57 protein-coding genes (2 of these 57 only partly in view) are annotated in these 54,128 nt (G+C 69.9%); 31 read left to right on the top strand and 26 right to left on the bottom strand.

Translation table 11 applies throughout. From position 1 onward, the window contains the following. Window positions 1–854, top strand: partial view of a citrate synthase gene (locus DFR41_RS04050; protein WP_244917638.1) — the 3' portion only. The gene continues 343 nt to the left of window position 1, outside the view; 854 of the gene's 1,197 nt are visible here — the last part of the coding sequence; its start codon lies beyond the left edge, outside the window; it ends in the stop codon at window positions 852–854. 9 nt (window positions 855–863) lie between these two features. On the opposite strand, the gene DFR41_RS04045 is transcribed toward DFR41_RS04050, so the two are convergent. Continuing rightward, complete coding sequence (locus DFR41_RS04045; protein WP_017760923.1) at window positions 864–1,835, bottom strand: LysR family transcriptional regulator; 972 nt, start codon at window positions 1,833–1,835, stop codon at window positions 864–866. A 75-nt stretch (window positions 1,836–1,910) separates the two neighbouring features. Between DFR41_RS04045 and DFR41_RS04040 the strand changes: the two genes are divergently transcribed. The 7 genes from DFR41_RS04040 to DFR41_RS04010 are packed head-to-tail and all read left to right on the top strand — an operon-like array spanning window position 1,911 to window position 7,705. Further along, window positions 1,911–2,486, top strand: coding sequence for a GAF domain-containing protein (locus DFR41_RS04040; protein WP_147284313.1), 576 nt, complete (start codon window positions 1,911–1,913; stop codon window positions 2,484–2,486). 27 nt (window positions 2,487–2,513) lie between these two features. Continuing rightward, window positions 2,514–2,921 carry a VOC family protein gene (locus DFR41_RS04035; protein ID WP_114801767.1) on the top strand — a complete coding sequence of 136 codons (408 nt, stop codon included), beginning with the start codon at window positions 2,514–2,516 and terminating at the stop codon, window positions 2,919–2,921. Further along, window positions 2,918–3,709 carry an alpha/beta fold hydrolase gene (locus DFR41_RS04030; protein WP_114801766.1) on the top strand — a complete coding sequence of 264 codons (792 nt, stop codon included), beginning with the start codon at window positions 2,918–2,920 and terminating at the stop codon, window positions 3,707–3,709. Before DFR41_RS04035 ends, DFR41_RS04030 begins: the two co-directional genes overlap by 4 nt. Then, entirely contained in the window at window positions 3,706–4,506 is an 801-nt protein-coding gene (locus DFR41_RS04025) for an ABC transporter ATP-binding protein (protein ID WP_017761082.1), read from the top strand. The genes DFR41_RS04030 and DFR41_RS04025 overlap by 4 nt, the downstream gene beginning before the upstream one ends. A 13-nt stretch (window positions 4,507–4,519) precedes the next feature. Further along, window positions 4,520–5,416 carry an ABC transporter permease gene (locus DFR41_RS04020; RefSeq protein WP_017761081.1) on the top strand — a complete coding sequence of 299 codons (897 nt, stop codon included), beginning with the start codon at window positions 4,520–4,522 and terminating at the stop codon, window positions 5,414–5,416. Window positions 5,417–5,458: 42 nt separating this feature from the next. Next, window positions 5,459–6,556 (top strand): ABC transporter substrate-binding protein, encoded by a 1,098-nt coding sequence (locus DFR41_RS04015; protein ID WP_017761080.1) that lies wholly within the window; start codon window positions 5,459–5,461, stop codon window positions 6,554–6,556. An 18-nt stretch (window positions 6,557–6,574) separates the two neighbouring features. Then, on the top strand, window positions 6,575–7,705 hold the full coding sequence (locus DFR41_RS04010; RefSeq protein ID WP_043112440.1) for an FAD-dependent monooxygenase: 1,131 nt from the start codon (window positions 6,575–6,577) through the stop codon (window positions 7,703–7,705). Between the two features lie 59 nt (window positions 7,706–7,764). On the opposite strand, the gene DFR41_RS04005 is transcribed toward DFR41_RS04010, so the two are convergent. Next, window positions 7,765–8,667 carry a LysR family transcriptional regulator gene (locus DFR41_RS04005; RefSeq protein WP_114801765.1) on the bottom strand — a complete coding sequence of 301 codons (903 nt, stop codon included), beginning with the start codon at window positions 8,665–8,667 and terminating at the stop codon, window positions 7,765–7,767. A 113-nt stretch (window positions 8,668–8,780) separates the two neighbouring features. On the opposite strand from DFR41_RS04005, the gene DFR41_RS04000 reads away from it, so the two are divergent. Beyond that, on the top strand, window positions 8,781–9,071 hold the full coding sequence (locus DFR41_RS04000; RefSeq protein WP_114801764.1) for a hypothetical protein: 291 nt from the start codon (window positions 8,781–8,783) through the stop codon (window positions 9,069–9,071). 9 nt (window positions 9,072–9,080) lie between these two features. Here DFR41_RS04000 and DFR41_RS03995 read toward each other — a convergent pair whose 3' ends face one another. After that, the gene (locus DFR41_RS03995; RefSeq protein WP_211322546.1) at window positions 9,081–9,506 is read right to left on the bottom strand and encodes a DUF1330 domain-containing protein; all 426 of its coding nucleotides are present in this window, start codon (window positions 9,504–9,506) and stop codon (window positions 9,081–9,083) included. Window positions 9,507–9,659: 153 nt separating this feature from the next. After that, the gene (bla, locus tag DFR41_RS03990) at window positions 9,660–10,589 is read right to left on the bottom strand and encodes a class A beta-lactamase (protein ID WP_114801763.1); all 930 of its coding nucleotides are present in this window, start codon (window positions 10,587–10,589) and stop codon (window positions 9,660–9,662) included. A 175-nt stretch (window positions 10,590–10,764) separates the two neighbouring features. Between bla and DFR41_RS03985 the strand changes: the two genes are divergently transcribed. The 3 genes from DFR41_RS03985 to DFR41_RS03975 are packed head-to-tail and all read left to right on the top strand — an operon-like array spanning window position 10,765 to window position 13,892. Further along, window positions 10,765–12,423 carry a hypothetical protein gene (locus tag DFR41_RS03985; RefSeq protein ID WP_114801762.1) on the top strand — a complete coding sequence of 553 codons (1,659 nt, stop codon included), beginning with the start codon at window positions 10,765–10,767 and terminating at the stop codon, window positions 12,421–12,423. A gap of 55 nt (window positions 12,424–12,478) precedes the next feature. Further along, on the top strand, window positions 12,479–12,949 hold the full coding sequence (locus DFR41_RS03980; protein WP_114801761.1) for a CopD family protein: 471 nt from the start codon (window positions 12,479–12,481) through the stop codon (window positions 12,947–12,949). 46 nt (window positions 12,950–12,995) lie between these two features. After that, on the top strand, window positions 12,996–13,892 hold the full coding sequence (locus tag DFR41_RS03975; RefSeq protein ID WP_017758561.1) for a DMT family transporter: 897 nt from the start codon (window positions 12,996–12,998) through the stop codon (window positions 13,890–13,892). A 12-nt stretch (window positions 13,893–13,904) separates the two neighbouring features. Here DFR41_RS03975 and DFR41_RS03970 read toward each other — a convergent pair whose 3' ends face one another. The 4 genes from DFR41_RS03970 to DFR41_RS03955 all read right to left on the bottom strand — a co-directional run bounded on the left by DFR41_RS03970 (window position 13,905) and on the right by DFR41_RS03955 (window position 17,811). Further along, window positions 13,905–14,309: a hypothetical protein gene (locus DFR41_RS03970; RefSeq protein WP_147284312.1), complete on the bottom strand. Its 405-nt coding sequence runs from the start codon at window positions 14,307–14,309 to the stop codon at window positions 13,905–13,907. A gap of 71 nt (window positions 14,310–14,380) precedes the next feature. Further along, complete coding sequence (locus tag DFR41_RS03965) at window positions 14,381–15,151, bottom strand: hypothetical protein (protein WP_114801759.1); 771 nt, start codon at window positions 15,149–15,151, stop codon at window positions 14,381–14,383. 61 nt (window positions 15,152–15,212) lie between these two features. Continuing rightward, the gene (locus tag DFR41_RS03960) at window positions 15,213–16,457 is read right to left on the bottom strand and encodes a CaiB/BaiF CoA transferase family protein (protein ID WP_114802175.1); all 1,245 of its coding nucleotides are present in this window, start codon (window positions 16,455–16,457) and stop codon (window positions 15,213–15,215) included. Window positions 16,458–16,614: 157 nt separating this feature from the next. Beyond that, window positions 16,615–17,811: an acyl-CoA dehydrogenase gene (locus DFR41_RS03955; protein WP_017758300.1), complete on the bottom strand. Its 1,197-nt coding sequence runs from the start codon at window positions 17,809–17,811 to the stop codon at window positions 16,615–16,617. Window positions 17,812–18,019: 208 nt separating this feature from the next. On the opposite strand from DFR41_RS03955, the gene DFR41_RS03950 reads away from it, so the two are divergent. Next, on the top strand, window positions 18,020–18,919 hold the full coding sequence (locus DFR41_RS03950) for a LysR substrate-binding domain-containing protein (protein WP_114801758.1): 900 nt from the start codon (window positions 18,020–18,022) through the stop codon (window positions 18,917–18,919). 87 nt (window positions 18,920–19,006) lie between these two features. Here the strand turns inward: DFR41_RS03950 and DFR41_RS03945 are convergent, their stop codons facing one another. Beyond that, window positions 19,007–19,993, bottom strand: a complete 987-nt coding sequence (locus DFR41_RS03945) for a LysR family transcriptional regulator (protein ID WP_114801757.1) — start codon at window positions 19,991–19,993, stop codon at window positions 19,007–19,009. A 125-nt stretch (window positions 19,994–20,118) separates the two neighbouring features. Here DFR41_RS03945 and DFR41_RS03940 point away from each other — a divergent pair, with 125 nt between their 5' ends. Both DFR41_RS03940 and DFR41_RS03935 read left to right on the top strand, forming a co-directional pair. After that, window positions 20,119–21,102 (top strand): Bug family tripartite tricarboxylate transporter substrate binding protein, encoded by a 984-nt coding sequence (locus DFR41_RS03940; RefSeq protein ID WP_170159311.1) that lies wholly within the window; start codon window positions 20,119–20,121, stop codon window positions 21,100–21,102. A 31-nt stretch (window positions 21,103–21,133) separates the two neighbouring features. Further along, a complete protein-coding gene (locus DFR41_RS03935) occupies window positions 21,134–21,934 on the top strand; it encodes an alpha/beta fold hydrolase (RefSeq protein WP_114801755.1) in 801 nt (266 codons plus the stop codon). 97 nt (window positions 21,935–22,031) lie between these two features. On the opposite strand, the gene proC is transcribed toward DFR41_RS03935, so the two are convergent. The 7 genes from proC to DFR41_RS27310 form a co-directional block, all read right to left on the bottom strand. Further along, a complete protein-coding gene (gene proC, locus DFR41_RS03930) occupies window positions 22,032–22,847 on the bottom strand; it encodes a pyrroline-5-carboxylate reductase (protein ID WP_114801754.1) in 816 nt (271 codons plus the stop codon). Between the two features lie 320 nt (window positions 22,848–23,167). After that, window positions 23,168–23,521 (bottom strand): alpha/beta hydrolase, encoded by a 354-nt coding sequence (locus tag DFR41_RS03925; protein WP_114801753.1) that lies wholly within the window; start codon window positions 23,519–23,521, stop codon window positions 23,168–23,170. Between the two features lie 235 nt (window positions 23,522–23,756). Beyond that, the gene (locus DFR41_RS03920) at window positions 23,757–25,037 is read right to left on the bottom strand and encodes a biosynthetic peptidoglycan transglycosylase (protein WP_114801752.1); all 1,281 of its coding nucleotides are present in this window, start codon (window positions 25,035–25,037) and stop codon (window positions 23,757–23,759) included. Between the two features lie 27 nt (window positions 25,038–25,064). After that, entirely contained in the window at window positions 25,065–25,643 is a 579-nt protein-coding gene (locus tag DFR41_RS03915) for a hypothetical protein (RefSeq protein ID WP_114801751.1), read from the bottom strand. Further along, on the bottom strand, window positions 25,630–26,514 hold the full coding sequence (xrtQ, locus tag DFR41_RS03910; RefSeq protein WP_114801750.1) for an exosortase Q: 885 nt from the start codon (window positions 26,512–26,514) through the stop codon (window positions 25,630–25,632). Before xrtQ ends, DFR41_RS03915 begins: the two co-directional genes overlap by 14 nt. A 17-nt stretch (window positions 26,515–26,531) precedes the next feature. Beyond that, window positions 26,532–28,598: a VIT and vWA domain-containing protein gene (locus DFR41_RS03905; RefSeq protein ID WP_244917637.1), complete on the bottom strand. Its 2,067-nt coding sequence runs from the start codon at window positions 28,596–28,598 to the stop codon at window positions 26,532–26,534. A gap of 126 nt (window positions 28,599–28,724) precedes the next feature. Further along, window positions 28,725–28,943, bottom strand: coding sequence for a hypothetical protein (locus DFR41_RS27310; protein WP_147284311.1), 219 nt, complete (start codon window positions 28,941–28,943; stop codon window positions 28,725–28,727). On the opposite strand from DFR41_RS27310, the gene DFR41_RS03900 reads away from it, so the two are divergent. Next, window positions 28,942–31,395, top strand: coding sequence for a penicillin-binding protein 1A (locus tag DFR41_RS03900; protein WP_114801749.1), 2,454 nt, complete (start codon window positions 28,942–28,944; stop codon window positions 31,393–31,395). The two genes, DFR41_RS27310 and DFR41_RS03900, sit on opposite strands and share 2 nt — an antisense overlap. Before the next feature lie 69 nt (window positions 31,396–31,464). Here DFR41_RS03900 and DFR41_RS03895 read toward each other — a convergent pair whose 3' ends face one another. The 6 genes from DFR41_RS03895 to DFR41_RS03870 all read right to left on the bottom strand — a co-directional run bounded on the left by DFR41_RS03895 (window position 31,465) and on the right by DFR41_RS03870 (window position 36,407). Continuing rightward, the gene (locus tag DFR41_RS03895) at window positions 31,465–31,743 is read right to left on the bottom strand and encodes a DUF2798 domain-containing protein (RefSeq protein ID WP_043118541.1); all 279 of its coding nucleotides are present in this window, start codon (window positions 31,741–31,743) and stop codon (window positions 31,465–31,467) included. Between the two features lie 91 nt (window positions 31,744–31,834). After that, window positions 31,835–32,224: a nuclear transport factor 2 family protein gene (locus DFR41_RS03890; RefSeq protein ID WP_170159310.1), complete on the bottom strand. Its 390-nt coding sequence runs from the start codon at window positions 32,222–32,224 to the stop codon at window positions 31,835–31,837. A 61-nt stretch (window positions 32,225–32,285) separates the two neighbouring features. Further along, complete coding sequence (creC, locus tag DFR41_RS03885) at window positions 32,286–33,755, bottom strand: two-component system sensor histidine kinase CreC (RefSeq protein ID WP_017757159.1); 1,470 nt, start codon at window positions 33,753–33,755, stop codon at window positions 32,286–32,288. Beyond that, window positions 33,752–34,555: a two-component system response regulator CreB gene (creB, locus tag DFR41_RS03880; RefSeq protein ID WP_052383802.1), complete on the bottom strand. Its 804-nt coding sequence runs from the start codon at window positions 34,553–34,555 to the stop codon at window positions 33,752–33,754. The genes creC and creB overlap by 4 nt, the downstream gene beginning before the upstream one ends. Window positions 34,556–35,722: 1,167 nt before the next feature. Continuing rightward, window positions 35,723–36,169: a Cu(I)-responsive transcriptional regulator gene (gene cueR, locus DFR41_RS03875; protein ID WP_170159289.1), complete on the bottom strand. Its 447-nt coding sequence runs from the start codon at window positions 36,167–36,169 to the stop codon at window positions 35,723–35,725. Window positions 36,170–36,200: 31 nt separating this feature from the next. Next, complete coding sequence (locus DFR41_RS03870) at window positions 36,201–36,407, bottom strand: heavy-metal-associated domain-containing protein (RefSeq protein WP_043118535.1); 207 nt, start codon at window positions 36,405–36,407, stop codon at window positions 36,201–36,203. Between the two features lie 179 nt (window positions 36,408–36,586). Between DFR41_RS03870 and DFR41_RS03865 the strand changes: the two genes are divergently transcribed. Then, window positions 36,587–38,848: a heavy metal translocating P-type ATPase gene (locus DFR41_RS03865; protein ID WP_114801746.1), complete on the top strand. Its 2,262-nt coding sequence runs from the start codon at window positions 36,587–36,589 to the stop codon at window positions 38,846–38,848. Window positions 38,849–38,943: 95 nt separating this feature from the next. Here the strand turns inward: DFR41_RS03865 and DFR41_RS03860 are convergent, their stop codons facing one another. Next, a complete protein-coding gene (locus DFR41_RS03860) occupies window positions 38,944–40,053 on the bottom strand; it encodes an alkene reductase (RefSeq protein ID WP_114801745.1) in 1,110 nt (369 codons plus the stop codon). 181 nt (window positions 40,054–40,234) lie between these two features. Beyond that, entirely contained in the window at window positions 40,235–40,843 is a 609-nt protein-coding gene (gene gstA, locus DFR41_RS03855) for a glutathione transferase GstA (protein WP_017757153.1), read from the bottom strand. A gap of 229 nt (window positions 40,844–41,072) precedes the next feature. Here gstA and DFR41_RS03850 point away from each other — a divergent pair, with 229 nt between their 5' ends. The 11 genes from DFR41_RS03850 (at window position 41,073) to DFR41_RS03800 (ending at window position 49,126) form a co-directional block, all read left to right on the top strand. Then, window positions 41,073–41,258 (top strand): DUF1328 family protein, encoded by a 186-nt coding sequence (locus DFR41_RS03850; RefSeq protein WP_114801744.1) that lies wholly within the window; start codon window positions 41,073–41,075, stop codon window positions 41,256–41,258. Next, on the top strand, window positions 41,255–41,449 hold the full coding sequence (locus tag DFR41_RS03845) for a hypothetical protein (RefSeq protein WP_017760148.1): 195 nt from the start codon (window positions 41,255–41,257) through the stop codon (window positions 41,447–41,449). The genes DFR41_RS03850 and DFR41_RS03845 overlap by 4 nt, the downstream gene beginning before the upstream one ends. 156 nt (window positions 41,450–41,605) lie before the next feature. Next, window positions 41,606–41,857 carry a type II toxin-antitoxin system Phd/YefM family antitoxin gene (locus DFR41_RS03840; RefSeq protein ID WP_017760147.1) on the top strand — a complete coding sequence of 84 codons (252 nt, stop codon included), beginning with the start codon at window positions 41,606–41,608 and terminating at the stop codon, window positions 41,855–41,857. A 3-nt stretch (window positions 41,858–41,860) separates the two neighbouring features. Beyond that, complete coding sequence (locus DFR41_RS03835) at window positions 41,861–42,280, top strand: type II toxin-antitoxin system VapC family toxin (protein WP_114801743.1); 420 nt, start codon at window positions 41,861–41,863, stop codon at window positions 42,278–42,280. A 24-nt stretch (window positions 42,281–42,304) separates the two neighbouring features. Beyond that, a complete protein-coding gene (mnmG, locus tag DFR41_RS03830) occupies window positions 42,305–44,251 on the top strand; it encodes a tRNA uridine-5-carboxymethylaminomethyl(34) synthesis enzyme MnmG (RefSeq protein WP_114801742.1) in 1,947 nt (648 codons plus the stop codon). Continuing rightward, window positions 44,248–44,901: a 16S rRNA (guanine(527)-N(7))-methyltransferase RsmG gene (gene rsmG, locus DFR41_RS03825; protein WP_017760144.1), complete on the top strand. Its 654-nt coding sequence runs from the start codon at window positions 44,248–44,250 to the stop codon at window positions 44,899–44,901. The genes mnmG and rsmG overlap by 4 nt, the downstream gene beginning before the upstream one ends. An 81-nt stretch (window positions 44,902–44,982) precedes the next feature. After that, the gene (locus DFR41_RS03820) at window positions 44,983–45,597 is read left to right on the top strand and encodes a LysE family transporter (RefSeq protein ID WP_114801741.1); all 615 of its coding nucleotides are present in this window, start codon (window positions 44,983–44,985) and stop codon (window positions 45,595–45,597) included. Between the two features lie 40 nt (window positions 45,598–45,637). After that, on the top strand, window positions 45,638–46,531 hold the full coding sequence (locus tag DFR41_RS03815; protein ID WP_170159309.1) for a ParA family protein: 894 nt from the start codon (window positions 45,638–45,640) through the stop codon (window positions 46,529–46,531). 20 nt (window positions 46,532–46,551) lie between these two features. Next, on the top strand, window positions 46,552–47,130 hold the full coding sequence (locus DFR41_RS03810; RefSeq protein ID WP_114801740.1) for an RBBP9/YdeN family alpha/beta hydrolase: 579 nt from the start codon (window positions 46,552–46,554) through the stop codon (window positions 47,128–47,130). Beyond that, window positions 47,130–48,098, top strand: a complete 969-nt coding sequence (locus tag DFR41_RS03805; RefSeq protein WP_114801739.1) for a ParB/RepB/Spo0J family partition protein — start codon at window positions 47,130–47,132, stop codon at window positions 48,096–48,098. The genes DFR41_RS03810 and DFR41_RS03805 overlap by 1 nt, the downstream gene beginning before the upstream one ends. Before the next feature lie 143 nt (window positions 48,099–48,241). Further along, on the top strand, window positions 48,242–49,126 hold the full coding sequence (locus DFR41_RS03800; protein WP_114801738.1) for a CsgG/HfaB family protein: 885 nt from the start codon (window positions 48,242–48,244) through the stop codon (window positions 49,124–49,126). Between the two features lie 82 nt (window positions 49,127–49,208). Here the strand turns inward: DFR41_RS03800 and DFR41_RS03795 are convergent, their stop codons facing one another. Beyond that, window positions 49,209–50,633: an FAD-binding oxidoreductase gene (locus DFR41_RS03795; RefSeq protein ID WP_114801737.1), complete on the bottom strand. Its 1,425-nt coding sequence runs from the start codon at window positions 50,631–50,633 to the stop codon at window positions 49,209–49,211. Window positions 50,634–50,712: 79 nt separating this feature from the next. Between DFR41_RS03795 and DFR41_RS03790 the strand changes: the two genes are divergently transcribed. The 3 genes from DFR41_RS03790 (at window position 50,713) to DFR41_RS03780 (ending at window position 53,046) form a co-directional block, all read left to right on the top strand. Further along, window positions 50,713–51,297, top strand: coding sequence for a cob(I)yrinic acid a,c-diamide adenosyltransferase (locus tag DFR41_RS03790; RefSeq protein WP_017760137.1), 585 nt, complete (start codon window positions 50,713–50,715; stop codon window positions 51,295–51,297). 9 nt (window positions 51,298–51,306) lie between these two features. Then, window positions 51,307–52,221, top strand: coding sequence for a LysR family transcriptional regulator (locus DFR41_RS03785; protein WP_114801736.1), 915 nt, complete (start codon window positions 51,307–51,309; stop codon window positions 52,219–52,221). An 84-nt stretch (window positions 52,222–52,305) separates the two neighbouring features. Beyond that, window positions 52,306–53,046, top strand: coding sequence for an OmpW/AlkL family protein (locus DFR41_RS03780; RefSeq protein ID WP_017757385.1), 741 nt, complete (start codon window positions 52,306–52,308; stop codon window positions 53,044–53,046). 73 nt (window positions 53,047–53,119) lie between these two features. Here the strand turns inward: DFR41_RS03780 and DFR41_RS03775 are convergent, their stop codons facing one another. Beyond that, window positions 53,120–54,128, bottom strand: the 3' portion of a protein-coding gene (locus DFR41_RS03775) for a D-amino acid dehydrogenase (RefSeq protein WP_114801735.1). It continues 230 nt past the right edge of the window; the window shows 1,009 of its 1,239 coding nt (coding positions 231–1,239); the start codon falls outside the window, past its right edge; it ends in the stop codon at window positions 53,120–53,122.

Genomic DNA, 54,128 nt, shown 5'->3' with positions numbered 1-54,128 from the left:
CCGCGCTGCTGTGGGACGGGCCCGCGCATCCCTTTGCCTCGCCGGGAGGGACAGGCGCACCGGCTTCGTCCACCGCCCCACTCGCGGCCGCGATGACGGCGCTGGCGGCGCGTGCCGCGGCCGATCCGCCCGCGCGAGGCAGGGGCCGCCCCGCGCTGCTCCAGGAAGCCGCGGGGCTCATGGGCCTGCTGGCCGATGCACTGGCCGGCCCGTCACGCGGCGAGCGCGTGCACGAGCGCCTGGCCGCCGCCTGGCGCCGGCCGAAGGCGGCCGACCTGATCCGGCGCGCGCTGGTGCTGCTGGCCGACCACGAACTCAATGCCTCCACCTTCGCGGCGCGGGTCACGGCCTCCACCGGCGCCTCGCTGGCCGCCAGCGTGCTGAGCGGGCTGGCGGCACTGAACGGCCCTTTGCACGGCGGCGCGGCCCGCGCCACGCTGGGCCTGATCCGCGCGGCCGAGCGCGAGGGCGTGGACGCGGCGATGCATGAATGGCTGTCGCTGGGTCGGCGGCTGCCGGCCTTCGGCCATCCGCTCTATCCGCAGGGCGATGTGCGGTGCCAGGCGCTGCTCGCCCACGTCGACCTGCCTGCGCCCTATGCCGAGCTGCGGGAGGCGGGCGAGCGTCTGATGGGCGAGAAGGCCAACGTGGACTTCGCGCTCGCCGCCCTCACCACCGCGCACCGGCTGCCGGCGCATGCCCCGCTGGTGCTGTTCGCCCTGGCACGTGCCGTGGGCTGGATCGCCCATGCACTGGAGCAGCAGGCCACGGGCACGCTGATCCGGCCGCGTGCGCGCTACACCGGGCCGGCGCCAAGCGGCCTCGTGACGGCCGCGCGAGACGCCGGTGCCTAAGGACGATGCTCAGGCAGAGCGCCGCTTCATGCGCTGCGCGGTGGCGACCACCACTTGGCGCAGTGCCTGCACGGTCGGATGGGCATCGAGGTCCTCGAGCGTGAAGAAGCTCACCGGCGGCAGATTCCAGTTCAGGCGGTAGGGTAGCGCCGCCCAGCCGCTGCCACGCTCCATCTCCTCCATCACGTCGCGCGCGAAGATGGTCACGGCATTGGGCTCCTGGCGCAGCACCGTCTCGATGCTGCGAAGCGACGTGGTCTCCAGAATCGGCAGGGGCGGCTGCACGCCGGCCCCGACGAAGACCGCGTTGTAGGTCCGGCGCATGGGCGTGTTCGGTGGCGGGAGGATCCAGTCGAGCTTCGCGAGCCGCGCCCAGTCGAGCGGCCCGCGTGAGAGCCGCTTCACGTTGGGCGCGCCCACGACCAGGCAGGGCTCCTGCTCGTAGATGGCCTGCTGTACGAGCCCGCCTGCATCGCCGTCGTAGGAACGGCCGATGGCGCAGTCGATCTCGCGTGCCAGCACGTTCGCCACCAGTTCGTCGGTGGTGCCTTCGCGCACCACCACCGAGATGCGCGGCGTGCGGTCGAGCAGATGTGTCAGCGCCGCGGACATGAGCTGCTGCGGCACCTGCTGCGTCAGGCCCAGCCGCAGGCGGCCGCTGCGGCCCGCCCCGATCGAGGTCAGCACGCGGGTCGTGGCCTCCAGCTCCGCCAGCCATCGGCGTGCGTAGTGCAGCACCGCATCGCCGGCCGGTGTCGGCACCAGCCCGCGGCTGCTGCGCACGAACAGCGCGTTTCCGAAGATGTCCTCGATCTCGTGCAGCGCCTTGGTGATCGCCGGCTGGCTCAGCTGCATCTCGGCGGCAACCCGGCCGAGAGACCGGTGGTGATCGATGGTCTGCAGCAGCGCCAGTTGCCGCAGCTTCAGGCGCGACAGCAGGGCATGGTGCAGCTCGGTGGCGGGATCTCTCGCATTCGGCATAGCCATAACTTGAGGGTTATCGGTCCATCAGAATTTATTTCATTTTGGTGAATTCGTGGTCCTAGACTTTTTTGCATGCAAGCGCAAAGAACGACCGCTCCCTCTGCCGTCACGGCTGAATTTCTCGACATGCTGGCGTGTGCCGCCCACGCGCCGCAGGCGCTGGCGCTGATCGATGCCTGCCGCGACCGGATTGCCGGAGGGGGCATCTTCAGCATCCAGCAGAACGTGACATGCGCGGACGACGCCCCCGGCCAAGTGCTGCTGCGCCGCTTCTACTCGTCCGCGTCAGGCACCTTTCCGGTCAATGGCGCCAAGCGCAAGACCCTGACGCGCTGGACCCACCGCCTGTTCGTCGAGGGCCGCCCCTTCATCGGTGAGGGCGAGGCTGAGCTGGCCGAACACTTTGACGACTTCGAGCAGATGCGGGCTTTCGGCCTGCGCAGCGTGGTCAACGTGCCTCTCATGCAGGGGCCGCTCTGCTACGCGACGTTCAACGTCTTCGGCACCGCTGCGCGGTGGCGACCGGAGCAGGTGTTGGCATTCCGTCTGCTGGCGCTGGCGGCCGCGCGGTGGGTGCCCGTCGCACCCGCACTGAGTTACCACTTCGGACAGACCACCGAACCGGCCGCCGCCGCCATCGGTGCCTGAGCACGAGACAGCCCAAGGAGCCGCCGCATGCCCGTCCACGCATTGCACCACTTCACCATCCGCTGCACGCCCGACGAACTGCCGCCGCTGGTGGACTTCTACACCCGCGTCATGCGGCTGGTTGTGGGCGCGCGGCCCGACATCCCGGCGCCCGGCGCATGGCTCTATGCAGATGGGCAGCCCATCGTCCATCTCTACGCTCATCTGGCGAGCGCCGACGCCCCTGCCCTGCCGGCCACCGGCCATGTGGACCACATCTCCTTTCGTGCACGCGGCCTGGCGGAGATGCGCGCACACCTTTGCGCATCGGGCATCGACTTCACCGAAGCGCCGATTCCTGGCTGGGCCATCCACCAGCTCTTTCTCCATGATCCGCGCGGCCTGCGCATCGAGATGACCTTCTGGATGGACCAGGAAGAGGGAGCGACGGCATGACCCGCTTCGTCCAGGCCGGCGAGACGCGCATCGCTTGCGATGTCGAGGGCAAAGGCGACGCGCTGCTGCTCATGCACGGCGCCGAGGCATCGAGGCAGATGTTCAGCGCGCTGGTGCCACTGCTCGCGCCGCACTTCACCGTGATCGCGTACGACCAGCGCGACTGCGGCGAGACCGAGGCGCCGGAGCGGCCTGCCACCCTGGCCGACCTGGCCGGCGATGCGCAGCAGCTCCTCCAGGCGTTGGGCTTCCGGCGCGCCCATGTGTTCGGATCGTCCTTCGGTGGCCGTGTGGCGCAGGCGCTCGCGCTGCTGCATCCACGCACGGTCGACCACCTCGTTCTCGGCAGCACCTGGCCGCTGCCGCGCCCCTACGAGGAGCTGTGTCCCGATGCGCCCCAGCTGGCCAATCTGCGCGCCGGTCTGCCTTCCACGGCGGAGGAACTGGCCACCTGGTTCTTTCCCGAGGACTTCCTGCGCACGCGCCCGGAGCTGCGCCGCCTGTTCGCCGGCGCGCTGCCGGCCTCGGCCCGCTCGGCGCGGCGCGGCGCCACGGTGCGGACCACGCTCGAGCGGGGGGTGGCCGACATCGTCGCGCCAACGCTGGTGCTCGCCGGCGAACTCGACCGCGTGGTGCCGCCCGGCGTCACCCTGTCCATGGCTGGGCGCATCCGGAACGCGGACACCGTGTTGCTGCCCGGCGTGGGCCATGTCACGGCACTGCAGGCACCGCAGGTGCTGGCCCAGCACATCGTTCGTTTCCTCCACCCTGAAGGAGCCAAGGCATGAGCACGAACCCCGAACGGGCCCGCGGACGCCCCGACTACATCCGCATCGAGGGCCTTTCCAAGCATTTCGGCGACGGCAGCGATGGCGTGCTGGCGCTGAAGGACGTCGACTGCAGCATCGAGCAGGGCAGCTTCGTCACGATCGTGGGGCCGAGCGGCTGCGGCAAGAGCACGCTGCTTCGCATCCTGGCCGGCCTGCTCGACTACGACATCGGGCGGGTCACCCTCGACGGACAACCCATCCACGGCACGCGGCGCGACGTCGGCGTGGTGTTCCAGAGTTCGATCCTGCTGCCCTGGCGCACCATCCTCGAGAACGTCATGCTGCCGGCCGAGGTGCTGGGCATTCCGTTCAAGCAGGCGCGCGACCGTGCGATGCAGCTTTTGGCCATGGTCCGGCTGGAGGGCTTCGAGCACAAGCTGCCACGCCAGCTCAGCGGCGGCATGCAGCAGCGCGCCTCGATCGCGCGGGCGCTGCTGCACGACCCCAAGATCCTGCTGATGGACGAGCCCTTCGGCGCCCTGGACGCCATGACGCGGGAGCGCATGAACCTGGAGCTGCAGCGCATCTGGATGGAGAGCGGCAAGACGGTCGTTCTCATCACGCACTCCATTCCCGAGGCGGTGTTCCTCGGGGATCGCGTCTTCGTGATGTCGCCGCGCCCCGGCACGCTGGAGCGCGTGCTGACGATCGACCTGCCACGCCCGCGCGCGATGGACGTGATGTCGCATCCCGATTTCGCCGCCGCGTCCGCCTCCATCCGCGAACGCTTCTCCCACGCTGCCTCCTTCGACTGACCGAGGACCCGCCATGAGCACCGCCATGCTGACCCAGGACGACGCAGGGACGCCCCCCGCGTCCGCCACCCCCAAGATGCCGCTACGCCCGGCGCCGCGCGTGCGACGCACCCGTCTGCTCGCCTCGACGCGCGTGCAGTCGATGCTCCTGCTCGTTGCCCTGCTGGGCGCATGGGAAGGCGCAGTCCGTCTGTTCAAGGTGCCCGTGCACCTGGTGCCGCCGGTCAGCAACATCGCTGTCGCCCTCTGGCGGGGGCTGGCCACCAGCCCGATGGCGAAGGACGGCTTCTGGTATCACGGCGGTGTGACCGTGGCCGAGATCCTGCTGGGCTTCCTCATCGGCAGCGGAGTCGGCCTGGCGATCGGCATCGTGGTGTCTCAGATGCCGAAGCTCGAGGCACTGCTGGAGCCCTACGTCGCAGCGCTGCAGAGCGTGCCCAAGGTGGCCATCGCACCGATCATCGTCGTGTGGCTGGGCTTCGGCATCGGCTCGAAGGTGATGATCATCTGCCTGCTCACCTTCTTTCCGGTGCTGGTGACCAGCATCGCCGGCTTCAAGGCCGTGGATGCGGACCGCATCGACCTGCTGCGCTCCCTGTCGGCCACGCGTTGGCAGATCTTCCGCAAGGCCAAGTTCCCGAGCGCACTGCCCTATATCTTCGCCGGCCTCAACATGGCCGCGGCCTTCAGCGTGGTGGGGGCCGTGGTGGGCGAGTTCGTCGGCGCGCAGGCAGGGCTGGGCGTGCTGATCCTGCAGATGGAGGCCCAGGCCGACACGGGCGGCAGCTTCGCGGTCTGCGTGGTGCTGTCGGTGATCGGCATCGTGATGACCGACGTGTTGCGACGCGTCCAGCGCCGCGTGCTGCACTGGATGCCCACCGATACCTCGCAGCGCACGGTCAGCGTCTGACCGTTGCGCCCAACCGCTTGCCATTTCATGAAGGAACGCGTCATGTTGAATCGTCGTGATTTCGGCCTGGGCCTGGCTGCCCTGGGCATTAGCGGGGGCCTGCCGGCCATCGCGCAGAACGTGCGGGTGATGAGGCTGGCCAACACGGCCGCCGTCAACGACCCGCAGCAATGCTTCGTCACTGCGGGACAGCACCCGCGGCTCAACTTCTACAAGCCCAACGGCGTCGATCCCGAGTACGTCAACATGTCGAGCATGACGCAGGCACTGCAGAGCCTGCGCGCCGGGCATGTGGAGTTCGGACCCGCGGTCCCCGGCATCCTGCTGCCGGCCATGGCCAAGGACCCGTCGCTGGACTTGGTGAGCGTCTACAAGTGGCTGCCGGGCAATGCCAACACGGTCGTGGTCAAGCCGACGAGCCCCATCAAGTCCGTGGCCGACCTGGCCGGCAAGCGCATCGGTGTGCGCAGCCAGGGCGACAGTGGCGTGGTCGTCCTCAAGGCCATGCTGGCCGAGCTGGGCCTGAAGGACGACAAATGCGAATACATCGCCATCGGCGATGGCGCGCCGGCTGGCGCAGCGATCGACGCAGACCGGGTGGATGCGATGGTGGCCTTCGACACCGCGACCGCCCGCATCGAACTCGTCGGCACCCCGCTGCGCTACGTGCCACTGACCCCGAAATTCGCACAGCTGGGCTCGGGCTGGCTGTGCGTGCCCCGCAAGCTGCTCAAGGAGGACCGCAAATCCCTGGTGGCATTGTTCCAGGGCATCGCGAAGTCGACGATCTTCTCCAACGCCAATCTCGATGCCGCCATCGACCTGCACTGGGCGGTGTATCCCGAGAGCAAGCCCAAGAGCCGCAGCCTGGACGAGGCACGCAAGGAGCTGAACTTCATCCTGAAGGACCGCAAGAACAGCTGGATGCGGCGCCCCGCTGACCCCGACCAGCGCATGGGCGCCTCGTCGCTGGCAGAGTGGAAGGCCAACGTCGACCTGGCAGCCGAGAGCAGCAGGAACCCGCGCCTTGCCGAGGAACTCGGCGACCCGAACCGCCTGTTCACCAACGAGCTGATCGACGACATCAATGCCTTCGACAAGCAGGCGGTGGTCGGCATGGCCAAGTCCTTCAAGCTCTAGCCCCCGAGGAGCCCCACCATGGACGTTCTCGTTTCAGGTGCCAGCATGGCCGGACTGTCGGCCGCATATTGGTTCGCGCAACTGGGCCATCGGGTCCTCGTGGTCGAACGCGCCGGGGGTCTGCGTCCTGGAGGCGCACCCATCGACGTGCGTGGAAAGGCGCTGGGCACGGCGCAGCGCATGGGCATCCTGGCCGCCATCCAGGCGCAGAAGGTGAGCGTCGTCGAGCCGGGCCGGGTGCTCGACGGCACAGGGCAACAGGTGGCGACGCTCGATCTGCGCTGGTTCGCCAACGAGACCGACGAGGATGTCGAGATCACGCGCGACCGCCTCAACCGCATCCTGCTCGATGCAGTGCCTGAGGACGTGGAGTTCCGCTTCAAGGTCTCCATCGCGTCGCTGGCGGATGGCCCGCATGGGGTGGATGTCGCATTCAGCGATGGCAACCACGGTCGCTACGACCTGGTGGTAGGCGCCGACGGCCTCCACTCCAATGTGCGGCGGCTCGCCTTCGGCCCGGAGAAGGACTACGTCCGCCACTTCGGCCACTACGTTGCCTTGGTGGACCTGCCACCTGATCGGGACTGGGAGCGCGCCATGCTCAACGTGCCGGGTCTCATGATCGCGGTGCGTGACGCGGGCGACGGCCCGCAGGCCATGATGGTGGCCGCCAGTGCGCCGATCGATTACGACTGGCGCGACCTCGACGCGCAGCGGCATCTGATCGCACGATTCACGGCCGCTGTGGATGCGTGGCAGGTGCCAGCCTTGCGCGCCGCGTTCGTAGACCCCTCGGCGCAAGGCTTCTACTTCGACTCGGTCAGCCAGACGCATATGCCGAGCTGGACGCAAGGCAATGTCGCCGTGATCGGCGATGCCGGGCATTGCGCGGCGCTTCTCTCGGGGATGGGCACCACGCTGGCGATGGTGTCTGCCGAACTTCTTGCCACCATTTGGACCGCCCATGGAGGAGACATGACGGCCGCTTCGCCGGCTTACCATGCTCAGCTTCGCCCCTATGTGCAGCAGTGCCAGGCCTTCGCCCACCATGGCGCGCCGATCATGGTGCCGCCTACCCAGGAAGCGTTGGATCAGCGAAACGCCGAGTTCCGGGCGTACGCCGCCCGCGCAGCAACTGCCGCGGCCTGAGGCCTGTGATCGCCTGAGATGCGCAGCAAGATGGGCGGCGGCCTTTGCACGGCAGTCGCTCAGCCCACCTGGCCCGCCATCTCCATCAGCATGTCCACGACCCGCCGCACCGGTCCGCCCGCGGGCTCCTGCGTGCGATGGCCGATCACCAGCTGACGCACCAGCCGCGGGCTGAGCGGCAGCACCCGCACGCGCGAGCCGGCGGCCTCCTCATGGCTGGCCCGCAGCGGCAGCAGGGCGGCGCCGTAGCCGGCCTCGACGAGGCCGCGCATGGCCACGTCGTAGTTGTGCTCGATGCGGGCCCGCGGCGAGAAGCCGGCTCGGCCGAACCATTCGAGCGTGAGCGTCTGCATGCGCGTGCCGGGCTCGTTCATGATGAGCGGCCGCTGCGCCAGCCAGGCCGGCGTGGCGCGCTTGGGCAAGGCCGGCCAGGCAGCCGGCACCAGCGCCCGCATCTCATGCCGCAACCAGGGCGTGAAGCGCACGCCGGGCAGGGCCGGTTGGGGCAGGGCGACGACCGCGAGGTCCACTGATCCACCGACCAGCCCGGTCGCCGAGTCGGCCGAGCCCACGAACACGGGCGACAGCTCGATGCCCGGGTAGCGGGCGGCCAGCGCCTCGAAGACCGGCGGCAGGAGGTCGACCACCACGCTGGTGGTGGAGACGCCGATGCGCACGCGCCCCTCCAGGCCCGCATGCCGACGGCGGGCCGCATCCATGGCTTCGTCGGCATCGCGCAACAGGCGACGGCCACGCTCGACCAGCTCGGCCCCGGCTGGCGTGGGCTGCACATGCCGCGGCGAGCGCAGCAGCAGCGGCACGCCCAGCCGCGACTCCAGCTCGCTCACATGGAGGCTGACGGTGGGCTGGGCCAGGTGCAGGGCCTGAGCGGCGGCCGAGAAGCTGCCCAGGTCGGCGATGGCGACCAGGGTGCGCACCTGGTCGAGGTTCAGTTGGCGCATCAGGCATTCTGATCGCAGCCCTCAGAACTCTCAACTTCTCCGATGCTGCGCCGCAGCGCATGATCACGGCTCCTTCACCACTTCGTGCCAGAAACACACGCCAGGAGCCGATCATGAACACCCTCGTGCTGCAACCCGCCACCGCCTGCCCGAGCGCCGCCACCCCCCGTCGCGCCATCGTGCCGGGTGCCGTGCCGCGCGAGGCCATGGTCGAGGCCGCTGCGAATCCGGCCCGCGCCGGCCTGCTGCAGCGTCTGCGCGATGCAGCAGCGCAGCAGCGCGTTCGCCGCATCCAGGCGCGCCGCCTGCGGGAAGAGGGCGCGCTGCTGATGGCCATGGGCCAGCACGAGCTCAACGACCTGGGCGTGGGCCGCTGCGAACTGCTCGGCCATCTGGGCCGCTGAGGCGGGGCCTCAGGGCCGCTGCGTGGTGGCGATCAGCCGCGCATCGCGCAGCGCCGCCGTACGGTGATGCACGATGGCCCGGTACTCGGGCGACTGGATCATGGCGGCGAAGGCGTCGCGCGTGGGGTACTCCACCAGCAGCACTTCGTCCCAGGCCTCGCCGGGCGGCGCCACCAGCGCATGGCGCGCATCGCCGACCCAGCGCACCTGCCCGCCGACCTTCGCCAGCAGCGGCGCCACCGCCTCGCTGTAGGTGGCGTAGGCGGCGCGGCCCGAGCGCACCGGCGCGCCCGGTGCATCGGCGGCCTGCGCGCGGAAGGCCAGCAGGTTGAGCATGAGCACCGGGGTGCCCGCCGGCACCTGGTCGAACAACTGCTTGAAGCTGTCGCGCGTCGGATCGATGGCGACGCGGTCGGAAGGCAGCGACATGGACATTCAGGTCTCCGTTCAAGGTGCGTCCACGCAGGGCCGTGGATGGGCGCTCGCCCATGTTGACCGGCCCACGCGCCCGGCGCTGTTGCGCCGGTGACAGCGCGGGCGGCGCGGCATCGACACAAACGCCGATGGCCTTGTCGCGCGAAGGTGGGCTCAGGCCGGCCGTCCCGCGCCCGCCCAGCGGGCCACGATGCGCGCCGCTTCGGCAATCACGGCCTCGTCGGCCGGTGCATCGGCCTTCGGCCGCGTCGTGTAGATGGCCAGCGTCAGCGGTGCCCTGCCCGGACGCCACACGACGCCGATGTCGCTGGCCGAGCCGTGGGCGCCGGTGCCCGTCTTGTCACCCACGGTCCAGGCCGCCGGCACGCCCGCGCGGATGCGCCGCGCGCCCGTGGTGTTGCCACGCAGCCAGTCGCCCAGCTGCTGCCGCTCGCGCGGCGGCAGGCCCTCGCCCACCACCAGCCGCTGCAGCAGCCGGGCCATGGCCTCGGGCGTGGTGGTGTCGCGCTCGTCGCCCGGAATGGCGCTGTTGAGTGCAGGCTCGATGCGGTCGAGCCGGAAGCTGTCGTCGCCCTGGCTGCGCGCGAAGGCCGTGAGTGCCTGCGGGCCGCCGCTCTGGGCCATCAGCAGGTTGGCGGCGCCGTTGTCGCTGTACTGCACGGTGGCGGCGCAGAGTTCGGCCACCGTCATGCCCTCGCCCACATGGCGCTCGGTGACGGGCGAATAGCTGACCAGGTCGGCCTTGGCATAGCGCACGCGGTGGGACAGCCAGTCCGGCTGCCGACGGCTGCGGTCCAGCATGGACGCTGCCAGTACCGCCTTGAAGCTGCTGCACATGGGAAAGCGTTCGCCCGCACGATGGCTCAGCGTGGCGCCGGAGCCGGTGTCGAGCGCAAACACGCCAAGCCGGCCATCGAAGCCTTCGTCCAGGGCTTTCAGCGCGGCCTGCGCCTCGCGGTCGGCGGGCGCGGCGGCGGTGGCGCATGCGGTCGTGGCCAGCACCAGCGGCGCGGCGGCGAGGGCGGACAAGAGGCGACGGCGCTGCGCGAGTTCGAGAGAAGCAGCCGGGTGGCGGAAGGTCATGGAGATCCTGTGGACAGATGATGGGAGCGGGAAGGCCGCCCACAATGCGGGGCAGGCGGTCAAGGGCAAGGGCGTCGCGACGAGCCCGCATCGTAGGAAGGCCCGCCCCAGCCACCAAGCCCGCGGGCCCGCCCGCGCCGCACTGCTGTCACACCTGTCACATCGCCGTCTTCCCATGCCATTGCCCTCCATCGACATCGAACTCAGCTCACCCCAGTCGGTGGACGGACGGCCGGCGGCCTATCAGTCACTGTGGCTGCTGGTGCGGCTGCACCATGCGCAGCGAATTGGCGACGTGGTGGCGCTCGATGCCCTGCGCGGGCAGGTGTCGTCGGCGCGAACGCTGCGCATGGTGGTCAGCCGCGCCTTCCGTGACTTCAAGGCCTGGGGCCTGCGCGTGGGCTGGGGCCCGGACACGGCGCGCGACCCGCGCTTCCTCAATGCCGAGGGCCGCAGCCAGGGCCCGTTCTGGCTGCCCGCCGCCGAGGCGCGGCGCCTGCGTCTGCGCGTCGACGGGCAGGCAGCCCGGCCGGCCGATGTGGCTGCGTACCTGGGTCTTTCCGCATCGCCACGGCGCGCTCGTACCAGCGCCGCAGAAGCACAGGCCAGCGCGGTGCAACTGCAGGACGCCCGCTTCTGGCACCAGCTCGCCGCCGCGCAGCAGGCCATGCGGCAGGGCCGCTGGGCCGCTCCGGTGCAAGGCCAGCGCGATGCCAAGGCGCCCACCAGCGCGCTGGCCGCCATGCGCCAGGCGGCCGACCTGGCCCAGGACGACTACCAGCGCGCGCTGGTCACGCTCAACGAGGCGCTGCTCTGGCGCCGCCTGGGCGACGACGCACAGGCCCGCAAGCGCCTGGCCGCCCTGCAACGCCAGCGCCTGGCCCGCCAGGTGGCAAGCCACGACTACCTGGGCGCGATGGCCGCCATCGTGGGCGCGTGGTGCAGCTACACCGCCCGCGATCTGCCGCAGGCCCAGACCCAGCTGGCCGCCATGACGCGCGATGCGCAGCAGGCGCCACTGCTGCGCCACCATCCGCAGGTGCGCTTCGAGTGGAGCAACCTGTGGGCGCTCGCCTGCCGCTCGCGTGCGCTGGGCCTGGCCACCACGGACGCCGCCACCGCCACACTGCAAGCCGACGAGGCCATGGCCCACTTCGGCCGCGCGCTGGCCGCGGCCTTCGAATCGCATGCCTTCGACGCCGCCCAGCACGTGGCCGCCAACATGGGCATGGCCGTGTGGCTGTTCGACCGCGTGGGCCTGGGCGTGCAGGCGGCGGCGCAGGCACGCGGTGCGCAGGCGCGCCGGCACGCGGTGCAGTGGATCGCCTTCAGCGAATGGCTGTGTAGCCTGGCCGATGGACAGGGCCGCTCGGCCTGGAACGCCATCTACCTGATGCGCATCGCCCGCGGCGACTGCCAGCCGCGCCCCAGCCTGCCACTGGCCGAGTTCGCCGCCCTGCGGCCGCTCACGCCCCGCGCCCTGGCCGAGGAGAGCGCAGAGGACCGCCTCGCGCCAGGCCTGGATGGCCCCGCCGCGCGCGGCGGCTGGGCCGGTGTGGCCGCGCAGCATCTGGCCGATCACGATGCGGGCCAGCGCCGCTACCCCGGCCTGCAGCTGGCCGGCCTGCTGTTCGAGCAGGCCTGGTTCGCCGCCCACGGCCGCGACCTGCGCACCGCAGCCGCGGCCCTGGCCCGGCTGCGCACCGTGCTGCCGCAGCTGGTGGCCAGCGACCGCGCCTACTTTCGCGACGTCTGGAACGACGCGCTGCCCGCCGAGCTGCTGGCGCTGGAGCCGCCACCACGGCGTGCCGTCCGACGCGCGGCAATGGGATGATCGGCCGGCCCACGCCCTTCGAGACATCTCCACCTCCCCCCAGGACCCGAGCCCCATGAGCCCCGCCATCCTTTACGCCCTGCTTCTTCTGCTGCATGTGCTCGCCGCCACCTTCTGGGTGGGTGGCATGGCCACGCTGCACCTCGCCGTGCGGCCGGCTGCCGCCGCGCTGCTGGCCCCGCCGCAGCGACTGCCGCTGATGGCCGCCGTGTTGCGGCGCTTCCTGATCGGCGTGGATATCGCGATCGCCACGCTGTGGCTCAGCGGCTTCGCGATGCTGGGGCAGATGGGCGGCTTCGCGAACGCCCACTGGCGGGTGCATGCGATGGCCGGGTTGGCGGCGGTGATGACGCTCATCTACATCACCATCCGCGCCAGCGCCTTTCCGGCACTTCGCCGCGCGGTGGCTGCCCACCAGTGGCCCGAGGCCGGCGCGGCGCTCAACCGCATCCGGCTGCGCGTGTCGGTCAACCTGGTGCTGGGCGTGCTGGTCTTCGTGGTCGCGCTGCTGGGTCGCGCTGGATGAGGGCGCATTCGCACGCGCATCCCGCTCGATGCGGCGGACTGGGCCGGTGAGCGGGGCGGTCCCCGGCGCGCGCCTGTCGGGCACGCTGCGCGGCATCGTCGCCATGCTGGCGGCATGCGCCGCCTTTGGCGTGGTGGACGCCATGCTCAAGGTGCTGGGCGGCCACTTCGCGCCGGCACAGGTGGTGGCGCTGCGGGGCTGGAGCTCGCTGCCGATGATCGCGCTGTACATCCTGTGGCGACGCGAGGGTGGGCAGGTGTTCCACCGCGGCATGCGCTGGCACCTGCATCTGATGCGAGGCGTGCTCAGCGTGTTGATGCTGGTGCTGTACACCTCCGGCCTGCGCACCATGGGGCTGGGCGAGGCCTACACGCTGAGCTTCGTCGCGCCGCTGCTCATCAGCCTGCTGGCCGTGCCGCTGCTGGGCGAGCGAATCCAGCCGCGGCACTGGGTGGCCATCGTGGTGGGCTTCGGCGGCGTGGTGGTGGCGCTTCGGCCGGACGGCGACGCCTTCCTCACGACCGGCGCCTTGGCGGTGCTGGGCGCCGCCGTCTGCTATGCGCTGAGCAATGTGCTGGGCCGATTGGCCAGCCGCACGGAGCCGAGCAGCGCGCTGGTGTTCTGGACCACCGTGAGCCTGGCCGTGGGCGGCGGCGCGTTGGCCCTGCCCGTGTGGACGCCCGTGTCGGCCCAGCATGTGCCGGCCATTGCGACGCTGGCCGTCGCGGGCTTCCTGGCGCAGCTCGCCATCTCGGAAGCCTTCCGCCACGGCCAGGCCGCCGCCGTCGCCCCCTTCGAATACAGCGCCCTGGCCTGGGGCCTGCTGCTGGACTGGCTGATCTGGCGCGCCACGCCCGATGCCTGGACGCTGGCGGGCAGCGCCATCATCATCGCCAGCGGTCTGTACCTGGTGCGGCGCGAGGCGCCGGGCGCGGCGGGCTGAGCCGACTCCGCCTCAGTCCCCGAGCAGCCGACGCTGCCCGCCTTCGAACCAATCGGTCTCGAATCCATCTGCCAGTAGCACCGCTCTGGCCGTCGTCAGTCCTTGGTCATGCAGGCGTGCCAGGTGCTTGGCGGCAAGGTTGCGGTCTTCGGTCAGCAGATGCGTGATCGATTCGCACACCATCTGGCCGATCAGCTTGATGTCGTCCTTCACAGCGGCACGGTCGTCTTCGCGATCCCGCTGCAAAGAGCGCATGAGCTGTCCGGCCGTCATCGCATGGTCGATGTTGAACGGCAGTACCTGCAGATTTCGCAACGGCAGGTCCGTGACGGCCTGCTTGACCTGAAACTCCGATGCCACGATCGACGAGAGGTACAGCGGACACGCCCGCTGTAATGCCTCGCGAAAGTAAAGCACGGCGGTCTAGTGATGCGGCCTCCCAGGATCTGCCAATGTGATGAGGAAGCTCGTGTCCAGAAGAATGGAGATCAAGCCTTGTTCCCCCTCATGCCGTCTACCCAGCTCGATGCCGAGGGGATGTCCTTCCAGGCTTTGGCGCCGCGCTCGGTCAAACGTGCGAGGGACGCTTCGTCCAGTACGTTGTGGTGCTCCTCGAAGGCCAGCAGATGAACATCGCGGTATTCACGGGTGACCACGTTGTATTCCGCGACGATGCGCGCCATGGCCACCTTGTAGAGACGATTCACCTTGTCGCTGCGAAACACTTCGCGACTCGATTCGGCGATCAGCGTGCGGCCGTCGGGCAGCCGGATATGGGCATTGACGGTTCGTGTTCCGCCCATCTCCACGACCTCGCCTTGCAGATAGCGCTCAACGCGTACCCACTGATCGGCATCATCAGCACGAAAGTCAGTGGCTGCCGACACCACCAACGGTTGCGCCAGGGCGGGTGTGGCGATCGTGATCCATAACCTGCAATGGGAACGTGCCATCTTCTGCCATCGCTCAACCACTTTGCGGCGACGGGGATCGATGCCGTCCAGCAGGGAGGACGTACTCAGCCGCCGCAGATCCGCGAACAGCCCGGTATGCGCAATCGGCTCGGTGCGGATGCCGATCGAACCATGGACCACGGACACGTCGAGCGCCGAGGTGTCGACCTCACCCGATTCGCCCTTCAGAAAGTCATCGACGTCTTTGGTGAAGTTCCGCAGGACGGCCATCGGCACTCGCTCGGGCGAGATCTGGTAGCCCTCCGACTCATCGTGCAGGCTGAGGCTGACCGGTTGCATGTCCATCGTGCGATTCTAGGTAGCGACCCGTCGCCGCAGCGCCCTGAAGGACAGATATGTCTGTGGCCTACACCACCGCTTCCGCCCTGAAGCGCGCGATCTCCTCAGCCGAAAAACCCAGTTCGGCCAGCACCTCGTCCGTGTGCTGCCCCAGCGCCGGGGGCGCGCGGCGCAGCACCGGCGGCGTGGCGGTCAGCCGCAGCGGACTGGCCACGCCGGTGATGGCTTCGATGCCGTCGCCCGCATCGCGCGGCAGCGTGACGGCCAGGCCGCGCGCCTGGACCTGCGCGTCGCCGAAGGCCTGGCCGATGTCGTTGATGGGGCCGCAGGGCACGGCCTTGTCTTCGAGCAGGGTCACCCATTGCGCCGTGGTGCGGGTGCGGGTGACGGCCTCCATCAGCGCGATCAACTCGGCGCGGTGCTTCACGCGCAGCGTGTTGCTCGCAAAGCGTTCGTCGGCCGCCCATCCGGCATGGCCGGCCGCCTCGCAGAAGCGCGCGAACTGGCCGTTGTTGCCGATGGCCAGCAGCATCGACCCATCCTGCGTCGCGATGTCCTGGTAGGGCGCGAGGCTGGGGTGCGTGTTGCCCTGGCGCTGCGGCGGCTTGCCGGTGTTGAGGAAGGCGGTGGCCTGGTTGGCCAGGATGGCCATGGACACATCCAGCAGCGCCATGTCGATGTGCTGACCTTCGCCGCTGGCCTCGCGCGCACGCAGCGCGGCCAGGATGGCGGTGGAGGCATAGCAGCCGGTGAACAGGTCGATCAGCGCCACACCCACCCGCAGCGGGCCGCCGCCGGGCTCGGCATCGGGCCGACCGGTGATGCTCATCATGCCGCTCATGGCCTGGATCATCAGGTCGTAGCCGGCGCGCTCGGCATAGGGGCCGTCGTGGCCGAAGCCGGTCACGCTGCAGTACACCAGCCGCGGGTTGAGGGCGCGCAGGCTGGCGTAGTCCAGCCCGTACTGGGCCAGGCCGCCGGTCTTGAAGTTCTCGACCACCACGTCGGCCTCGGCCGCCATGCGGCGCAGGATCTGCTGGCCCTCGGCCGAGGCCATATCCACCGTCATGCTGCGCTTGTTGCGGTTGCAGGCGGTGAAGTAGGTGGACTGCGTGGTGTCCTGGCCTTCGGCGTCCTTGAGGAAGGGCGGGCCCCAGCTGCGGGTGTCGTCGCCCACGCCGGGCCGCTCGATCTTGACCACGTCCGCCCCCAGGTCCGCCAGGATCTGGGTGCACCAGGGGCCCGCGAGCACGCGGGACAGGTCGAGGACCTTGATGCCGTCGAGGGCGGCTGGATGAGAAGGATCTGTCATGGGCATCGAAGCGTGCGAGGAATGTATCGGCCAAGGCAAGCGCAGCGAAGCCCGTTCGCGGGCACCCCCGGAACCGGCTTTGCCGGGCCGCCGGGTGCGCCCCCTTCGCGCAGCAGAAGGGGGTTGGCGGAGCGCGAAGCGCGCAGCCTGGGGGTTGTCAGCTAAATGCCGCGATGCCGGTGATCGCGCGGCCGAGGATCAGCGCGTGCACGTCGTGCGTGCCCTCGTAGGTGTTGACCACCTCCAGATTCACCAGGTGGCGCGCCACGCCGAACTCGTCGCTGATGCCGTTGCCGCCCATCATGTCGCGCGCCAGGCGGGCGATGTCCAGCGACTTGCCGCAGTTGTTGCGCTTCATGATGGAGGTGATCTCGACCGCGGCGATGCCCTCGTCCTTCATGCGGCCCAGGCGCAGGCTGCCCTGCAGGCCCAGCGTGATCTCGGTCTGCATGTCGGCCAGCTTCTTCTGGATCAGCTGGTTGGCAGCGAGCGGGCGGCCGAACTGCTTGCGGTCCAGCACGTACTGGCGGGCGCGGTGGAAGCAGTCTTCCGCGGCGCCGATGGCGCCCCAGCTGATGCCGTAGCGGGCGCTGTTCAGGCAGGTGAAGGGGCCCTTCAGGCCCTGCACTTCGGGGAAGGCGTTCTCTTCGGGCACGAAGACGTCGTCCATGACGATCTCGCCGGTGATGGAGGCACGCAGGCCCACCTTGCCGTGGATAGCCGGGGCCGACAGGCCCTTCATGCCCTTCTCGAGCACAAAACCGCGGATCGGGCCGACGGCGCCGCCCTCGCTCACTTCCTTCGCCCAGACGACGAAGACGTCGGCCACGGGCGAGTTGGTGATCCACATCTTGTTGCCCTTGAGGCGATAACCACCGTCGGTCTTGTAGGCGCGGGTGGCCATGCTGCCCGGATCGGAGCCGTGGTCGGGCTCGGTCAGGCCGAAGCAGCCGATGAATTCGCCGCTGGCCAGCTTGGGCAGGTACTTCTGCTTCTGCGCCTCGGTGCCGAATTCGTAGATGGGCACCATCACCAGCGAGGACTGCACGCTGGCCATGGAGCGGTAGCCGGAATCGACACGCTCGACCTCGCGGGCGATCAGGCCGTAGCAGACGTAGTTGAGGCCGGGGCCGCCGTACTGCTCGGGGATGGTCGGGCCCAGCAGGCCCAGCTCGCCCATCTCGCGGAAGATCGACAGGTCGGTTTTCTCGCCGCGGAACATCTCCAGCACGCGCGGCGCCAGCTTGTCCTGGCAGTAGGCATTGGCCGCCTCGCGCACGGCGCGTTCGTCGTCGGTCAGTTGCTGGTCGAGGAGGAAGGGATCGTCCCAGTGGAAGGCGGCTTTGGTGGCCATGGTGTGCGGTCTCCGTGCGCGTGAGCGGCTGCAGGTTGCGGGGGATGCGCGGCATCGTACGCCCGGCGCCAGCGGCGGCGCAAACGAGAAATCAGCACCCAGGCATGCGCATCCTTCATATCTCACGACAATGTGCCGCGGCTGACGCAGTGCTGAGAGTCGCCATCAACTATGTAGCGACGGCATACCTTCGAGGCTGAACTGGACCATGCGACGCAAGATCCCCTCCACCCAGGCGCTGGCCTGCTTCGAGGCCGCGGCCCGGCACGAGAGCTACACGCGCGCGGCCGAAGAGCTGGCCCTGACGCAGAGCGCCGTCTCGCGCCAGATCGGCGCGCTGGAGACCTTCATGGGCTTGGCGCTGTTTCGCCGCACCCGCCACGGCGTGCAGCTGACGGCGGCGGGCGCCGACTATGCGCGGCAGATCCGCCGCCAGCTCGACGCCATGGAGCGCGACACGCTGGACGCCATGGCCCGCCAGGGCGCCGGCGGTTCGCTGCAGCTGGCGGCCGTGCCCACGCTGGCTACGCGCTGGCTGATCCCGCGGCTGCCGCTGCTGGCGAAGGCGTATCCGGACATCACCGTCCACATCGAGACGCAGACGCGGCCGTTCCTCTTCAACGACACGCCCTTCGACGCCGCGCTCTACACCGGCACGCCGCAGCAGGCCGCGACCTGGGCCGGCACCCGCCATACGCTGCTGCGGCACGAGGAGGTGGTGCCCGTGTGCTGCCCCGCGCTGATGGACGGCCGCGCCGCCCTCACGCCCGCGCAGGTGGCGCGCCTGCCGCTGCTGCAGCAGAGCACCCGGCCCGACGGCTGGCGGCAGTGGTTCGAGGCGCAGGGTGTGGACAACCCCCGCGGGGGCGCCGGGCCGCGCTACGAGCTCTTCTCCATGCTGGCGGTGGCTGCGGCGCACGGGCTGGGCGTCGCGCTCTTGCCGCCGCTGCTGATCGAGGCCGAGCTGGCCCGAGGCGAACTCGCCATCGCCTGCCCGCGCCCGCTGCGCGGGGAGCGCAGCCACTACCTGGTGGAGCCGGCGGTGGAAGACACGCGGCCGGCGCTGGCCTTGTTCCGGCAATGGCTGGTGGGGCAGGCAGCGACCTGAGCCATCAGGACCGCGGCGGTCGGCCGCCGTTGGCCGGGTCACTTGTGCTCCGTGATCCCGCGCCGGCCCCACAGGCCGGTCGGCCGTTCAGTCACCGGCCCCGATCCGCCCACGCAGGAAGTCGCTGAGCGCCAGGGCCGCCTCGCCCATGCCCGACTGCGGCTGCAGGAGACCGATGGGCTCGATGGCGGCCATGTCGCGCAGTGCCAGCTCGCGCAGCTCGCCGGTCGCCAGCCAGGGCCGCGCCAGGTTCAGCGGCAGCAGCGCCAGCAACGGCTGGTGGCGCAGCAGCCAGCCCATGAGCGGCAGCGAGCGGGTGCTGACCGGGTAGATCGGCGGCGTGCGGCCGAAGCGCTCGCACAGCGCATCGAAATGCCCGCGTGCGGCCACGCCGGCCGGCAGCAGCAGCCAGGGATGGGCCGCCAGCGCCGCCCAGGCCTGGTCGGCCGGCAGACCGGCTGCGGGTGAGGCGCCGGAGACGGCGGCATCGGCCAGCAGCGGATGGTCCGCACGGCAGACCACGGCAAAACGGTCCTCGCGCAACGCATGGAATTCCCAGCCCTGCGGCATGGCGCCCGGCCGGCGGCAGACCACCAGGTCGACCTCGGCGCGGGCAATGGCCAGCAGCTGGTCCTCGCCCTCGGCTTCGGCCAGTTGCACCCGGATGGCCGGCTGCGCCTGGGCGAAGGCGGGCAGCGCATCCACCAGCACGCCATGGATGGCGGACACCGACGCGAGCACCCGCACGAAGCCCAGGCCCTGGCGCCGCCGCGCGTCCACCGCGCCCGCCACGTCGGCCATGCCCAGCATCAGCTGGCGGGCCACCGGCAGCAGGTCGGTGCAGGCCGGCGTGGGCCGAACGCCGCGCGCATGGCGCTCGAACAGGCGCACGTCCAGCAACCGCTCCAGGTAGGCCAGCGTCTGGGTGACGGCGGACTGGGTCATGCCGATGGCATCGGCCGTGCGCTGCACGCTGCCCAGCTCCGCCAGTTGCAGCAGCACCTGCACATGGCGGAACTTGCCGCGGGCGAGCAGGCGGTTGAGCAGGGTGGTGGCCAGGGGCGGGGTCGTCATGCCATCGCAAAGTCTAATGACTGGGCGCCCGATTTAATTGGTCGCTGATCGCTGCGGCGATGAAGATGCGGGCTCGATCCGCAGACACACGAGCGCGTCCACGCGCCATCCCAGGAGACACGACCATGCATTCCCCCGACCGCCGACGCGCGCTCGCCGCCCTGGGCGCCCTGCTCGCCACGGCCACCAGGGCGCACGCCCAGGGCAGCGCCGACTGGCCCAGCCGCCCCATCCGCATCATCGTGCCGGCCCCGGCCGGCGGCCCCTACGACCGCACCATCCGGCCGCTGGCCCAGCACATGGGCCAGACCCTGAAGCAGCCGGTGGTGATCGACAACAAGGCCAGCGCCGGCAACATCGTCGGCACGCAGATGGCGGCTTCGGCGCCACCCGACGGCTACACGCTGGTGGCCACCGGCTCGCTCAACGCCATCGCCCAGTCCATGTACGACGGCATCGGCTTCGACATCGTGCGGGACTTCGAGCACATCGGCAGCATCGGCGAGGGCGCCCAATGGCTGGTGGCGCGGCCCGACGCCGGCTTCAAGGACTTCAACGACTTCGTCCAGCAGGCCAGGCGCGCGCCCGGCAAGTTCGACTACGCCAGCTCGGGCGCGGGCAGCACCGGCCACCTGGTGATGGAACAGCTGCAGCGGGCCACCGGCGTGAAGCTGACGCATGTGCCCTACAAGGGCGGCGCACCCGCGCTGCAGGACGTGCTGGCCGGCGTGGTGCCGCTGATCGTGATCCCCTCCAACAGCGCACTGGCCCCGGTGCAGGCAGGCAAGCTCAAGGTGCTGGCGGTCTCCAGCGCGCAGCGCAGCCCGTTGGCCCCGCAGGTGCCCACCTTTGCCGAGCTGGGTTATCCACAGCTCACGGTCAGCGCCTGGATCGGGCTCTCGGCCCCCAAGGGCACGCCCGCGCCCGTCGTGCGGCGGCTGCATGAGGCGCTCATGGCCGCCCTGGCCGATCCGGCCACGCGCAGGCAGCTCGAGTTCGAGGGCATGGCGGTGCTGTCCACAACGCCAGAGCAGTACACCCAGCTGGTGCGCAGCGACACCGAGCGCTGGGGCCAGCTGGTGCGCAGCCTCCACCTCAAGGCCAACTGAGGTCCTTCCCCTTCCTTCCCGTCCGACCACCATGCCCTTCGTCACTTCCCACGGCCGCGCCATCTACTACGAACGCCAGGGCGATGGCCCGGCCGTGCTGTTCTGCCACGGCGCCGGCTCCAACGCCGCCACCTGGTGGCAGCAGCTGCCGGCCTTCGCCGGCCGGTATAGCTGCCTGACGATGGACAGCCGCTGCTTCGGGCGCTCGGCCGCACCGCTGACCGAGTTCGATCTGGCGCTGTTCGTGGACGACGTGATCGCCATCCTCGACCGGGAGGGCATCGACCAAGTGCGGTTGGTCGGCCAGTCGCTGGGCGGCATGATCGGCCTCAAGCTCGCACTGACGCATCCCGGGCGGGTGGCGGCCTTCGCGGCCTGCGACACGTCGATGGCGGTGGACCATCCGGTGCTGCTGGACATCCTGGCCACGCGCCAGCTCTCGCAGAAGGCGGTGAGCATCGAGCAGCGTTCGCTGGGGCGCTGGTTCCTGGAGCATGAGCCGGAAAAGGCCGCGCTCTACGCGCAGATCAACCACTTCAACCCCAGCGCCCATTCGATTCCCGCCGCCGACTGGGGCGCGGCGCTGCAGGGGCTGATGGCGCCGGGGCGGCTGATTCCGCTGACGGCGCTGGATGCGCTGGACTGCCCGACGCTGTTCGTCGTGGGCGACCAGGACCCGATCGTGCCGGTGGCCGTGGCCCGCGAGTTCCACGAACGGGTGGCCGGCAGCGAACTGGTGGTGGTGGCCGATGCGGGGCACTCGGCCTATTTCGAACAGCCGCGGGCGTTCAACGCGGCGGTGCTGGACTTCCTGGCGCGGCGCGCGGCCTGAACTTCCAGCGCTTGCGTTCGGCCTGCGGCCTGTGGGCCGGCCGCAGGCCACTGAGGAAGCAGGCGCCGGCGCCGCGAGCGGCAGCGCAGACGCGGGCTCAGCCGCCCGCCGAGAGTTCCACGGCGCGCCGGTGGGCGGCCTCGGCCGCTTTCTTCACCAGCGCGCGCAGGGCCTCGCCCTCTTCGAACACCGCGATGGCCGCCGCCGTCGTGCCGTTGGGCGAGGTGACGGCGCGGCGCAGGGCTGCGAAGTCGGCATCCGGCTGGTGCTGCAGCGCGGCGGCACCCCAGGCCGTGTCGGCGGCCAGGGCACGGGCCAGCTCGGGCGCCAGGCCCAGCGCCACACCGGCCTGGGCCAGCGCCTCGCTGAACAGGTGGTAGTAGGCGGGGCCGCTGCCGCTGATGGCGGTGACCAGGTCGATCTGCGATTCCTGGTCCACCCAGTGCGCACTGCCCACGGTGGCGAACAAGGCGCCGACCCGCTCGCGCCGAGCTTCGTCCACGCCCGGCGCGGCATAGAGGCCGGTGCAGCCGGCGCGCAGCATGGCCGGTGTGTTGGGCATCACGCGGATGACCGGCGTGCCCAGGGGCAGGGCGGCCTCGAGCGTGGCGACGGTGACGCCGGCGGCCACGCTCACCACCACGGCCTGGGCCAGCCAGTCGGCCGGCAGGGCGCGCAAGGCGTCGGCCGCCATGGCCGGCTTGACGGCCACGACCACCAGGTCGACACCGCCCGCCGCATCGCCTGAGGATTGCAGCGACTGCACGCTGGCATGCCGACCGGGTACCGGCGCAGCGCCTTCAGGCAGGGGCGCGGGATCGATGGCCAGCAAGGTCTGGACGCGACCGCTGTCGCGCCAGGCCTCGCCGAGGGCGCGGCCCATGTTGCCGTAGCCGAGGAACAGGACTTTCATGAGGGTGCCGTGAGAAGGAGGGGAGGAAAGGGGTCGGGCGGCATTGTCGTGCGCCCCGCGCCTGCCGCTTCCTGCCGCCGGCCCTGCCGGCTGCTCACCGAGGCCTCGCCCACACCGAAAAAGCCGGCACGCTTGCACGTGCCGGCTGCAGTCAGGCGCCTCCCAGGCCCCATCCCGGACCTCTTTCACAGGCGGTGCCCGCCTGAGGGGACGAAGACGAACCCGGTGTCAGGCCCGGTCCGCCTCCATCCCGTTCTGCCGGGGGATCGCCACGCGCTGCCGATCCCTCGGGAATCGCGCGGCGTGGCGTGGCGGCCTGATTACAGGCCGGCCTTGCGGTAGACGGACAGGCTGCCCTGGGTGTACTGGGCCGGGATGGTGCTGTTCACGAAGGCCTTGGAGTCCAGGTTCCAGGTCGGGCTGTGGGCAGCGGCGACGGCTTCGGCCTGCACGGCGGCACGGCTGCGGGGCGCGGCCGGGGCCACGGCGACCTGCTGGCCGACGTATTCCAGGTTCTGCTCGGCGCGAGCGGCCTGCACAGCCTGGGCGTTCACTTCGGCGCGGCTGAAGGCCGACACGGGGGCGATGACGCCTTGGTATTCCTCGGCGCTGGCGCCGGCAACAGCGGCGAACGAAAGAGCGGCAAGGGCGATGATCTTCGAGGTCTTGGTCATGATTTTTCTCCTAAGCAGAGCGTTGAACAGAGCGGGCGGGGCACCTGCCCCACCGGCTTCGGGTCTGCGTTCAATCGCTGGCCCGTGAGATGAATTGTGGACCGTTGAGCTAGGGAAAACCCTGGTCGTTGCCGAACGTGCTGTTCACGATCAGGAAACAATAAGGCCAGGCAGCCTGTGGGATTGTTCCTACGTCGCCGCGCTTGGCGCGGGGGGCGGCCCCCAGCCGTGGCATTCAGCGCGCGGGCGGGGAGGGCGGCAGGTTGCCCGGCCAGGGGTAGCGCGCCTGCGTCACGTTGCGCAGCAGGGCCTCGCGCTGGCCGCGGCTGATGCCGCGGATGCCCTCGGCCACCCACTGCACGCGCTGCGGGTCCAGGCTGCCCTCACGCTGCCAGCGCTCGGCAGCGGCGCTGGGCGCGTGCAGCATGGCCGCCAGCCAGACCGCCTGGGCCGGCTCCAGCCGCGCCGCCGGGCGGCCGAAATAGAAGCGCGCTGCCGCCTCGGCGCCGCAGACCCGGCCCCAGGGCGCATGGTCCAGGTACAGCTGCAGGATGCGCGCCTTGCCCAGCTGCTGCTCCATGTCCACCGCGTAGAGCAATTCGCGCAGCTTGCGCTGCAGGCTGCGCTCGCTGCCGGTCACCAGCACCTTGGCCAGTTGCTGGGTGAGCGTGCTGCCGCCGCGCTCGACCGCACCCTTGTGCTGGTTGCGGTCGAAGGCGGCCTGCAGCTCGATCAGGTCGAAGCCGGGATGCTGGAAGAAGCGCTGGTCCTCCGCCGCGATGACGGCGCGGGCGAGCCAGCTGTCGGCCTTGAGTTGCGCGGACGGTCCGCACTGGCTGCGCGCATTCAGCAGCGCCTCGGTGCCCAGGCCCTCCACGGTGAAGCCGCTGATGCGCGGCTGCAGCCCCAGCGTGCCCGAGGGCAGCTGCACCTGCAGGCGGCCCGACGCCGTGCCGCCGATGCGGGCGCGCTCCAGCTCGGGCAGGCCCGTGGCCAGCACGGCATACCAGCGGGCGATGGGCGCTTCGTCGAAGCTGGCGTCGATGTGCAGGTCACGCTGCGTGAGCCGGCCCTGCCAGCGGCCATGCAGGCTTTCGGTACTCGCGCTGGCTGGCACCGCGTCGAGCTCGCCGCGCAGCACATCCACGTCGCGCCGTGCGGTCAGGCGCAGCTCGGTCAGCTGAAGCGGCTGCGAGCCCATCGCCGCGAGCCCGAGGCGACAGGGCGCGCAGCGCAGGGCGAGTTGCGTACGTGGCGCGTCCCAGTGCAGGTCGATGGGGCCCTGGGTCGTCTGCAGCCGGCGGCCGTCCAGTCGCGGCGCGATCCAGGACGAGGTGGCCAGCCGCAGCACCGTCGGCACGCCCACCGGCACCGTGAAGGGACCGACGCGCCAGTCCACCGCCCATTCGTCCTTGGCCGGCGCGAGCGCGATGCGCACCACCGCCACGGCCGCCACCGCTGCCGTCAGCAGCAGGGCCAGCAGGCCCCACAGCAGCAAACGCAGCCCCTTGTTCACATCGCGTCCCGTTGTCTGTCGTGTCGTTCATGGCGGCGAGACCACGGTCACCGCCGTCCAGGGACCGGCGGCGCTCGTGCGCCAGCTGGCCCAGTACCAGGCGGAAGTGTCGGTGAAAGAACGGCCCGCGGCATCCTCGATGCGCTCGCACACGCGCTGGGCGCTGCGCCCCGCGCGCTCGGCGTGGAAGCAGCGCCACAGCCGGCCGCGCGCATCGTGTTCGAGCCGGGCCTGGAGGATGCGGTAGCCCAGCGCGCGCCAGCAGTCCTCGGCCGGATGCAGCAGGCGCGTGGGACGCTCGACCTGCCGCATCACCAGCACCTGCCGGCCGTCGGTGAAGCGGGCGATGTGGCCGGGAAAGTGGCGGGCGAAGCGGGCCTCCACCTCGCCCAGCGCCTGCGGCCTCAACGGCACGCCGTCCCAGGTGGCGGGCCATTCGGGCGAGGCGGCATGGGACGGCGACGGCACGACACCGTCCTGGGCCAGTGGCCAGAGGCTGGCCCCCAGGCTCACCACCAGCACGAGCGCGAACGCCAGCTTGTGCAGCACCCGGTGCGCGAAGTGGTTGCGCCAGGGCGAAGGCGCGAAGACATCAGGCCAGCGCATGGCGATCCTCTCCGAGGGCCAGGCCCTGCGGTGCCGCGCGCAGCATGCGCCGCCCGATGGCACCGCACACCACGGCGAGCAGCGCCAGCCCCAGCGCCTGGTGCAGCAGCGGCCCCAGCGCATGGCCGGCGCCCTCCAGGCCCACCAGCAGTGCATTGCGCAGCACATTGCCGCCGAGCACCACCAGGCCCACGACGGGAAGCCGGCGCAGGAAGGCGCGGTCGTCCATCCGCGTCATGAACAGCGCCACCCCGCAGGCGGTGAAGTAGCCCATCCACACCATCTGCACGCCGGAGCAGGGTGCGTCGACGATCACCAGCCGGCCGTCGATCCACAGGCTGCTGCCGGCACGCTCGACGACGAAGAACGGCGCCAGCAGCCAGCGCGCCGCCTCGGCCGTGACCAGCCGCAGCGGGTAGCCCGCATAGAACTGCAGCGAAGACAGCAGGGGCAGGGCGAGCACCGCCAGGCCCAATACCGGCAGGGCAGGCTGCCCATGCGGCAGGAAGGCGAGCAGCACGCAGGCCAGGGCCAGCACGGCCAGCAGGCCGGTGGCCAGCGGCGGCAGCGCACCGCCGGCCCGCAGCAGCGAAGAGGCCAGCACGCCAAGCGCAGCCACGGACAGCAGCCCCAGCCGCGGCGAGGCGCGCAGCGACCGCCGACCCTGCCAGGCGAACAGGCCCAGCGCAGCGAGCGCCAGCAGGCCCAGCGGGTCGTCCGAACGGTCCAGCATGCGGGCGCCCATCCAGCCCCAGGTGGGCCAGAGCACCAGGGCGGTCGCCAGCAGCCACAGCACGGGCGGCAGGCGGTCGAGACGGATCGCCGCCTCCAGGCTGCGGGGATGGCGGCTGGCCCAATCGACGAGGTTCATTGGCGTTGCTCCCCCTGTCAGGCCGTCAGCCGCCGCGCGTCGTGCCGACGCAGCCGGCGGCGCAGCATGGCGAGCATGCCCAGCGCCACGGCCACGGCGCCCAGCGTCTCCGGCTCGGGCGTGGCGGGCACCGGCATGCCCAGCGCGAGTTCGCTCACGCCCTCGGGCAGCGGCTGCGGCTGGTCGACCGTCGTGCCCGCATCGCCCGTGCCGCGCACCACCTGGTCGACGGCGATGAAGCTGGTGTAGGCCGTGAGCAGGCTGTACTTGAGCCCCAGCGCGGTGATGGCCACGCGCTGCTGGCCGCTGCCTTCCAGGCCCTCCTGGTCATCCAATGCCGCGATGCGGTCACGGGCCCACAGGGCGCGCAGGGCCGTGGCCTGCGGGGCGAGGCTGTCGTCGCTCACCGGCAGCACCTGGCGCCACGGGCCTTCGGCGCTGCGGCCTTCGACCACCAGTTGGCCCTGCGGCGTGCCGCGCCACTTGCCGAACAGCACCACGGGCCGCTCGCCCAGCACGTCGGGCAGCCGCGCCGGTTCCACGTCGTACACCGCCAGGCCGTCGAAGCGCGCCTTCAGGCCGGTGAGCACGGGCGACTCCACCATGCGACGGAAGCGTGCCGCCTGCTCGGGCGCCTGCCGTTCGTCGGTGATGACGAAGGGCTCGCCACGGCCCGCCCGGGCCAGGCCCTCGATCAGGTGCCGGTTGACCGAGGAGCCGATGCCGAAGGCGAACAGGTTGGCCTGGTCCAGGTGCTCGCGCACCAGCGCGAAGGACTCGCGCTCCACGGTGACATAGCCATCGGTCACCACCACGATGCTGCGCGAGACGCCCTCGGCCTTGGGCTGGGCATAGGCCTGGCGCAAGGCCGGGATCAGTTCGGTGCTGCCGCCGCCCTGGATGTCGGTGAGCGTCCTGAGCGCCCGCTCGATGTTGGGCCGTGTCGCCGGCACCGGCCTGGGCGACAGCATGCGGTTGCTGCCGGCGAAGAGCATCACGTTGAAGGTGTCGCTGGGCCGCAGACCGCCGATCAGGCGGGACAACAGGGCACGCGCCGTGTCCAGCGGAAAGCCGTGCATGGAGCCGGAGATGTCCACCACGAAGAGGTAGTCGCGCGGCACGATGCGCTCGGCGGCCACGGCGCGCGGCGGCTCGACCATGGCGAGGAAGAAGTTCTCCGCATCCGGCCCGCTGCCCGGATAGAGCATCAGGCCCGACTGGATGCGCTCGCCGGCGAGGGCGAAGTCGAGCACGAAGTCGCGGTTGGCCAGCGGCCGGCCATCCTCGCGCAAGGTGAGGGCGGCATGCCGGTCGTCGCGCCCGGGTTGGAGGGCCAGCGCGTGGCTGGACGAGCGGATGTCCGCCAGCGCCAGCGGCGCATCGAGGCTCAGCCTGAGCGAGAAGGCTGCGGCACTGGCCGTGCCGGCGGGCAGCGTGGGCTGCGCGCTCCACTGTCCCCCGCCACCACCGGTGCCCACATAGCGCGGGCCCACCACGGTGGGGTAGACGAACTGGTAGCGGCCCGACTGCGGCAGCAGCAGCTCGCTGTAGCGCAGTTCCACCCGCACCTCGTCGCCGGGCCGGATGTTGGCCACATTCATCTGGAAGACGTTGGGCCGTTCGGCCTCGAGCAGCGCGGCCGTCTGGCCGGCCTGCTTCGCTTCCTGGTACTCCAGCCGCGCCTGCTGTTTCTCGCGGATCTGCGCCGTGATCAGCCGGTCGGCGATGCGCACGTTCATGCCGCCCACGGCGGCGCGCGTTGAGCCGGGAAAGACATAGCGCGCCTCCAGCGTGCGCTCGCCTTCGTTGCGGTAGGTCTGCGTCACCCGCACGTCGGCGATGACACCGGCGATGCGCACGTCGACGTCGGTGCGCTTGAGGGGCAGGCGGTCGGTGCCGGGGGTGTCGCTTTGCACCACCAGATAGGGACTCGCGGTGGCATCGTTGCCAGCTTCCTGTGCAAGGACAGGCCGACACACCAGCAACGCAAAGGCGGCCAGCGCCATCAGCGCCGTGAACGCCCACAGGCCGCAGCCGCAGGCTTCGGGACTGCGCCGGCGGCGCCAGGACAAGTTCGGATTCATGGTCGGTTCCTTCCTCGGTGTGTGCGATGGGAAGGACTGTCCCTGCGATGTCCGAAGCCAGAAGGAAGGGCCGATGAAGCCTCCCGGGCCGTGTGAAGCCTGTGTGAAGTCCGTGTGCATCGCCCTTCAGCCTCCTTTCAAGATCCGCGGCGACGATGGCCCTGCCGGCGGCGTGGCACCCGCCGCACCGAGAATGCTGCCGCCGTCCGACAGCGTGGCTGCCGTGGCGGCGCGAGGCTTGCGCGCCTGCCGGTGTGCAGGCAACGCCTTGTTACGGCGGCCTTCCGGCGGGCGGGCATGCTCGCGTTCCGTCCCGCCGGCGACCTCTTCCTGTTTCTTTCCCATGTCCTTCAAAGACCGTCTGTCCGATCCCCGCCTGCGCCGGGCCGCCAAGTGGACTGCCATCGGCAGTGCCACCGCTGTGGTGTGCGGCGCCGCCATCGTCGGCATTGCCGCGGCCCTGATGTCGCGCCAGCTGCCCGACGTGAGCACGCTGCAGAACTACCAGCCCAAACTGCCGCTGCGCGTGTTCACCGCCGATGGCGACCTGATCGGCGAGTTCGGCGAAGAGCGCCGCCAGCTGGTGCCCATCGACAAGATCCCCAAGGTGCTCAAGGACGCGGTGCTGGCCACCGAGGACGCGCGCTTCTACCAGCACGGCGGGCTCGACACCATCGGCCTGGCGCGGGCGGTGGTCTCCAATGCGCTGCACGGCGGCGTACGGCAGGGCGCGTCGACCATCACGCAGCAGGTGGCGCGCAACATGTTCCTCAGCTCGGAGCGCACCTTCAGCCGCAAGCTGAAGGAAGCCCTGCTGGCCTGGCGGCTGGAGGACGAGCTGACCAAGGACCAGATCCTCGAGATCTACCTGAACCAGATCTACCTGGGCAACCGCGCCTACGGTTTTGCGGCCGCGGCCCAGACCTACTTCGGCAAGCCCTTGCAGGACATCACGGTGGCCGAGGCCGCCATGCTGGCCGGTCTGCCCAAGGCGCCCAGCAGCAACAACCCCATCGCCAACCCGCGCCGTGCGGTGGCGCGCCAGCAGTACGTGATCAACCGCATGGTCGAGACCGGCTACCTGAGCGAGGCCGACGCCGCCAAGGCCCGCCAGGAGCCGCTCAAGCTGCGCGATGCCGGCGATCCGTCGCAGCTGCATGCCGACTACGTGGCCGAGATGGTGCGCCAGCAGATGGTGGCGAAGTACGGCGACGACACCTACACCAAGGGCTTCAAGGTCTACACGACCGTCACGCGCAACGACCAGGGCTCGGCCTATGAAGGCCTGCACGAGGCCATCGTCGACTACGAGCAGCGCCAGCCCTACCGCGGCCCCGAAGGCTTCGTCGAACTGCCCACCGACAGTGCCGATGTGGACAACGCAGTGGACGACGCGCTCTCGGACAAGCCCGACAGCGGCGGCATGATGGCCGCCGTGGTGCTGGAGGCGGGCCCGCGCAAGGTGGTGGCGGTGCGCGCCAACGGCGATTCGGTGGAGATCACCGGCCGCGGCCTGCAGGCCGTGCAGCGCGGCCTGGTGGAGAAGGCGGCCGAGCCGCTGCGCATACGCCGGGGCAGCATCGTGCGCATCGCCCGCACCGGCCCGCAGAGCAGCTGGGAAGTGACCCAGCTGCCCGAGGTCGAAGGTGCCTTCGTCGCTGTCGATCCGCGTGATGGGGCCATCAAGGCGCTGGTGGGCGGCTTCGACTTCAACAAGAACAAGTTCAACCATGCGACGCAGGCCTGGCGCCAGCCGGGCTCCAGCTTCAAGCCCTTCATCTACTCGGCTGCGCTGGAGAAGGGCTTCACGCCCGCCACCATCGTCAACGACGCGCCGCTGTCCTTCGACGCCGCCGCCACCGGTGGCGCGCCCTGGGAACCCAAGAACTACGACAACACCTACGCCGGCCCGATCACGCTGCGGCAGGGGCTGGAGCAGTCGAAGAACGTGGTGACCATCCGCGTGCTGGATGCGATCACGCCGGCTTATGCGCAGGAATGGATCACGCATTTCGGCTTCGCGGCCGACAAGCACCCGGCCTACCTCACCATGGGCCTGGGCGCCGGCTCGGTGACGCCGCTGCAGATGGCGACGGCCTACTTGGTCTTCGCCAACGGCGGGCTGAAGGTGGAGCCGCGCCTGATCGCCCGCATCACCGACGCCCGCGACCAGGTGCTGGAGGACACGCCGCCCAAGCCCGCCGACGAGGCCGGCCGCGTGATCCCCGCACGCAATGCCTTCGTGATCGACACGCTGCTGAACAGCGTGGTGAAGAACGGCACCGGCCGCCGCGCCTACACGACGCTGCGACGCGACGACCTCTATGGCAAGACCGGCACCACCAACGATTCGCACGATGCCTGGTTCGCCGGCTTCCAGCCGACCCGCGTGGGCGTGGCCTGGATCGGCTACGACACGCCGCGCCAGCTGGGCGTGCGCGGCGAGACCGGCGGCAGCCTGGCGCTGCCGGCCTGGACGCGCTACATGCAGGGCGCGCTCAAGGGCGTGCCGGTGGCCAAGCTGGACGTGCCACCGGGCGTGACCAACGCCAGCGGCGAATGGATGTACGACGAGTACGCGAACGGCCAGGGCGTGCAGTCGCTCGGGGTGGAAGCCGCCCTGACGCCGATCACGCCGGTGGAGGTCAACAGCGGCGCCCCGACGACCGGCCCTGCGCCGTCGTGGGGCAACCAGCCGGTCATCCCGGCCGTGCCGGGCCAGCCTGCTCAGCCTGGGCAACCTGCAACGCCTGCGCAGCCGGACGAGCGCAACCGGATCCTGAACATGTTCCGCTGAGGCGCCGCGCGCCGCCTGTCCCGACAACCCGGCCTCGGCCGGGTTTTTTCATGGCACGCGGCTGCGTCGTCAGCGCAGGTCGACCACCAGCCCGGTCAGGCGGCGCACCGTGGGCAGCAGCACCACGACCAGCGGAAAGGCCACCGCCCAGGACAGCATCCAGGCGCCCAGCCAGAGATGCAGGAAATCGGGCGTCCAGCCCGCGCCGCGCAACGTGCTGATGGCCGACACGACGCCGCTCATCAGCAACGACAGCAGGAGGGGTACGACGATGGCGGCACTGCGTGCCGGCAGCTTGGGAATGCCGGCCACGATGGTCGGCCGCGAAGAGGGAGAGGATGCACGCATGGGAGGGAGGGGAAAACGCGGCCCGCGGGCCTGGATGACTCCGGCCATGCAAATGCCGGGCCGGCGCAGGCCCGAATTGGGCGCCCCTCCCTCAATCAGCGGACGCTGCGGGCGTTCCCTGGTGATAGCGCAGCTGCCACGCCTGGCCCTCGCGCTTCCACAGCGAGACCCGCAGCGTCTGCAACGCGGGGCCACCGTCGGCCGCTCGCTGCGCTGAGCGGTAGCTGAGCAACGCCAGGTCCGGCGCCAGCCGTTCCAGCCGGAAATCGCAGGAATCCACCGCCGGCGGCGTCAGCACCTGCGACAGGTAGCGCACGACGGTGGCGCGGTCGTAGGGCCGGCCGGAACGGCCCACCTCGTGGAAATCGGCATGGAGCAGCGCCTCCAGCCGCTCAGCGTCGCAGGGCACGCCGGGATGGTGCAGTTCCACCTCCAGCAGTTGCAGGTGGGCGAACAGGTCTTGGGGGTCGTCGGGGGTCATGGCAGCGTGGATCGTCGGCATGCGGGGAAGGTGCGGGTTGGCGGGCATCGGCCCGGTTGACTCATCGCAGCGGCCCACTGATCAGCGGCAAGGTCAGCGTGGCCTGCGCGCCACCGCCTTCCGCATTGCCGAGCGCGATGCTGCCACCGTGCAGCGCCGCGATCTCGCGCACGAAGGCGAGGCCCAGGCCGGTGCTCTTCTTCTGGCTGTGCGGACGCGCGAGCGAATAGAACTTCTGGAAGACCTGCGCCTGTGCATAGGCCGGGATGCCCGGTCCCTGGTCGCGCACCGCGATCACGCCGCGCCGCCCCTGCAGCCGCAGGCTCAGCCGCACGGTGCCGCCCTCGGGCGAGAAGTCGATGGCGTTGTCCAGCAGGTTGCCCACGGCCTGTCGCAGCAGCAGCGGGTCGCCGTCGGCATGCACCTCGCCCAGGTCCTCGCGCAGGCCCTGCACGTCGATCACGACGCCACGGCGCGCGGCGGCCGGCGCCACGCCCTGGGCGGCCTCGCGCAGCAGGGCACCGAGGGCCACGGGCTGCACCTGGTCGAGCACGCGGCGCGTCTCCAGGGCCGTGAGCTCCATCATGCGGTCCACCAGCTGCTGGATGCGCTCGCTCTCGCGGCCGATGTTGGCCAGGAAGCGCTCGCGCTCCTCGGGCGGCATGCCGGCCTCCTGCAGCAACTCGGCGGCGCCGCGGATGGCCGACAGCGGGCTCTTGATCTCGTGGGTGAAGGTCTGGACGTAGTCGGCCACGTAGTTGCGGCCGGTGAAGGCATCGCCCATCTCCTGCACCGCCGCGCGCGCCATGGCGGCGGCCCGGCGCAGCATGCGCAGCGGATGAAAACCCCGCTGCGTGCGCAGCCAGCGGATGTAGTCGGCCGTGAGGCCGAAGGGGCGCACCAGCCACACCGAGACGATCAGCGCCAGCACCAGCAATGCCGCCGCCGAACCGGCACCGACCCAGATCACGCGCTGCCGGGCGTCCTGCACGAACTGGCCGAAGCTCTGCACCGGCTTGCCCACGCCCACCATGCCGACGATCTCGCCTGCCCAGCGGATGGGCGCGCCCACGTAGAGCACCGAGCTGAGCGGGTCGGCCTCCACGTCGCGCGTGGCGCGGGCGCCATAGCCGCCGGCCAGCGTGCGGCTGACGTCGATCCAGCGCGAATAGTCGGCGCCCACGGCACGGCCGGTGGAGTCGTAGATCACGCGGCCGCTGCGGTCGGTGACGTAGACCCGCAGTTCCACCTTCTGCTTGTGCAGGTTGTAGATCTGGGCCGAGAACTCGCGCGCATAGAGGGCGCGGAACAGCGGCTCCAGCCGCCGGGTGTCGATGGCGCCGGCGATCACGTCCTGCTCGACCAGCGTGGCCATGAGCTGGGCGATCTCCACCTGCGCCTCCTCGGCCGATTCGCGGTAGCGCGGGTCGATGTCGCCCACCACCCGCCACAGCAGCCAGGTGATGCCGGCCACGTAGATCAGCAGCACGGCCAGGAAGATGCGGGTGCGCCGTCTCGGCGAACGCCTCATGGGACGAGGGGCGTGGAAGGCGGCAGGTCTTCGTGCAGCGCGTAGCCGGTGCCGCGGTGGGTGCGAATGGCCTCGACCTCGGGCGCCACGGCCCGCAGCTTGGCGCGCACGGTCTTGACATGGGCGTCGACGGTGCGGTCCAGGCTCTCGCTGTCGCCGCCCCAGACACGGTCGAGCAGTTCCTCGCGGCTGAACACGCGGCCCGGACGCTGCACCAGCAGGCGCAGCAGGCCGAATTCGTAGCGCGACAGCTCGAGCACGCGGCCGTAGTAGCGGATCTGCAGGCGTTCGTCGTCGACCACGAAGGGCAGGGCGGGTGCCTGGGGCGCCGGGGCTGGTGTCGCCACCGGCATCGCAGGCACCGGACCCGCCCGCTGGCTGCGTCGCAGGATGCCCCGCACCCGCGCCACCAGTTCGCGCGGCGAGAAGGGCTTGGCGATGTAGTCGTCGGCGCCCAGCTCCAGCCCCACCACGCGGTCGATCTCGTCGGTGCGGGCCGTGAGGAAGACGATGGGCACATCCGCCGCACCCGGCAGGGCCTGCAATCGCCGGAAGAGGTCGAAGCCGTTCATGTCGGGCAGGCCGATGTCCAGGATGGCGAGCGCCGGCGGTTCTGCAGCGAATTCCGCCAGGGCGGCGCCCCCGGTGGCACACCACACCGGCACAAAGCCGTCGCTGCGCAGCACGTACTGCACCGTGTCGGCGATGCCCGGCTCGTCCTCCGCCACCAGGATGCGCGGCCGAACCCCGACCGATGGCGCGGTCGGGGCCGTGGCAACGGCAGGGGGTGGATTCGGCATGGGGGCGGATCGTAGCGGTGCGGACGCAGGGCACCCAGCGATTTCGGAAAGACCGTGAATCCCGCTTTGACGCACGACGCAGAAGTTGTCCTGACTTGGCTCTTTTCTTTTATTTCAACATTAGTCGTCATAGATAAGGATGCACCCGGTCTGTGGATAACCATGGTTTTCGGCGGCCTGCCAAGGATTTGGCGCCGAGCGACGGATGTGGGCAACCTTGCGTCCGTGCTGTCGTGGGCGGGCGAACAACTGGGGCCGAAGCGCTCTCGCTGTGGATAAGAGGGCGCTTGTTCCACAGCCGTCCCCAGAGTTGTTCTTTGACAGGGCGTCCGCTTTCTGGCTGCCAAGTGCCAATGCCGGCCCAAACTATGCACTGCCAAAAAAATGAGCAGCCAAAGATAATTCTTGTAAATCAATGAGTTGCGTTGGCTTTACAAGGCAGTCCGACAGTTGCCCACAAAGTTGTCCAACGAATATGGGGACAGACGGCGTTTTCGGCGTCTCGTCGCCAGCGTCGCTTCGGTCGTTCTCCGCCCGACCGGTTGAGGCGCCCAATCGGATCGGCGCGCCGCCACGCCCCCACTTTTTTTGCGGGCGCCCGTTGTCCCTGTTTTCCTTCCTTCATCTTCAATATCTGAATAGTCGTAATAGATAAGGAAGCCGCCGGCCTGTGGAAAACCCACGAATCCCTCGGCCGGACAGGCATTTGGCCTTCCTTGGCCCATGTGGGCAGGGTTGCTTCGTGGATGTCGCACCGATGGGGACAAATGCCGGCCGTCCGCCCTCGGGTGTGGATAACCGGGCAGTTGTGCCGGATTCATCCCCACAGTTGTCCTTTGACAAGGGGGATGCAAATGTGGGATTGGGCTTTGGACGCCTTAAATATGCACTGCTGATTATTTGTGCAGATTGTTGAAAGCCCAGCAAAATCAAGGACTTGCACTGCCTTTACAAGACAACGCGCGAGTTGCCCACAAAGTTATCCAGTCCAGCTGGGGAGAAGCGGCCAACACGGCGTCTTGAGCGCCGTTCGGGGGGAGGGAGGCCGCTTTTCCACAAACGGAGGCCTTCCGCGGCTTCGCGCAAGCGTTCGTGTGGCGTGATGGAGGGTCGCGATGGGCGCATTCGCCCGGCCGGATCGCCGGGCCTGGGCGATCCGACGCGTGTTCAGCGCGGTAGGCCGCTTCTTGCGAGGTCTTCGAGGATGGGGCAATCGGGCCGATGGTCGCCCCGGCAGCCATGGACCAGGTGCGCGAGCGTGCCGCGCATGGCCTGGAGTTCGGCAATGCGCCGGTCCAGGTCGTCCAGGTGGGTGCGGGCAATGCGCTTCACCGCTGCGCTCGAGCGGCTGCGGTCATGCCAGAGGCCGACGAGCTGCTGGATCTCGTCGATGGAGAAGCCCAGGTCGCGGGCTCGCTTGATGAAACGGAGGGAGTGGACGTCGGCATCGCCGTAGAGGCGATAACCGGCGTCGGTGCGCGAGACGGCGGGTAGCAGCCCCAGCGTCTCGTAGTGACGCACCATGCGGGCCGACACGCCGGAGCGGGCGGCGGCCTGGCCGATGGTGAGCGGTGGGGCCGTCGCTGTGGACGGCGAAGAGGAACGGGGGGCCACGGCCGGACCGGGTTCCGTGAGGAAAAAGGCGTCAGCCCTGGACGGTATAGCCCGCTTCGCGGATCGCGTCCTGCAGTGCGGTGGAGGCTTCGGCGCTCTGCACCTCCACACGACCGGCGGGCAGATCGATGCGCACATCGGCATCGGGATCGACATCCTGGACCGCCTGGGTGACGGCACGGACGCAGTGTTGGCAGCTCATTCCGCTGACCTGGAAGACGTGGAGAGGAGAAGTCATGGAAAAAAACCTGTGAGAAGGCCTAAAAAAAAGGGAACACCCTGGAGTGTGGACCTTGACACGATGTGAAGGTCAAGGCAACAAAACCCTGTTGGCGCCGTGCTGCGCGTTTCCGATGTCCGTCGACGTGACGAGGACGTCTTGACCTTGCCACGGTGTCAAGCCGTAGCCTTGCGTCCATGAATGCAACTTCTATCGACACCGCGCCCGCCCCGGGGGCTGCGCAGACGCTGGACCTCGGCATCGGCGGCATGACCTGTGCCTCCTGTGTGTCCCGTGTGGAAAAGGCCCTGCGTCAGGTGCCGGGTGTGCAGGAGGCCAGCGTGAACCTGGCGACGGAATCGGCCCGCGTCCGCTGGTCGGGCGACGACGGTGCCGATGCCGCGCTCCGGTTGCGGCGCGCCGTGCGGCAGGCTGGCTACGAACCGCGCAGTGCCGAGGCGACGCAGGCAGAAGCGGAGGCGGGGCCGTGGGCAGGATTCGGCCCGGTGGCCGCGGCGCTGCTGCTGTCCTTTCCTCTGGTGCTGCCCATGATGGGGATGCCTTTCGGGCTGGACTGGATGCTGCCGGCCTGGCTGCAACTGCTGCTGGCGGCGCCCGTGCAGTTCGTGCTGGGGGCACGCTTCTACCGCGCAGGCTGGCACGCGGCCCGGGCGGGAACCGGCAACATGGACCTGCTGGTCGCCCTGGGCACCAGCGCCGCCTTCGGGTTGTCGCTGTGGCTCTGGTGGCGCGCCAGCCTGCATGACGCGCACGGCGGCGAACCCCATCTCTATTTCGAGGCCTCGTCGGTCGTGATCGCGCTGGTGCTGCTGGGCAAGTGGCTGGAGGCGCGGGCCAAGCGGCAGGCCACGTCGGCCATCCGCGCGCTGCAGCAGCTGCGGCCCGAGACGGCGCACCTGCTGCAGTCGCGTGGTCGCCGCACCGAGGAAAGCGATGTGCCGCTGGCCGAGGTGATGGTGGGCGACCGGCTGGCGGTGCGGCCCGGCGAACGCATCCCGGCCGACTCCCGCGTGCTGGAAGGCGAATCGGAAGTGGACGAATCCATGCTCACGGGCGAGCCGCTGCCCGTGGCCAAGTCGGCGGGTAGCCGGCTGACGGGCGGCTCGGTCAATGGCGCCGGCCGCCTGGTGGTGGAGGTGCTGGCCGTCGGCACGGAAAGCGTGCTCGCCCGCATCATCCGGCTGGTGGAGGACGCGCAAGCGGCCAAGGCGCCCATTCAGCGGCTGGTGGACCGGGTGGCCGCCGTGTTCGTGCCGGTCGTGCTGGGCCTGGCGCTGCTGACGCTGCTGGGCTGGCTGTTCCTGGGAGGTGTGCCGCTTGAAACGGCGCTGATCCACGCCGTGGCCGTGCTGGTGATCGCCTGCCCCTGCGCGCTGGGCCTGGCAACGCCGGTGGCGGTGATGGCCGGCACCGGCGTCGCCGCACGCCACGGCATCCTGATCAAGGACGCGACGGCGCTGGAACGCGCGCACCGGGTGGATACGGTGGCTTTCGACAAGACGGGCACGCTCACGCGCGGACAGCCGCAGCTCAGCCGGCTCGACGCCGTGGGGACGTTGGACGACGGGCAGGTGCTGCGCATCGCCGCCACGCTGCAGCAGGGCAGCGAACATCCGCTGGCGCGGGCGGTGATGGAGGCCGCGAATTCGCGAGGCCTATCGCCCGACGAGGCGCGTGAGGTTCGCGCCGTGCCGGGCCGCGGGATCCGCGCCGTGATCGACGGCGCGCCCTGGGCGCTCGCCAGCCTGCGCTGGTGCGAAGAGCTGGGTGCTGTGTTGCCCGCGGAGAAGGTCGAAGCCCTGTTGTCCACAGGTTCCTCGGTGTCCGCGCTGCTGCGCCTCGATGCGGAGGGTGAGCGGGTGAAGGCCATCGAGGCATTGCTCGGCTTCACCGACGAGCCCAAGCCGGGGGCGGCAGAGGCGGTGGCGGCCCTGCGTGCCCGGGGACTGCGGGTGGTGATGATCTCCGGCGACAACGCCCGGGCCGCGCAGGCGCTGGCCCGGCGCGTCGGCATCGCGGCCGAGGACGTGCGGGCACAGGTGCTGCCGGGCGACAAGGCGGCCGCCGTCGCGGCCTTGAAGGAAGGCGGCGCACGCGTGGTCGCCATGGTCGGCGACGGCGCCAATGACGCGCCGGCGCTGGCCGCGGCCGATGTGGGCCTGGCCATGGCCAACGGCACCGACGTGGCCATGGAAGCCGCGGGCATCACCCTGATGCGCGGCGACCTCGCCCTCGTGGAACAGGCCTTCGACCTGTCGGCCCGCACGGTGGCCAAGATCCGGCAGAACCTGTTCTGGGCCTTCGCCTACAACGTGGTCGGCATTCCGTTTGCGGCCTTCGGTCTGCTCAGCCCGGTGGTGGCCGGTGCGGCCATGGCGGCCTCGAGCGTCAGCGTGATGGCCAATGCGCTGCTGCTGAAAAGAAGCCGCTCACGCTGAGCGCGTCGAAGCGCCGCGCAAGGCTTCGACAGGCTCAGCCCGAACGGCTGGGGCGGAGGCATCGACGCCTGTCTGGCCCGCGCCTCAGCAAGCGCTCAGCTCAGCGTCGGATAGTCCGTGTAGCCCTTCTCGCCGCCGCCGTAGAAGGTCTTGGTGTCCGGCGTGTTGAGCGGGGCGTTCTCCTTCAGCCGGCGCACCAGGTCCGGGTTGGCGATGTAGGGGCGGCCGAAGGCGACCAGGTCGGCGCCCTTCTTCACCGCCTCTTCGGCCAGCTCGCGGGTATAGCCGTTGTTGACCATCCAGGCGCCCTTGCCGCCGGCCTCGCGGTAGGCCTTCTTCAGCGCCTCGTAGTCGAAGGGCCGGCCTTCCACTTCGCGCGGGCCACCGGTGGCGCCCTCGATCACGTGCACATAGGCCAGGCCCAGCGGGCCCAGCTGGCGTACCACGTGGTCGAACAGCGGCTGGGGATCGCTGTCGACGATGTCGTTGGCCGGCGTGACCGGCGACAACCGGATGCCCACCTTGCCGCCGCCCACCGCGTCGACCACGGCACGGGTGCATTCCAGCAGCAGGCGTGCGCGGTTCTCGATGCTGCCGCCGTAGTCGTCGGTGCGCTGATTGGCGCCGTCCTTGAGGAACTGGTCCAGCAGGTAGCCGTTGGCGGCATGGATTTCCACGCCGTCGAAGCCGCAGGTTTCCACCGCATTGCGGGCGGCGGCCGCGAAGGTGTGGACGATGCCGGGCAGCTCTTCCAGGTCCAGCGCGCGGGGCGTGGAGGTGGGCGCGAAGCTGCCGTTGCCCTGCGCGTCGATCAGGTAGGTCTTGGTCTTGGCGGCGATGGCCGAGGGTGCGACCGGCGGCCGGCCGTCGGGCTGCAGGCTGTCGTGCGAGACGCGGCCCACATGCCACAGCTGGGTGACGATCTTGCCGCCGGCCTCGTGCACGGCCTGCGTGACGCGCTTCCAGCCGTCCAGCTGCTCGGTGCCATACAGGCCCGGCACATCGGCATAGCCCTGGCCCTGGTGGCTGATGGCGGTGGCCTCGGTGATCAGCAGGCCGGCGGTGGCACGCTGCGCGTAATAGGTGGCGGTGATCGGCTTGGGGACGGCGTTGGGCGAACGGTTGCGCGTCAGCGGTGCCATCACGATGCGATTGGCGAGCTGGAGGTCGCCAGCCTGGACGGGGTCGAAGAGGGAAGAACTCATGGCTCGATCGATGTAGAGGTGAGGATGAGAAAGACGAAGGCGGCAGGGTAGGCCAGGGACAGTGACGGCGCCACGGCAGGGTTGTGGCTTTCGGTGTAGGCGTGCCGGCCGGACCGCCCAAAAAAAGGCGGGCGTCGCGCCTTGGCACGTCGCCCGCCCTGGTCGGCCAATGGACCCTGCCTTACTTCAGCAGTCCTTCGGCCTTGAGCGCTTCCTGCACGGCCGGACGTGCGCCCACGCGCGCATGCCAGGCCAGCAGGTGCTTGTAGGCGCTCAGGTCGATGTTCATCGGCTTGGCCCAGTTGACGGTGGTGAAGAGGTAGCCGTCGGCGACGCTGAAGTGCTCGCCCATCAGGTAGTCCTTGCCTTCCAGCTGGCTGTCCAGCCACTGGAAGCGGGTCTTGAGCTTGTCGGCGAAGACCTTCTTGGCCTCCTCGGGCACGGCCGGGTTGAACAGCGGGCTGAAGCCCTTGTGGATCTCGGTGCCGATGAAGGTCAGCCATTCCTGCAGGCGGTAGCGCTGCAGCGTGCCGTTGGCAGGTGCCAGGTTCTTGGCGGGCACCTGGTCGGCGATGTACTGCACGATGGCGGGGCCTTCGCGCAGGCGGGTGCCGTCGTCCAGTTCCAGCATCGGCACGTAGCCGAGCGGGTTGATGCCGTAGTAGTCGGTACCGTCCTGCAGCTTGTGCGACTTGGTGCTGGCGAGCACCGGCTCGAAGGCCAGGCCGGCCTCGCGCAGGGCGATGTGCGGGGAGAGCGAGCAGGCGCCGGGGGAGTAATACAGCTTCATGGAGAGGGCTCCTTCTGTTGGAAAAGGTCTGGAAGCGAGAGGGTGGCGTGCAGTCCGGTGGCGGCCTGCACGGCAGCGCGAATGTACTTGGATCGGCGCGCGAGCTTGTCCTACGGGGTCATGCGGGCGGCACTGTCCAGCTTGGTGCACAGGCCGCAACTACGCTTCAGGCACCGCGGCAGGCTCAGTCGAATGCTCGCCGCACAACGAGACGACAAAGGAGTCAACCATGCTCAAGTACGCACTGATCTTTGCCCTGATCGCCCTGGTGGCCGGTGCCCTGGGTTTCGGCGGTGTTGCTGCGGGTGCCGCTGGCATTGCCAAGCTGCTGTTCGGCCTGTTCCTGCTGATGGCCGTGGTGTTCGTGGTGCTCGCCGCACTGGGCGTGGGCGCTGCCAAGAAGGTGCTGGATTGAACACCGTGGACACGCTGGACATCCTCCGTTCCATTGCAGGGACGCGCCGGATCGGCGCGCTGGTGTCGCCCAAGGAGCGGGTACGTCATGTGATCGACGTCACCCAGCGCAATTGGCAGCTGCCTGTAAGCCGGCGCAAGCGCGCCGTGACCGCAGCGGCCCAGCCGATCCGCGAACTGGTCACGGCCTGATTCGCCGGACCTCGGGGGCCGGGGTCCCCCTCACCGACAAAAGAGCGCAGGTGATCCCTGCGCTCTTTTGTTTTTGGGGCCGGTCCGCGCACCCTTCGGCCGACGAAGGGATTGCGCCTTTTTCTAGAATGTACAAAACGCCGATTTTGTACATTCATGCACACCCTTCCCCTGAGTGAGTTCCGTGCCAATGCGTCGGCCATGCTCGATCTCGTCGAGCGTGGCGAGCGCGTGCGCATCCTGCGCCACGGCCGGCCGGTGGCCGACCTGGTACCGGTGGGCGAGGCGGCCGAGCCAGTGGCCCGCGTCCCGCGCTGGAAGCAACCCATCGAACCGCTGCAGCTGGTACGCCCCGACGGCCGCACGGGCGCCCAGCTCATCATCGACGAGCGCGAGCGGGGCGCCTGAAGCATGCGCGTGCTGTTCGATGCCTCGGCGCTGGCCAAGCGCTACATCGCCGAACCTGGCCGGGAGCAACTGCTCGCACTGAGCGCCCAGGCCTCGGCCGTGGTGGTGGCGGCCCATTGCAAGGCCGAGATTGCCAGCGCCCTCAACCGGCAGCGCCACGAAGGCGTGCTGGCCGATGAAGACTACCGCCGCATCATGGCAGTCATCCACGAAGACTTTGCCGAGCTGGAGTGCATGGCCATGGACCGGCGCGTCGAGGCGCTGGCCATGGCGGCCATGGAAGCGACCCGGCTCCATGCCTTCGATGCACTGCCCATCGGCACGGCACAGGCGGCCGGCGTCGACCTGTTCGTGACGGCCGACCGGCGCCAAGCGGCTGCGGCCGCCGCCGTCGGCTTGCGCACCGAATTGATCGACGCCTGAGATCCCTTTTTTCGAGACATTCACATGTACATCCATCCCGATTCCTTCGACGTGATCGTCGTCGGTGGCGGCCACGCCGGCACCGAGGCGGCGCTGGCCGCAGCCCGAATGGGCTGCCGCACGCTGCTGCTCACGCACAACATCGAGACCCTCGGCCAGATGAGCTGCAATCCGTCCATCGGCGGCATCGGCAAGGGCCATCTGGTCAAGGAAGTGGACGCCCTGGGCGGCGCCATGGCCATCGCGACCGACGAGGCGGGCATCCAGTTCCGCATCCTCAATTCCAGCAAGGGACCGGCCGTGCGCGCCACTCGGGCGCAGGCGGACCGCATCCTGTACAAGGCCGCCATCCGGCATCGGCTGGAGAACCAGCCCAACCTCACGCTGTTCCAGCAGGCCGTGGACGATCTGCTGCTGGAGGGCGACCGCGTGGTCGGCGCCGTCACGCAGGTGGGCGTTGCCTTCCGCGCGCGGGCGGTGGTGCTGACGGCGGGCACCTTTCTGGATGGCCGCATCCACGTCGGACTGGACAACTACCAGGCCGGCCGGGCAGGGGACCCACCTGCGGTCAGCCTGTCGGCGCGGCTCAAGGAACTCAAGCTGCCGCAGGGACGCCTGAAGACCGGCACGCCGCCGCGCATCGATGGCCGCACCATCGACTTTTCGCAGTGCACGGAGCAGCCGGGCGACGGCATGCCCGGGGGCGGCAATCCCGCCATGCCGGTGTTCAGCTTCATGGGCCGGGCCGACATGCATCCGCAGCAGATGCCGTGCTGGATCACGCACACCAATGCGCAGACGCACGACATCATCCGCTCGGGCTTCGATCGTTCGCCCATGTTCACCGGCCGCATCGACGGTGTGGGCCCCCGCTACTGCCCGAGCGTCGAAGACAAGATCAATCGCTTCGCGGACAAGGACAGCCACCAGATCTTCCTGGAGCCCGAAGGCCTGACCACACACGAGTACTACCCCAACGGCATTTCCACAAGCCTGCCCTTCGACATCCAGCTCGCCATGGTGCGCAGCATGCCGGGCCTGCAGAACGCACACATCCTGCGCCCGGGCTACGCGATCGAATACGACTACTTCGACCCGCGCGGCCTGAAGAGCAGCTTCGAGACGCGCGCGATCCAGGGCCTGTTCTTTGCCGGGCAGATCAACGGCACCACGGGCTACGAGGAGGCCGCGGCGCAGGGCCTATTCGCCGGGCTGAATGCCGCGCTGCTGTGCCAGGAGAAGGAGGCCTGGGTGCCCCGGCGGGACGAGGCCTACCTGGGCGTGCTGGTGGATGACCTGATCACCAAGGGTGTGACCGAGCCCTACCGCATGTTCACGAGCCGGGCCGAGTTCCGGCTCCAGCTGCGCGAGGACAACGCGGACATGCGCCTGACCGAGGCGGGCCGGGTGCTGGGGCTGGTGGGCGAGGCGCAATGGGACGCCTTCTGCCGGAAGCGCGACGCTGTTTCACGTGAAACAGAGCGGCTCAAATCGACCTGGGTGAATCCCCGCAACCTGCCGGCCAGCGAGTCCGAACGTGTGCTGGGCAAGGCCATCGAGCACGAATACAACCTGGGCGATCTGCTGCGCCGGCCGAACATCAGCTACGACAGCCTGTTGTCGCTGGACGGCGGCAAGTACCGGCCCGCGCAGCCGCTGGCGCCGGACGAAGTGGAGCAGGTGGAGATCGCGGCCAAGTACGCGGGCTACATCGAAAAGCAGCACGAAGAAGTGCAGCGCGCCGCGCACTTCGAGAGCCTGCGCCTGCCGGACGACCTCGACTACATGCAGGTCCAGGCACTCAGCATCGAGGTGCGGCAGAAGCTCAGCAAGCATCGGCCGGAAACCCTGGGGCAAGCGTCGCGCATCTCCGGCATCACGCCTGCGGCGATTTCCTTGTTGATGATTCATCTGCGCAAGGGTGGCTACAAGGCCTTCCAGCAGAAGGACACGGAGACGGTGCCCGCATGAGTGTCGTGAGCCAAGCGAAACGCGAACAACTGGAGGAGGGCGCCCGAACGCTGGGACTGGACTTGACCGATGCGCAGATCGGTCAGCTGCTGGACTACGGCAGTGCCATCCTCAAGTGGAACAAGGTCTACAACCTCACGGCGCTACGCGATCCGGCGCTGGTCATCACGCACCACCTGCTGGACAGCCTTGCTGCGATTCCAGCCCTGGGGCGACAGCAACCGGGGGAAGGGCGCCTGCTGGACGTGGGCTCGGGCGCCGGCCTGCCCGGGGTCGTGATCGCCATTTGCCGTCCCGACCTGGAAGTGCATTGCCTGGATGCGGTCGCCAAGAAGATGGCTTTTGTCCAGCAGATGGCCGGCGCCCTGCGATTGCCCCGACTTCGCGGTCTCCACGCGCGCGTGGAGACGCTGGAGGGACGCTACGACGTGATCACTTCGCGCGCTTTTGCGTCGCTGGTCGATTTCGTGGATGGCTCTGCCCAGCTTCTGACTCCCGCGGGCATCTGGATGGCGATGAAGGGAAAGCAACCGGACGAGGAGATCGAGCGGCTTCAGGCCTCCGTGGATGTGTTTCACGTGGAACAACTTATTGTCCCCGGCCTGGACGCCGAGCGCTGCATCGTCTGGATGCGCAAAAAACAAAGCTGACTTGCCTGCAAGCGGCTGCCAAACGGCAGCTCCGTCGCCTTGCTCGCGTAGACTCGCCGCTCCCTCCCGCAGCTCACTCCCATGTTCGGCATCTCCGACTACGGCGCCTTTGTCGCCGCCATCCTCGTGTTCCTGGCCATTCCCGGTCCGGGCAACCTGGCCTTGGTGAGTTCCACGGCCAAGGGCGGCGTGCGTGGGGGTCTGGCGGCCACGCTGGGCGTGATCCTGGGCGACCAGGTGCTGATGTGGTCCGCCGTCGCGGGCGTGGCTGCGCTGCTGGCCGCCTATCCTGCAGCCTTCCATGCCGTGCAATGGCTGGGCGCCGGCTACCTCGCCTGGATGGGGCTGCGGATGCTGCGGGCCCGCCCGGGTGACAAGGCCGTGATCGACATCCGTCCGGGCCACTACCTGCGGCAGTCGCTGGCGATCACCCTCCTGAATCCCAAGGCCATCGTGTTCTACATGGCCTTCTTCCCGCTCTTCATCGATCCGGCCCACCACCGGGGCATGCTGACCTTCGCTGCGATGTCGTTGACGATCGCGGCCCTCACTTTTGGCTACGGACTGGTGGCCGTGCTGCTCACCCGCCATCTGGCCGACAAGCTGCGCGCCAACCGCCGCCTGTCCAGCCTGCTCGAAAAGACAGCGGGTGGTGTGCTGGTGGCTTTCGGCGTCAAGCTGGCACTGAGCCAGTAAACCCTCCCACCCCGCCGCCGACATCAGGAATCCAAGCGACATGGCCCGCATCTTCTGCATCGCCAACCAAAAGGGTGGGGTGGGCAAGACCACCACCACCGTCAACCTCGCCGCCGGCCTGGCGAAGGTCGGCCAGCGTGTGCTGATGATCGACCTGGATCCGCAGGGCAACGCGACCATGGGTTCGGGCATCGACAAGCGCAGCGCCGAGTACACCGTCTACGACGTGCTGCTCGAATCGGCCTCGGTGGCCGAAGCCAGGGTGTCGGTGGAGGCCTGCGGCTACGACGTGCTGCCCGCCAACCGCGAGCTGGCGGGCGCCGAGGTGGAGATGGTCGCCCTGGACCGCCGCGAGAAGCGTCTGCGCACCGCGCTGGCCGCCGTTGGCGCCGAGTACGACTTCGTGCTCATCGATTGCCCGCCCTCGCTCAGCCTGCTGACGCTCAATGGCCTGTGCGCCGCCCATGGCGTGATCGTGCCCATGCAGTGCGAATACTTCGCGCTCGAAGGCCTGACCGATCTGGTCAACACCATCAAGCAGGTGCACGCCAACCTCAACAAGAACCTGCAGATCATCGGCCTGCTGCGGGTGATGTTCGATCCGCGCATCACCCTCCAGCAGCAGGTGAGCGACCAGCTGAAGGCGCATTTCGGCGACAAGGTGTTCGACACCGTCATTCCCCGCAATGTGCGCCTCGCCGAGGCGCCGAGCTATGGCCTGCCCGGCGTGGTCTTCGACGCCGGCGCGCGCGGCAGCCAGGCCTATGTGGCCTTCGCCGAGGAACTGGTGCGCAAGATGCCGCCGGCCAGCGCCCTGGCCGCGCCCACGCCGCCCGCACCGCAGACGGTGCCGGTGCTGCATGCCGTGGCGGGCGAGGAGCAGGCGGACGCGGCCCCGGACGAGGCGGGCGACGCGCCTCCGTCGGCCGCCTGATCGCTACGCTTTTCATAGCAATGAATCCACATCCTACCGAGCCGGTAAACGTGTTCCTGCTGCCAGGTTGGCAGAACAGCGGACCCGGCCACTGGCAGACGCGCTGGGAGGCGCTGCATGGCGACCACCGCGTCGAGCAGCACGACTGGATGCGCCCGCTGCGCGGCGACTGGTGCGCGCGGCTGGAGGAGGAGATCCTCGCTGCGCCTGGGCCGGTGGTGCTGGCCGCTCACAGCCTGGGCTGCATCCTGACCGCGGCCTGGGCCGCCCATTCGCGCCACACGGCCCGCGTGCGTGGCGCGCTGCTGGTGGCGCCCGGCGACGTCGAGCGCGAATCGCTGCGCCACCAGATTCCCGGCTGGGCGCCCATCGTGCGCCAGGCCTTGCCCTTCCCGGCCGTGCTGGTGGGCGCCACCAACGACCCTTACTGCGACGCCGACAAGGCCCGCGAACTGGCGCGCCACTGGGGCGCCCGCTTCGTGGATGCCGGCGCCTGCGGCCATCTCAATGCCGACTCGGGCCTGGGCGACTGGCCGGAAGGCCGCGCCCTGCTGGATGCGCTTATCCGCCCCCCGCAACCCACTTCTTCTCCCTGCTGATGGCAACCAAGAAACCCAAGGGCCTCGGACGCGGCCTCGAAGCCCTGCTGGGCCCCGCCGCGGGCCGCAATACCGACGACGCGGCCACGGCCGAGGCAGAGTCCACCACGCCGCGCCACAACGGCAATCCCAGCACCCTGGCCCTGAACCAGATGGTGGCGGGCGTCTACCAGCCTCGCACCCGCATGGACGAGGGCGCGTTGTACGAGCTGGCCGAGAGCATCAAGGCCCAGGGCATCATGCAGCCGATCCTGGTGCGCCGGCTCGATGCCGAGCAGGCCGCCGCCAAGAACGCCGAATACGAAATCATCGCCGGCGAGCGGCGCTTCCGCGCCGCGAAGATCGCGGGCCTGGACAGCGTGCCCGTGTTGGTGCGCGACGTGCCCAACGAGGCCGCCGCGGCCATGTCGCTGATCGAGAACATCCAGCGCGAGGACCTCAACCCGCTGGAAGAGGCCCAGGGCCTGCAACGGCTGGTGAGCGAGTTCGGCCTCACGCACGAACAGGCCGCCCAGGCCGTGGGCCGTTCGCGCAGCGCGGCCAGCAATCTGCTGCGCTTGCTCAACCTGGCCGATCCAGTGCAGGGCCTGCTCATGGCCGGCGACCTGGACATGGGCCATGCCCGCGCACTGCTGGCCCTGGACCGTGCCGCGCAGATCACCGCCGCCAACCAGATCGTGGCCCGCAAGCTGTCGGTGCGCGAGACGGAGGGCCTGGTCAAGAAGCTGTCCGCCGAATTCAGTCTGCAGCCCCAGGCCCAGCGCGCAGCCCCCGAGAAGCCGCGCGACCTGCAGCGCGTCGAGGAAGAACTGGCCGACCTGCTCACCGCCGCCGTCGAGGTGCGCATCAAGAAGCAGAGCAAGCGCGGCGGCCAGACGCAGATGAGCGGCGAACTGGCGATCCACTTCGGCTCGCTGGATGCGCTGAATGGCCTGATCGAACGGCTGCGTGGCTCCACGGCGGGATAGGCGACCCGCAAGATGGGCGCGGCAGTTCTATGCCGCCGCCTTCCACTTTCGTCGGATGCGGGGTGCACAGGCGCACCGATAAGCTGCGGCCGCACCGTCTGCCCTGGCACGACGGCATGTCTCCAACCCGCGAGAGGCCGACCATGAATTCGACGACGCCCATTCTTCCCCGCCTTGCCCTGGCATTGACCGGCCTGCTGGCCTTGGCCGGTTGCCAGACCACCGACCTGCAGATGGGCAGCCAGTCCGCCAAGACCGTGGCCACCGGCGGCGCGGCGGGTGGCACCAGCGTCAATGCCAGCGGCCAGTTGGAGCGCTGCGAGTCGCCGCTGGGCACCGTCTCCCTCATCGAGAACCAGTCGGCCGGCTGGTACACGGTGCTGACCAACCAGTACAAGCTGCCGCCCACGGCCACCCTGCTGCGCCTCCTGATCCAGCAGTCCAACTGCTTCGTGGTGGTGGAGCGCGGCGCCGCCGGCATGAACGCCATGAGCCGCGAGCGCGCGCTGATGCAGTCGGGCGAGATGCGCCAGGGAAGCAACTTCGGCCGCGGCCAGATGGTGGCCTCGGACTACGGCCTGTCGCCCGAGGTCGTCTTCAACAACAACGACGCGGGTGGCATCGGCGGCACGCTGGGCGGCCTGATCGGCGGCAACCGGGGCCGCGCCCTGGCGGCCGTGGGCGGCAGCATGCAGACCAAGGAAGCCAGCACGATGCTGACCCTGATCGACAACCGCTCGGGCGTGCAGATCGCGGCGGCCGAGGGCAGCGCCTCCAAGACCGACTTCGGCGCCATGGGCTCGCTCTTCGGCAGCCGGGCGGGCGGTGCGGTGGGGGGCTACGCCAACACGGCCCAGGGCAAGGTGATCAGCGCTGCCTTCATGGATGCCTACAACCAGATGGTGGTGTCGCTGCGCAACTACCAGGCGCAGACGGTGCGGGGCCAGGGTCTGGGCGGTGGTGGCCGGTTGGGCGTGGATGGCGGCGTCGCGCCGTCGCAGACCTCGGCGCCGCGGCAGAAGAAGTAAGGGCGGGGCCGGTGGACGCCGGCTTTTTCCCGCAACCGTTCGGGCTGAGCTCGTCGAAGCCGCGGCCCGCCACGGCATGCGCTTACAGGCTGAAGATCTTGCCCGGGTTGAGGATGTTCTTCGGGTCCAGCGCCTTCTTCAGCGTGCGCATCATGGCCACCGCGCCTTCGCCGGCCTCGTCGATCAGGAAGCCCATCTTGTGCAGGCCGATGCCATGCTCGCCGGTGCAGGTGCCGCCCATGGCGATGGCGCGCGACACCAGGTTGTGGCTCAGCTGCTCGGCGCGCAGGCGCTCGTCGGGGTCGTGCGGATCGATCAGGTAGCCGAAGTGGAAGTTGCCGTCGCCCACATGACCCACCAGGAAGTAGGGGATGCCGCTGGCGTCCACCTCGTCCACCGAGGCCAGCAGGCAGTCGGCCAGGCGCGAGATCGGCACGCAGGTGTCGGTGGTCACGGCGCGGCAGCCGGGGCGCGACTGCACGGCCGCGAAGTAGGCGTTGTGCCGCGCCGTCCACAGCCGGGTGCGCTCCTCCGGCGTCGTGGCCCATTCGAAGTCGTTGCCACCCATCTCGCTGGCGATGGCCTGCACCGTCTCGGCCTGCTCCTGCACGCCGGCGGGCGAGCCGTGGAACTCCATCAGCAGCATCGGCTGCTCGCGCAGATTCAACCTGGAGTGGGCATTGACCATGCGCACCGAGTTCACGTCGATCAGCTCCACCCGCGCGATCGGCACGCCCAGCTGGATGACCTGGATGGTGGTGCGCACCGCCGCCTCGATGCTCGGGAAGGAGCAGATGGCGGCCGACACTGCCTCGGGCAGCGGATAGATGCGCAGGGTGATCTCGGTGGCGATGCCCAGCGTGCCTTCGCTGCCCACGATCAGTCGCGTGAGGTCGTAGCCGGCCGAGGACTTGCGCGCGCGCGTGCCGGTGCGAATGGTCTCGCCGCTGGCCGTCACCACCTCCAGCGCCAGCACGTTCTCGCGCATGGTGCCGTAGCGCACGGCATTCGTGCCGCTGGCGCGTGTGGCCGTCATGCCGCCGATGCTGGCATCCGCGCCCGGGTCGATGGGAAAGAAGAGGCCGATGGAACGCAACTCCTCATTGAGTTGCCGACGGGTCACACCCGGCTGCACGGTCACCGTGAGGTCCTCGGCGTTGACCGCCAGCACCTGTTTCATGCGCGACAGGTCGATGCTGATGCCGCCCTGCACGGCCAGCAGGTGGCCTTCCAGCGAAGAGCCCACGCCGAAGGGGATCACAGGCACGTCCGCGTCCGACGCGAGCTTCACCGCATCGGCCACGTCGCGCGTGCTTTCGGCAAAGACGACGGCGGCAGGCGGCGGCACGTCGAAGGGGGACTCGTCGCGCCCATGCTGCTCGCGCACGGCCATCGCCGTGGAACATTGCGCGCCGAAGCGCTCGCGCAGCGCGGCCAGCAGCGACTCGGGCACCGGGCGCGGTGCTACGGCGGGATGCAGGCGGGCGAGGTCGGCGGGGGCGTTCATGGGGTGTCTCCTTCAGGCTGCCGGGCGTATGCCGGCGCGGTCTACCATTCTAGGAACCGCAGTCAAGGAAGGATTCCGCATGGGCAACCGCCTCACCCAGATCGCCACCCGCACCGGCGACGACGGCAGCACCGGCCTGGGCGACAACACCCGCGTCTCCAAGGGCCACCTGCGCGTGCATGCCATGGGCGATGTGGACGAGCTCAACTCCCACATCGGCCTGTTGCTGTGCGAGCCGCTGCCCGCCGACGTGCGCGAGCTGCTGGTCGATGTGCAGCACCAGCTCTTCAACCTCGGCGGCGAACTGGCCATGCCCGGCTACACGCTGCTCAAGGACGAGGCGCTGCTGCAGCTGGACCAGGCGCTGGAGACGCACAACGCCACGCTGCCGCGCCTGGCCGAGTTCATCCTGCCCGCCGGCACGCGCGCCGCCGCGCAGGCCCATGTGTGCCGCACCGTGGCCCGCCGGGCCGAGCGGGCCATCGTCGCGCTGGGCGCGGTGGAGGTGGTCAACGACGCGCCGCGGCGCTACCTCAACCGGCTCTCGGACCTGCTCTTCGTGCTGGCCCGCGTGCTGAACCGCGTGGATGGCGGCGATGACGTCTACTGGAAGAGCGAGCGCATGGCGCGCGCGGCGCAGGACGCATCGACCTCCGGCGACTGACCCCACCGCATGCGCCTGCGCCACATCGAGGTCTTCAATGCCGTGATGCTCACCGGCAGCGTGAGCGCGGCGGCGCGGCTCATCAACGTCACGCAGCCGGCGGTCAGCCGCACGCTGCAGCATGCCGAGCTGCAGCTGGGCTTCGCGCTTTTCCGGCGTGCCAAGGGGCGGCTCATTCCCACGGCCGAGGCGCAGGCGCTCTATCCACGCATCGAGCGGCTGTTCGCGCAGCTCGACGAGGTGCAGCGCCTGGCCAGCCAGCTGCGCCATGGCGGCGAAGTGGCGGGCGAGCTGCGCATCCTGGCGGTGATGGCGCTGACCCACGAGGTGCTGCCGCGCGCGCTGGTCGCCTTCCGTGCCAAGCATCCGGCGGTCGCGATCCGCGTGGAGGCCCTGCACACGCCGCAGATCGTCTCGGCCCTGCTGCTGCGCGAGGCGGACATCGGCTTCGCCTTCAGTGCGCTGCCGCATGCGGGCCTGGTGAACGAGCCGGTGGCCGACAGCCGCATGGTCTGCGTGGCGCCGCGCGGCCTGCTGCCGGCGGCGTTGGTGAAGGCGGGGCGCCTGTCGCTGCCCGACCTGGCCGACGTGCCGGTGATCGCGCTGGATGGCCGCGATCCGCTCGGCCTGGGCGTGGCCCAGGCCTGCCGCGAGGCCGGCGTCGGCCTGCAGGCGGTGGTCACGGTGCAGACCTACCACGCGGCACTGGCCATGGCCCACCACGGCCTGGGCGCGGCCCTGGTGGATGGCTGCACGGCGCTGTCGGCCGACCCGGCCAAGGTCGACCGCCTGGCGCTGGTGCCGGCCTTGCCGGTGCCGGTGCGCGTGCTGCGGGCCGAGCAGGCGGGCGAGTCGGTGCCCATGCGCACGCTGCTCGCGTGTGTAAGACAAGTCCTGACGGCGTCCACCCCGGAATTGGGATAAAAAGCGAACGGTCGTTCGCATCGTCGGCTCTGCCCTGGAGCCGGCCCGTGGGCGGCACGCATTCCTCATCCAAAGGACTCTTCCATGCAGAGACAACAACGACTCCTCCAGACTCTGACCCTCGCCGCCCTGGGTGGCCTGGCCGCCACCCCGGCGCTGGCCCAGCAGGCGGGCGACTGGGTCATGGGCGCCGGCTGGCTCCATTTCTCCCCGCGCGACTCCAGCAAGCCGCTGACGGTGACCTCGCCCATTCCCAGCGTGGTGCCAGGCTCCGGCGCCGGTGTCAGCAGTGCCGACACCCTGGGGCTGAGCGCCGTCTACTTCATCGACCCGAACTGGGCGGTGGAAGGCGTGCTCGGCGTGCCGCCCAAGTTCAAGCTCAATGGCGAAGGCACGCTGGCGCGGGTCGGCCAGCTGGGCGAGGCGCGGCAGTGGAGTCCCACGATCCTGGGCAAGTACTACTTCGGCAACGGCAACGACGCCTTCCGGCCCTTTGTCGGCGCAGGCGGCACCTATGTCTGGTACAGCGACGTGAGCCTCACGCCGGGCCTGCAGGGCGCCGTCGGCGGCCTGGCCGGTCGCCCACCGCTCAGCACCGTCACCTCGGCCAAGCTCGACAGCTCCTTCGCCCCGGTGTTCAACGTGGGCGCGGCCTGGCAGTTCGACCGCCACTGGGGCATCTCGCTGTCGGTATCGTACATCCCGCTGAAGACCAAGGCGACGCTGACCACGACGACTGCGACCGGCCTGCCGCTGCTCACCAGCGAGGCGCGGCTCAAGCTCAACCCCGTGGTGACCTACCTGTCGGCCACCTACCGCTTCTGACGCGGCCCAGGGGCGTGCGCAGGCCACCGTCGTGCCCGCGGACGGGCATGCCGGCGCCGCTCCCGTGGTTTCTTCAGGCCGATACCAGGGCGGTGTCCGCCGCCAACAGGTGTGCCACCTGGCGCGCCGTGCCGAAGGCCAGCGTGAAGCCCAGCGCGCCATGGCCGACGTTGAAGAGCACGTTGGCCGGCGCACGCCCGGCGCGGCCCACCACCGGCAGTCCGCTTGGCGTGGCCGGCCGTAGGCCCGCCCAGGGCTGCGGGTCGGCGCCCTGCACCGCAGCCTGCGGAAACACCGCCTGCGTGGCCGCTTGCAGCGTGGCGATGCGCGCGGGCGGGATGCGCAGGTCCTCCCCCACCAGCTCCGCCATGCCGGCCACGCGCAGGCGCTGGCCGATGCGCGCGAACACCGTCTTGCGTGCCGTGTCCGTCACGCTCACCACCGGCGCCGCGCCCGGCGTGTCGTGCACCGGCAGCGTGATGCTGTAGCCCTTGAGGGGGTATACCGGCAGGTAGGCGCCCAGCATGCGGCCGAAGCGCGCCGCGGTGGCGCCGACGGCGACCACGAAGGCATCGGCGGCGATGGCGCCTTGCTCGCGCGTGCGCACCGCCCTCGCACGGCCACGCGAGGCTTCGAAGCCCTGCACCTCGGCCGTGATGAACTGCACGCCGCGCGCCTGCAGGGCCGCAGCGAGCGCCTGGCACACCTTCAGGCAATCGGCCACGCACTCGCTTGCGGTGTAGACGGCACCGGCGAAACGGCCGCGATAGCCGGCGAGGGCGGGCTCCAGCGCGACGGCCTCGTCCGGCGTCACCACGCGCTGCGCCGCGCCACCCAGCGATTGCTGCAGCGCCACCTGCCGGCGTGCCGCCTCCACGCCCGCGGCACTGCCGTAGAGCACCAGCTTGCCGGCCTCGGCAAAGTCGCAGTCGGGCTGAAGCTGCGCGCGCATGGCCTCGAAGCCCTCGCGGCTCGCAGCGGCCAGCTGCAGCAGGGCCTGCGTCGTGCGTGCCGCGCTGCGGTCGTTGCAGGCCGCCATGAAGCCCAGTCCCCAGCGCCACTGCTGCGGGTCCAGCTGGGGG

The organism is Pseudacidovorax intermedius, assembly GCF_003350475.1.
Taxonomy (GTDB): domain Bacteria; phylum Pseudomonadota; class Gammaproteobacteria; order Burkholderiales; family Burkholderiaceae_C; genus Xenophilus; species Xenophilus intermedius.
The sequence above is the reverse complement of the archived record's forward strand: the minus strand, read 5'-3'. Positions and strand labels throughout refer to the sequence as shown.

Excerpts from the sequence above, each read along its gene's own strand:
- DFR41_RS03955 (WP_017758300.1), bottom strand. The coding sequence starts at position 17,811 with ATGGCCACCAAAGCCGCCTTCCACTGGGACGATCCCTTCCTCCTCGAC.
- DFR41_RS04015 (WP_017761080.1), top strand. The coding sequence starts at position 5,459 with ATGTTGAATCGTCGTGATTTCGGCCTGGGCCTGGCTGCCCTGGGCATT.
- DFR41_RS03835 (WP_114801743.1), top strand. The coding sequence starts at position 41,861 with ATGCGCGTGCTGTTCGATGCCTCGGCGCTGGCCAAGCGCTACATCGCC.
- DFR41_RS04030 (WP_114801766.1), top strand. The coding sequence starts at position 2,918 with ATGACCCGCTTCGTCCAGGCCGGCGAGACGCGCATCGCTTGCGATGTC.
- DFR41_RS03925 (WP_114801753.1), bottom strand. The coding sequence starts at position 23,521 with ATGACCAAGACCTCGAAGATCATCGCCCTTGCCGCTCTTTCGTTCGCC.
- DFR41_RS03915 (WP_114801751.1), bottom strand. The coding sequence starts at position 25,643 with ATGCGCTGGCCTGATGTCTTCGCGCCTTCGCCCTGGCGCAACCACTTC.
- DFR41_RS03860 (WP_114801745.1), bottom strand. The coding sequence starts at position 40,053 with ATGAGTTCTTCCCTCTTCGACCCCGTCCAGGCTGGCGACCTCCAGCTC.
- DFR41_RS03790 (WP_017760137.1), top strand. The coding sequence starts at position 50,713 with ATGGGCAACCGCCTCACCCAGATCGCCACCCGCACCGGCGACGACGGC.
- gstA (WP_017757153.1), bottom strand. The coding sequence starts at position 40,843 with ATGAAGCTGTATTACTCCCCCGGCGCCTGCTCGCTCTCCCCGCACATC.
- DFR41_RS03785 (WP_114801736.1), top strand. The coding sequence starts at position 51,307 with ATGCGCCTGCGCCACATCGAGGTCTTCAATGCCGTGATGCTCACCGGC.
- xrtQ (WP_114801750.1), bottom strand. The coding sequence starts at position 26,514 with ATGAACCTCGTCGATTGGGCCAGCCGCCATCCCCGCAGCCTGGAGGCG.
- DFR41_RS03820 (WP_114801741.1), top strand. The coding sequence starts at position 44,983 with ATGTTCGGCATCTCCGACTACGGCGCCTTTGTCGCCGCCATCCTCGTG.
- DFR41_RS03985 (WP_114801762.1), top strand. The coding sequence starts at position 10,765 with ATGCCATTGCCCTCCATCGACATCGAACTCAGCTCACCCCAGTCGGTG.
- DFR41_RS03965 (WP_114801759.1), bottom strand. The coding sequence starts at position 15,151 with ATGGACATGCAACCGGTCAGCCTCAGCCTGCACGATGAGTCGGAGGGC.
- DFR41_RS04020 (WP_017761081.1), top strand. The coding sequence starts at position 4,520 with ATGAGCACCGCCATGCTGACCCAGGACGACGCAGGGACGCCCCCCGCG.
- DFR41_RS04035 (WP_114801767.1), top strand. The coding sequence starts at position 2,514 with ATGCCCGTCCACGCATTGCACCACTTCACCATCCGCTGCACGCCCGAC.
- mnmG (WP_114801742.1), top strand. The coding sequence starts at position 42,305 with ATGTACATCCATCCCGATTCCTTCGACGTGATCGTCGTCGGTGGCGGC.
- DFR41_RS03795 (WP_114801737.1), bottom strand. The coding sequence starts at position 50,633 with ATGAACGCCCCCGCCGACCTCGCCCGCCTGCATCCCGCCGTAGCACCG.
- DFR41_RS04005 (WP_114801765.1), bottom strand. The coding sequence starts at position 8,667 with ATGCGCCAACTGAACCTCGACCAGGTGCGCACCCTGGTCGCCATCGCC.
- DFR41_RS03870 (WP_043118535.1), bottom strand. The coding sequence starts at position 36,407 with ATGACTTCTCCTCTCCACGTCTTCCAGGTCAGCGGAATGAGCTGCCAA.
- DFR41_RS03850 (WP_114801744.1), top strand. The coding sequence starts at position 41,073 with ATGCTCAAGTACGCACTGATCTTTGCCCTGATCGCCCTGGTGGCCGGT.
- bla (WP_114801763.1), bottom strand. The coding sequence starts at position 10,589 with ATGACCTTCCGCCACCCGGCTGCTTCTCTCGAACTCGCGCAGCGCCGT.
- DFR41_RS03895 (WP_043118541.1), bottom strand. The coding sequence starts at position 31,743 with ATGCGTGCATCCTCTCCCTCTTCGCGGCCGACCATCGTGGCCGGCATT.
- DFR41_RS03960 (WP_114802175.1), bottom strand. The coding sequence starts at position 16,457 with ATGACAGATCCTTCTCATCCAGCCGCCCTCGACGGCATCAAGGTCCTC.
- DFR41_RS03865 (WP_114801746.1), top strand. The coding sequence starts at position 36,587 with ATGAATGCAACTTCTATCGACACCGCGCCCGCCCCGGGGGCTGCGCAG.
- DFR41_RS04010 (WP_043112440.1), top strand. The coding sequence starts at position 6,575 with ATGGACGTTCTCGTTTCAGGTGCCAGCATGGCCGGACTGTCGGCCGCA.
- DFR41_RS03945 (WP_114801757.1), bottom strand. The coding sequence starts at position 19,993 with ATGACGACCCCGCCCCTGGCCACCACCCTGCTCAACCGCCTGCTCGCC.
- DFR41_RS03810 (WP_114801740.1), top strand. The coding sequence starts at position 46,552 with ATGAATCCACATCCTACCGAGCCGGTAAACGTGTTCCTGCTGCCAGGT.
- DFR41_RS03950 (WP_114801758.1), top strand. The coding sequence starts at position 18,020 with ATGCGACGCAAGATCCCCTCCACCCAGGCGCTGGCCTGCTTCGAGGCC.
- DFR41_RS03900 (WP_114801749.1), top strand. The coding sequence starts at position 28,942 with ATGTCCTTCAAAGACCGTCTGTCCGATCCCCGCCTGCGCCGGGCCGCC.
- DFR41_RS03995 (WP_211322546.1), bottom strand. The coding sequence starts at position 9,506 with ATGTCCATGTCGCTGCCTTCCGACCGCGTCGCCATCGATCCGACGCGC.
- DFR41_RS03780 (WP_017757385.1), top strand. The coding sequence starts at position 52,306 with ATGCAGAGACAACAACGACTCCTCCAGACTCTGACCCTCGCCGCCCTG.
- DFR41_RS03890 (WP_170159310.1), bottom strand. The coding sequence starts at position 32,224 with ATGACCCCCGACGACCCCCAAGACCTGTTCGCCCACCTGCAACTGCTG.
- DFR41_RS04025 (WP_017761082.1), top strand. The coding sequence starts at position 3,706 with ATGAGCACGAACCCCGAACGGGCCCGCGGACGCCCCGACTACATCCGC.
- DFR41_RS04000 (WP_114801764.1), top strand. The coding sequence starts at position 8,781 with ATGAACACCCTCGTGCTGCAACCCGCCACCGCCTGCCCGAGCGCCGCC.
- creB (WP_052383802.1), bottom strand. The coding sequence starts at position 34,555 with ATGCCGAATCCACCCCCTGCCGTTGCCACGGCCCCGACCGCGCCATCG.
- DFR41_RS03935 (WP_114801755.1), top strand. The coding sequence starts at position 21,134 with ATGCCCTTCGTCACTTCCCACGGCCGCGCCATCTACTACGAACGCCAG.
- DFR41_RS03840 (WP_017760147.1), top strand. The coding sequence starts at position 41,606 with ATGCACACCCTTCCCCTGAGTGAGTTCCGTGCCAATGCGTCGGCCATG.
- DFR41_RS03905 (WP_244917637.1), bottom strand. The coding sequence starts at position 28,598 with ATGAATCCGAACTTGTCCTGGCGCCGCCGGCGCAGTCCCGAAGCCTGC.
- creC (WP_017757159.1), bottom strand. The coding sequence starts at position 33,755 with ATGAGGCGTTCGCCGAGACGGCGCACCCGCATCTTCCTGGCCGTGCTG.
- rsmG (WP_017760144.1), top strand. The coding sequence starts at position 44,248 with ATGAGTGTCGTGAGCCAAGCGAAACGCGAACAACTGGAGGAGGGCGCC.
- DFR41_RS03800 (WP_114801738.1), top strand. The coding sequence starts at position 48,242 with ATGAATTCGACGACGCCCATTCTTCCCCGCCTTGCCCTGGCATTGACC.
- proC (WP_114801754.1), bottom strand. The coding sequence starts at position 22,847 with ATGAAAGTCCTGTTCCTCGGCTACGGCAACATGGGCCGCGCCCTCGGC.
- DFR41_RS03815 (WP_170159309.1), top strand. The coding sequence starts at position 45,638 with ATGGCCCGCATCTTCTGCATCGCCAACCAAAAGGGTGGGGTGGGCAAG.
- DFR41_RS04040 (WP_147284313.1), top strand. The coding sequence starts at position 1,911 with ATGCAAGCGCAAAGAACGACCGCTCCCTCTGCCGTCACGGCTGAATTT.
- DFR41_RS03980 (WP_114801761.1), top strand. The coding sequence starts at position 12,479 with ATGAGCCCCGCCATCCTTTACGCCCTGCTTCTTCTGCTGCATGTGCTC.
- DFR41_RS27310 (WP_147284311.1), bottom strand. The coding sequence starts at position 28,943 with ATGGGAAAGAAACAGGAAGAGGTCGCCGGCGGGACGGAACGCGAGCAT.
- DFR41_RS03805 (WP_114801739.1), top strand. The coding sequence starts at position 47,130 with ATGGCAACCAAGAAACCCAAGGGCCTCGGACGCGGCCTCGAAGCCCTG.
- DFR41_RS03940 (WP_170159311.1), top strand. The coding sequence starts at position 20,119 with ATGCATTCCCCCGACCGCCGACGCGCGCTCGCCGCCCTGGGCGCCCTG.
- DFR41_RS04045 (WP_017760923.1), bottom strand. The coding sequence starts at position 1,835 with ATGCCGAATGCGAGAGATCCCGCCACCGAGCTGCACCATGCCCTGCTG.